The 57306-nt window shown below is 69.2% G+C and carries 47 protein-coding genes and 1 pseudogene (1 of these 48 only partly in view); 21 read left to right on the forward strand and 27 right to left on the reverse strand.

The genetic code is table 11. From position 1 onward, the window contains the following. Positions 1 to 547: 547 nt before the first annotated feature. Together FXO19_RS15540 and purE are read right to left on the reverse strand one after the other, a co-directional pair. A complete protein-coding gene (locus tag FXO19_RS15540; protein WP_149196033.1) occupies positions 548 to 1726 on the reverse strand; it encodes a 5-(carboxyamino)imidazole ribonucleotide synthase in 1179 nt (392 codons plus the stop codon). Between the two features lie 130 nt (positions 1727 to 1856). Then, the gene (gene purE / locus FXO19_RS15545) at positions 1857 to 2396 is read right to left on the reverse strand and encodes a 5-(carboxyamino)imidazole ribonucleotide mutase (RefSeq protein WP_149196034.1); all 540 of its coding nucleotides are present in this window, start codon (positions 2394 to 2396) and stop codon (positions 1857 to 1859) included. A gap of 137 nt (positions 2397 to 2533) precedes the next feature. On the opposite strand from purE, the gene FXO19_RS15550 reads away from it, so the two are divergent. From FXO19_RS15550 to FXO19_RS15560, 3 genes are all read left to right on the forward strand, one after another. After that, positions 2534 to 2803, forward strand: a complete 270-nt coding sequence (locus FXO19_RS15550; RefSeq protein ID WP_149196035.1) for a Trm112 family protein — start codon at positions 2534 to 2536, stop codon at positions 2801 to 2803. Between the two features lie 7 nt (positions 2804 to 2810). Then, positions 2811 to 3680, forward strand: coding sequence for a carboxylating nicotinate-nucleotide diphosphorylase (nadC, locus tag FXO19_RS15555; RefSeq protein ID WP_149196036.1), 870 nt, complete (start codon positions 2811 to 2813; stop codon positions 3678 to 3680). Between the two features lie 375 nt (positions 3681 to 4055). Beyond that, positions 4056 to 4379, forward strand: coding sequence for a DUF3301 domain-containing protein (locus FXO19_RS15560; RefSeq protein WP_149196037.1), 324 nt, complete (start codon positions 4056 to 4058; stop codon positions 4377 to 4379). A 382-nt stretch (positions 4380 to 4761) separates the two neighbouring features. On the opposite strand, the gene FXO19_RS15565 is transcribed toward FXO19_RS15560, so the two are convergent. The 6 genes from FXO19_RS15565 to FXO19_RS15590 all read right to left on the reverse strand — a co-directional run bounded on the left by FXO19_RS15565 (position 4762) and on the right by FXO19_RS15590 (position 10324). Continuing rightward, positions 4762 to 5205, reverse strand: coding sequence for a ClpXP protease specificity-enhancing factor (locus FXO19_RS15565; RefSeq protein WP_149196038.1), 444 nt, complete (start codon positions 5203 to 5205; stop codon positions 4762 to 4764). Positions 5206 to 5498: 293 nt separating this feature from the next. Continuing rightward, positions 5499 to 6134 carry a glutathione S-transferase N-terminal domain-containing protein gene (locus FXO19_RS15570; RefSeq protein ID WP_149196122.1) on the reverse strand — a complete coding sequence of 212 codons (636 nt, stop codon included), beginning with the start codon at positions 6132 to 6134 and terminating at the stop codon, positions 5499 to 5501. A gap of 172 nt (positions 6135 to 6306) precedes the next feature. Then, positions 6307 to 7068, reverse strand: a complete 762-nt coding sequence (locus tag FXO19_RS15575; RefSeq protein ID WP_425481491.1) for a cytochrome c1 — start codon at positions 7066 to 7068, stop codon at positions 6307 to 6309. 28 nt (positions 7069 to 7096) lie between these two features. Further along, positions 7097 to 8287 (reverse strand): cytochrome b, encoded by a 1191-nt coding sequence (locus FXO19_RS15580; protein WP_255516465.1) that lies wholly within the window; start codon positions 8285 to 8287, stop codon positions 7097 to 7099. A 99-nt stretch (positions 8288 to 8386) separates the two neighbouring features. Beyond that, positions 8387 to 9040 carry a ubiquinol-cytochrome c reductase iron-sulfur subunit gene (gene petA, locus FXO19_RS15585; protein ID WP_149196041.1) on the reverse strand — a complete coding sequence of 218 codons (654 nt, stop codon included), beginning with the start codon at positions 9038 to 9040 and terminating at the stop codon, positions 8387 to 8389. 336 nt (positions 9041 to 9376) lie between these two features. Next, on the reverse strand, positions 9377 to 10324 hold the full coding sequence (locus FXO19_RS15590) for a lytic transglycosylase domain-containing protein (RefSeq protein WP_149196042.1): 948 nt from the start codon (positions 10322 to 10324) through the stop codon (positions 9377 to 9379). Between the two features lie 130 nt (positions 10325 to 10454). Here FXO19_RS15590 and miaB point away from each other — a divergent pair, with 130 nt between their 5' ends. Both miaB and FXO19_RS15600 read left to right on the forward strand, forming a co-directional pair. Next, complete coding sequence (gene miaB / locus FXO19_RS15595; protein ID WP_149196043.1) at positions 10455 to 11879, forward strand: tRNA (N6-isopentenyl adenosine(37)-C2)-methylthiotransferase MiaB; 1425 nt, start codon at positions 10455 to 10457, stop codon at positions 11877 to 11879. Positions 11880 to 12057: 178 nt separating this feature from the next. Further along, positions 12058 to 13749, forward strand: coding sequence for a hypothetical protein (locus tag FXO19_RS15600; RefSeq protein WP_149196044.1), 1692 nt, complete (start codon positions 12058 to 12060; stop codon positions 13747 to 13749). Positions 13750 to 13876: 127 nt separating this feature from the next. Here the strand turns inward: FXO19_RS15600 and FXO19_RS15605 are convergent, their stop codons facing one another. The 4 genes from FXO19_RS15605 to FXO19_RS15620 form a co-directional block, all read right to left on the reverse strand. After that, complete coding sequence (locus FXO19_RS15605; RefSeq protein WP_149196045.1) at positions 13877 to 14983, reverse strand: ABC transporter permease; 1107 nt, start codon at positions 14981 to 14983, stop codon at positions 13877 to 13879. A gap of 259 nt (positions 14984 to 15242) precedes the next feature. Continuing rightward, complete coding sequence (locus tag FXO19_RS15610; protein WP_149196123.1) at positions 15243 to 16172, reverse strand: ABC transporter ATP-binding protein; 930 nt, start codon at positions 16170 to 16172, stop codon at positions 15243 to 15245. Positions 16173 to 16293: 121 nt separating this feature from the next. Next, entirely contained in the window at positions 16294 to 17376 is a 1083-nt protein-coding gene (locus FXO19_RS15615) for an HlyD family secretion protein (protein ID WP_149196046.1), read from the reverse strand. After that, a complete protein-coding gene (locus FXO19_RS15620; protein WP_149196047.1) occupies positions 17366 to 18082 on the reverse strand; it encodes a TetR/AcrR family transcriptional regulator in 717 nt (238 codons plus the stop codon). The genes FXO19_RS15615 and FXO19_RS15620 overlap by 11 nt, the downstream gene beginning before the upstream one ends. Positions 18083 to 18211: 129 nt before the next feature. Between FXO19_RS15620 and FXO19_RS15625 the strand changes: the two genes are divergently transcribed. Then, positions 18212 to 19195 carry a PhoH family protein gene (locus FXO19_RS15625; RefSeq protein WP_149196048.1) on the forward strand — a complete coding sequence of 328 codons (984 nt, stop codon included), beginning with the start codon at positions 18212 to 18214 and terminating at the stop codon, positions 19193 to 19195. Positions 19196 to 19470: 275 nt separating this feature from the next. Further along, the gene (ybeY, locus tag FXO19_RS15630; RefSeq protein WP_149196049.1) at positions 19471 to 19953 is read left to right on the forward strand and encodes an rRNA maturation RNase YbeY; all 483 of its coding nucleotides are present in this window, start codon (positions 19471 to 19473) and stop codon (positions 19951 to 19953) included. Between the two features lie 57 nt (positions 19954 to 20010). Here the strand turns inward: ybeY and FXO19_RS15635 are convergent, their stop codons facing one another. After that, positions 20011 to 20520 carry a hypothetical protein gene (locus FXO19_RS15635; RefSeq protein WP_149196050.1) on the reverse strand — a complete coding sequence of 170 codons (510 nt, stop codon included), beginning with the start codon at positions 20518 to 20520 and terminating at the stop codon, positions 20011 to 20013. 387 nt (positions 20521 to 20907) lie between these two features. On the opposite strand from FXO19_RS15635, the gene FXO19_RS15640 reads away from it, so the two are divergent. From FXO19_RS15640 to FXO19_RS15655, 4 genes are all read left to right on the forward strand, one after another. Beyond that, positions 20908 to 21783 carry a CorC family transporter gene (locus FXO19_RS15640; protein ID WP_149196051.1) on the forward strand — a complete coding sequence of 292 codons (876 nt, stop codon included), beginning with the start codon at positions 20908 to 20910 and terminating at the stop codon, positions 21781 to 21783. A gap of 215 nt (positions 21784 to 21998) precedes the next feature. Continuing rightward, on the forward strand, positions 21999 to 23186 hold the full coding sequence (locus FXO19_RS15645) for a lipoprotein N-acyltransferase Lnb domain-containing protein (RefSeq protein WP_255516461.1): 1188 nt from the start codon (positions 21999 to 22001) through the stop codon (positions 23184 to 23186). A 325-nt stretch (positions 23187 to 23511) separates the two neighbouring features. After that, positions 23512 to 25542, forward strand: a complete 2031-nt coding sequence (locus tag FXO19_RS15650) for a glycoside hydrolase family 97 protein (protein ID WP_149196053.1) — start codon at positions 23512 to 23514, stop codon at positions 25540 to 25542. Positions 25543 to 25885: 343 nt separating this feature from the next. Continuing rightward, a complete protein-coding gene (locus tag FXO19_RS15655; RefSeq protein WP_149196054.1) occupies positions 25886 to 26893 on the forward strand; it encodes a magnesium and cobalt transport protein CorA in 1008 nt (335 codons plus the stop codon). A 152-nt stretch (positions 26894 to 27045) separates the two neighbouring features. Here FXO19_RS15655 and FXO19_RS15660 read toward each other — a convergent pair whose 3' ends face one another. The 7 genes from FXO19_RS15660 to soxR all read right to left on the reverse strand — a co-directional run bounded on the left by FXO19_RS15660 (position 27046) and on the right by soxR (position 36132). After that, positions 27046 to 28041, reverse strand: a complete 996-nt coding sequence (locus FXO19_RS15660) for an ArsA family ATPase (protein ID WP_149196055.1) — start codon at positions 28039 to 28041, stop codon at positions 27046 to 27048. Then, positions 28032 to 28307, reverse strand: a complete 276-nt coding sequence (locus FXO19_RS15665; RefSeq protein WP_149196056.1) for a cory-CC-star protein — start codon at positions 28305 to 28307, stop codon at positions 28032 to 28034. The genes FXO19_RS15660 and FXO19_RS15665 overlap by 10 nt, the downstream gene beginning before the upstream one ends. Positions 28308 to 28310: 3 nt before the next feature. After that, on the reverse strand, positions 28311 to 30041 hold the full coding sequence (locus FXO19_RS15670) for a carbon starvation CstA family protein (protein WP_223115524.1): 1731 nt from the start codon (positions 30039 to 30041) through the stop codon (positions 28311 to 28313). 346 nt (positions 30042 to 30387) lie between these two features. After that, positions 30388 to 31635, reverse strand: coding sequence for a DUF819 family protein (locus FXO19_RS15675; protein ID WP_149196057.1), 1248 nt, complete (start codon positions 31633 to 31635; stop codon positions 30388 to 30390). Positions 31636 to 31874: 239 nt separating this feature from the next. Then, positions 31875 to 33956, reverse strand: coding sequence for a dipeptidyl-peptidase 5 (locus tag FXO19_RS15680; protein ID WP_149196058.1), 2082 nt, complete (start codon positions 33954 to 33956; stop codon positions 31875 to 31877). Positions 33957 to 34052: 96 nt separating this feature from the next. Beyond that, on the reverse strand, positions 34053 to 35429 hold the full coding sequence (locus FXO19_RS15685) for a YfcC family protein (RefSeq protein ID WP_149196059.1): 1377 nt from the start codon (positions 35427 to 35429) through the stop codon (positions 34053 to 34055). A gap of 202 nt (positions 35430 to 35631) precedes the next feature. Then, positions 35632 to 36132 carry a redox-sensitive transcriptional activator SoxR gene (soxR, locus tag FXO19_RS15690; protein ID WP_149196060.1) on the reverse strand — a complete coding sequence of 167 codons (501 nt, stop codon included), beginning with the start codon at positions 36130 to 36132 and terminating at the stop codon, positions 35632 to 35634. 71 nt (positions 36133 to 36203) lie between these two features. Between soxR and FXO19_RS15695 the strand changes: the two genes are divergently transcribed. Further along, entirely contained in the window at positions 36204 to 36779 is a 576-nt protein-coding gene (locus tag FXO19_RS15695; RefSeq protein WP_149196061.1) for an NADPH-dependent FMN reductase, read from the forward strand. Then, a pseudogene (locus tag FXO19_RS15700) lies at positions 36776 to 38686 on the forward strand (ABC transporter ATP-binding protein); the annotation flags it as partial. The gene FXO19_RS15695 and the pseudogene FXO19_RS15700, both read left to right, overlap by 4 nt. Here FXO19_RS15700 and FXO19_RS19870 read toward each other — a convergent pair. Further along, positions 38656 to 39846: a COG3904 family protein gene (locus FXO19_RS19870; RefSeq protein ID WP_187775812.1), complete on the reverse strand. Its 1191-nt coding sequence runs from the start codon at positions 39844 to 39846 to the stop codon at positions 38656 to 38658. The pseudogene FXO19_RS15700 and the gene FXO19_RS19870 sit on opposite strands and share 31 nt — an antisense overlap. 264 nt (positions 39847 to 40110) lie before the next feature. On the opposite strand from FXO19_RS19870, the gene FXO19_RS15710 reads away from it, so the two are divergent. Continuing rightward, positions 40111 to 42678, forward strand: coding sequence for a membrane-bound PQQ-dependent dehydrogenase, glucose/quinate/shikimate family (locus FXO19_RS15710; RefSeq protein WP_149196125.1), 2568 nt, complete (start codon positions 40111 to 40113; stop codon positions 42676 to 42678). 288 nt (positions 42679 to 42966) lie between these two features. On the opposite strand, the gene FXO19_RS15715 is transcribed toward FXO19_RS15710, so the two are convergent. The 4 genes from FXO19_RS15715 to FXO19_RS15730 form a co-directional block, all read right to left on the reverse strand. Continuing rightward, positions 42967 to 43356 carry a SpoIIAA family protein gene (locus FXO19_RS15715; protein ID WP_149196062.1) on the reverse strand — a complete coding sequence of 130 codons (390 nt, stop codon included), beginning with the start codon at positions 43354 to 43356 and terminating at the stop codon, positions 42967 to 42969. A gap of 292 nt (positions 43357 to 43648) precedes the next feature. After that, positions 43649 to 44149 carry a methylated-DNA--[protein]-cysteine S-methyltransferase gene (locus FXO19_RS15720; protein WP_149196063.1) on the reverse strand — a complete coding sequence of 167 codons (501 nt, stop codon included), beginning with the start codon at positions 44147 to 44149 and terminating at the stop codon, positions 43649 to 43651. Positions 44150 to 44191: 42 nt separating this feature from the next. After that, complete coding sequence (locus FXO19_RS15725; RefSeq protein ID WP_149196064.1) at positions 44192 to 45712, reverse strand: DNA-3-methyladenine glycosylase 2 family protein; 1521 nt, start codon at positions 45710 to 45712, stop codon at positions 44192 to 44194. A 388-nt stretch (positions 45713 to 46100) separates the two neighbouring features. Further along, positions 46101 to 47345 (reverse strand): alkaline phosphatase family protein, encoded by a 1245-nt coding sequence (locus FXO19_RS15730; protein ID WP_149196065.1) that lies wholly within the window; start codon positions 47343 to 47345, stop codon positions 46101 to 46103. A gap of 172 nt (positions 47346 to 47517) precedes the next feature. Here FXO19_RS15730 and FXO19_RS15735 point away from each other — a divergent pair, with 172 nt between their 5' ends. Further along, positions 47518 to 47817 carry a hypothetical protein gene (locus tag FXO19_RS15735; RefSeq protein WP_149196066.1) on the forward strand — a complete coding sequence of 100 codons (300 nt, stop codon included), beginning with the start codon at positions 47518 to 47520 and terminating at the stop codon, positions 47815 to 47817. A gap of 94 nt (positions 47818 to 47911) precedes the next feature. Here FXO19_RS15735 and FXO19_RS15740 read toward each other — a convergent pair whose 3' ends face one another. Further along, positions 47912 to 48292: a Rieske (2Fe-2S) protein gene (locus FXO19_RS15740; protein ID WP_149196067.1), complete on the reverse strand. Its 381-nt coding sequence runs from the start codon at positions 48290 to 48292 to the stop codon at positions 47912 to 47914. Positions 48293 to 48415: 123 nt separating this feature from the next. On the opposite strand from FXO19_RS15740, the gene FXO19_RS15745 reads away from it, so the two are divergent. The 6 genes from FXO19_RS15745 (at position 48416) to FXO19_RS15770 (ending at position 53894) form a co-directional block, all read left to right on the forward strand. Next, entirely contained in the window at positions 48416 to 48709 is a 294-nt protein-coding gene (locus FXO19_RS15745; protein WP_149196068.1) for a hypothetical protein, read from the forward strand. 10 nt (positions 48710 to 48719) lie between these two features. After that, positions 48720 to 49436, forward strand: a complete 717-nt coding sequence (locus tag FXO19_RS15750; RefSeq protein WP_149196069.1) for a fumarylacetoacetate hydrolase family protein — start codon at positions 48720 to 48722, stop codon at positions 49434 to 49436. Between the two features lie 30 nt (positions 49437 to 49466). Continuing rightward, positions 49467 to 49886, forward strand: a complete 420-nt coding sequence (gene mscL, locus FXO19_RS15755; RefSeq protein WP_149196070.1) for a large-conductance mechanosensitive channel protein MscL — start codon at positions 49467 to 49469, stop codon at positions 49884 to 49886. A 133-nt stretch (positions 49887 to 50019) separates the two neighbouring features. Further along, positions 50020 to 51423 (forward strand): M28 family peptidase, encoded by a 1404-nt coding sequence (locus tag FXO19_RS15760; RefSeq protein WP_149196071.1) that lies wholly within the window; start codon positions 50020 to 50022, stop codon positions 51421 to 51423. A gap of 68 nt (positions 51424 to 51491) precedes the next feature. After that, a complete protein-coding gene (locus tag FXO19_RS15765; RefSeq protein ID WP_149196072.1) occupies positions 51492 to 52541 on the forward strand; it encodes a LacI family DNA-binding transcriptional regulator in 1050 nt (349 codons plus the stop codon). 147 nt (positions 52542 to 52688) lie between these two features. Next, the gene (locus FXO19_RS15770; RefSeq protein ID WP_149196073.1) at positions 52689 to 53894 is read left to right on the forward strand and encodes an AGE family epimerase/isomerase; all 1206 of its coding nucleotides are present in this window, start codon (positions 52689 to 52691) and stop codon (positions 53892 to 53894) included. 417 nt (positions 53895 to 54311) lie between these two features. On the opposite strand, the gene FXO19_RS15775 is transcribed toward FXO19_RS15770, so the two are convergent. Then, positions 54312 to 57306, reverse strand: partial view of a TonB-dependent receptor gene (locus tag FXO19_RS15775; RefSeq protein WP_149196074.1) — the 3' portion only. 17 nt of this gene lie beyond the right edge of the window; only the last 2995 of its 3012 coding nucleotides appear in the window; its start codon lies beyond the right edge, outside the window; its stop codon occupies positions 54312 to 54314.

A 57306-nucleotide genomic window follows, 5' to 3' on the forward strand; every position in this document is an offset into this window, starting at 1 on the left:
CCGCCATCCTTCTGCACGGCACCCCCCTGATGCCAGAGCGCCGTCCTTTTGGCGCCAGCGAATCATACTCGTCTGGAGGACGGCGTAAAGACCCGCCCGGAATGGCTGTGCCTAAGCCGAGGCATTCCCCGCCGGCCGGTGCCAATAGCGGGTCTCGACGGGTTCTGGCAGCTGGTGAGCCGGGGGTCACCGCTTCACGGCTGTAGGCGCACGCCGGGCACGCGATGCTCGCAAATCCCAGCCTTCGCACGACTTGCCTTTCGCCTTCCGTAGGAGCGCGCCATGCGCGCGATACCGCGTGACGCGTGGGTCTCCGGACACGTTCGGCGGCCTCGGAACATGCCGGCATCGCGCGCATGGCCGCGGCGCCGTGAACCGCCATTGCCGCCAACATCTGCAATGCCGGCGGCATTTTCAGTTTCGGCTATCGGCGTCCTGTTGCGAGCCGGAAGAGGCGCCGGTAGACGGAATCCCGTGGCGGCGCCATGCCCGCGGCATCGCGCGCATGGCGCGCTCCTACGGAGGCGCGGCGCAGTTGACGAACCCGTCAGCGGCGCAGGGCGGCGATGACCGGTTCCACCTGGGATTCGCGGCCGAGCGCGGCACCGATCCGCTGCAGGGCGAAAGCCAGCGCCTCGGGCGTGTCCGCACGCACGGTGGCGTGGCCCACCTTGCGCCCGGCGCGTGGCGACTTGCCGTAGTCGTGCCAGTGCCCGCCCGGCTCCGCCAGGACCGGTACCGAATCGGGCAGTTCACCGATCCAGTTGAGCATGCAGGCATGCCCGCGCATGCTGGTCGCGCCGAAGGTGCGGCCGAGCACCGCGCGCAGGTGGTTCTCGAACTGCGAGGTCTCCGCACCCTCGATGGTCCAGTGCCCGGAGTTGTGCACGCGCGGCGCCAGCTCGTTGGCGAGCAGTTCGCCGTCGCGGCAGAACAGCTCCAGCGCAAACACACCGACGTAGTCCAGCGCCTCGGCCAGCCTGCCCGCATGCGCGATGGCGGCCTCGGCCAGCGCCGGTTCGACCCTGGCGGGCGCCAGGCTGGCGGACAGCACGCCGTCGACGTGCCAGTTCTCGGTCAGCGGCCAGGCGCGGAAGCCACCGTCGCGCCCGCGCACGGCAACCACGCTCAACTCGCGCTCGAACGGCACGAAGGCTTCGAGGATCAGGCCGACGCGATCCGCCTGCGGCCCCAGCGCTGCCCACGCCGAATCCGCCGCGGCCTCCGCTTCTCCGATTCCCGATTCCCGATTCCCGATTCCCGGCTTCAACCGGAACTGGCCCTTGCCGTCGTAGCCCAGGCGCCGGGTCTTGAGGATCGCCGGCAGGCCGATCGCCGCCAGCGCGGTCTCCAGCGCCTGGCGCGAATCGACATCGGCAAAAGGGGGCACCGGGATGCCGAGCTCGCGGAACAGGGTCTTCTCGGCCAGCCGGTCCTGGGCCAGGCCGAGGGCGCGCGGATTCGGGAACACCGGCACGCGCGCGCTCAGCCACTGCGCCGATTCGGCCGGGACGTTCTCGAAATCGAACGTGGCCACGTCCACGCGCGAAGCGAACTCCGCCAGCGCCGCTTCGTCGCGATAGTTGCCGACCAGCAGTGGCGCGAACTGCCCGGCGCAGGCCTCCGCCGACGTGTCCATCACCAGGAAGCGCAGGCCCAGCGGCGCGCCGGCAAGGGCCAGCATGCGGGCCAGTTGCCCGCCGCCCAATATTCCTACTGTCGTCATGGACGAAAATGCTCCACAAATCCGGATGGTCGGCGACGACGCGCCGGCATGGCACCGACGCCCCCTCTCCCGCTTGCGGGAGAGGGAAACAAGCGCGCGCCGGGCGCGTGCTTGTGGATGCCGAGCGTGGTCACGCCGGCGTACCGGGCTCTGCTGGCGGGCGTCGCGGGTCGTCGTCGCCGGCCACGGCATCGGTCTGCCGCTGGCGGAACGCCGCCAGCGCGGCGGCGATGTCCTCGTGATCGGCCGCCAGCAAGGCCGCGGCGAACAGCGCGGCGTTGATCGCGCCGGCCTTGCCGATCGCGAACGTCGCCACCGGCACCCCGGCCGGCATCTGCACGATCGACAGCAGCGAGTCGAGCCCGTTGAGGGTCTTCGATTGCACCGGCACGCCGAGCACCGGCACCGCGGTCTTGGCCGCCAGCATGCCCGGCAGGTGGGCGGCGCCGCCGGCGCCGGCGATGATCGCGCGCAGCCCGCGCGCCTGCGCCGAGGCGGCGTAGTCGAACATCGCGTCCGGGGTGCGGTGCGCCGAGACCACGCGGACCTCGTGCGGCACGCCCAGCGCATCGAGGCGTTCGGCGGCGTGCTGCATCGTCTCCCAGTCCGAGCGCGAGCCCATCACGATGCCGACGAGCGGCGCTGCGGGATTGGCTGGCGTGGCTGGCATGGTCGCTCCGGGGCGTTAAAGACGTATTTTAGCCGGGATTGGCGATTGGGAAGCGCAGCAACGGGGCCGATCCGGATCCGTGGCCGGAGTGGTACGCTCTTTCGAATCACCAATCACCCATCACGAATCACGCCCCCATGGACCACAAGCTGCTCGACATTCTCGTCTGTCCCGCCAGCCGGCAGCCGCTGATGCTGCTCGACAAGGCCGGCCTGGAGGCGCTGAACCGCGCGGTGGCTGGCGGCGGTGTCACCCGCGTCGACGACAGCGCCCAGACCGATCCGCTGCAGGCGGCGCTGGTGACCCGCGACCGCAAGCGCGTCTACCGGATCGACGACGGCATCCCGGTGCTGCTGGTGGAAGAAGCGATTCCCACCCGGCAGATCGACGGCTTTCCCGCCGGTTGACGCGGCGATGACGATCGCGATCGCAGCGCCTCCGGCCGAGGTCGTCGAGGCCGACGTCGCGCGCGCGCTGGCGGAGGATCTCGGCGACGGCGACGTCACCGCCGCGCTGCTGCCAGATACCGCCGACCGCGCGTTCCTGCTGTGCAAGGGGGCCGCGGTGGTGTGCGGCCGGCCCTGGTTCGACGCCTGCCACCGCGCGCTCGACCCCGACGTGCGCATCGACTGGCGCGTGGCCGAGGGCGACCGGGTCGCGGCCGGGACCGTGCTAGCCACGCTGTCGGGCCGCGCCCGCGCCCTGGTCAGCGCCGAGCGCGTCTCGCTCAACTTCATGCAGACGCTGAGCGGCACCGCCACCGCCACCGCCGCCTACGTCGATGCCGTGCGCGGCACCGGCGCGCGCATCCTCGACACCCGCAAGACCCTGCCCGGGCTGCGCCAGGCGCAGAAGTACGCCGTGCGCGTCGGCGGCGGCGTCAACCATCGCATCGGCCTGTTCGACGCGGTGATGCTGAAGGAGAACCACGTGCGCGTCTGCGGATCGGTGACTGCCGCGATCGCCGCGGCGCGGGCGCTGCATCCGGCGCTGCCGCTGATCGTCGAGGTCGAGACCCTGGCACAGCTGCGCGAGGCGCTGGCGGCCGGCTGCAACCGCATCCTGATCGACGACTTCGACGCCGACGCGCGGCGCGAGGCGGTGCGGATCGCCGCGGAGGCGCCGGCCGGCGCCCGTATCCCGCTGGAGGTCTCCGGCAGCGTCGACCTGGACAGCGTGCGTGCCGTGGCCGCCGACGGCGTCGACTGCATCTCGATCGGCGCGCTGACCAAGCACGTGCGCGCGATCGACCTGTCGCTGAAACTGGGTCCGCCGCCGGGATGAATCCGGTCGCCACCAGGCCGAGCGTCGAAAACGGAAACCAACCGACGCCTGCCTACCGTAGGAGCGCGCCATGCGCGCGATGCCGGCGGCGCTGGATATACCGGGTATGGCGGCATGGCGGGATCACGATCCCACGGCATGAGGCGGTAACTACCCGGGGATGACGGAAGGCGCGGGTCGGCACGGTTCGGGGGCATCGCGCGCATGGCGCGCTCCTACGAAAATGGGCGACAACTTCGGCGATCACGGCCACGCTGCCCCACGCGTCATCCGCCCCGCCCGCCCCGCGTCCCGACAGACAAGTGCCGGGACGTCCCAACGCGGCCGGCACCGGAACCGCTTGCCCGGTCCCCCCGGCGCCCCCACAGTAGCGCCATGTCTGGATTGATCCTGCTGATGATCGCCGCCGCCGCGGCGTTCGCGTTCTGGAGCGCCTCGCGCGCCGCCGCCGAGCGCGCCGGGCGCATCGGGCGCCAAGCCTGCCGCGCCGCCGGCGTGCAATGGCTGGACCAGACCGTGCATGCCGCCGGGCTGCGCCTGCGCCGCGGCGACGACGGCCGCCTCGGTTTCGAACGCAGCTTCCGTTTCGAGTATTCCGAGGACGGCGTCGAGCGGCACGTCGGCCGGCTGGTGCTGCACGGCGAGCGACTGGTGTCGTTCAGCGGTCCGGTGCGGGCGGCGGACACGTTGCCGCAGTGAGCGCCGGTGCATCGGGTGCGGGATCCGGCGCCCGGAAGAGCCCGGCCTGCATGTTGCTTGTCCCACGCTTTGTTCGTCATCCCGGCGCAGGCCGGGATCCATTTGCGGGAACCTGGCGACCCTGGAGCATTTTCGTGTCAGATGTTTACAAAGCATCCTTTCCTCGTCGCTCCCGTGCGGTCGGGAGCCCAAGGACTTTGCGGTGACCGGAGCGAAAGTCCCTGGATCCCCGCCTGCGCGGGGATGACGGCACTGTAAACACTCGGGGCAAAAGTGCTCTAGAGCGGCATCAAAGTGGACCCGGCCTGCGCTGGGATGGCGAGCCGTCGGCCATTCCCGATTCCCGATTCCCGAGTCCCGATTCCAGATTCCCGACCCCCGGCTACTTCACTACCCGCAGATGCGAGCCGCGCTTGGGCGTGGGGCTGTCGTCGCCGCCGGAGCCATCGTCGGGCGCCGGTGGCTCGTCGTCGGGATCCGGCGCCGGCCCGCCGACATCCTCCGGCAGCACCATGCCGTGGCCGGTCTCGCGCGCGTAGATCGCCAGCACCGCCGAGATCGGCACGTCGACCGGGTGGCTGACGCCGCCGAAGCGCGCGCTGAAACGCACGCCGGCATTGTCCAACTCGAGCCGGGTAACGGCACGCTCGGCGATGTTGAGCACCACCCGGCCTTCCTTCACCGCGTGCGTGGGCACGCGGACCCCGGGCTGCTCCGCGTCGACCAGGACGTGCGGCGTCATGCCATTGTCGACGATCCACTCGTACAGCGCCCGCAGCAGGTACGGACGATGGCTGGTCATGCGTGATACGTGCTCATCGCTCATGCCCGAAAGTGTACCCGGGCAGGCCGCCGATTGCCGCCGGCGCTGTCGGTGTTCCGAGGCCTTCGATAGCGGCCATTGCCCGGCAGGCCTACGCGTTTCGTAGGAGCGCGCCATGCGCGCGATGCCGCGGGTGCCGTCAGGATCCGATGGATGCCGCGATTCCGGACCGGCAGGCGCGCCGGTCACCGGAATTCGCGGGCGGTGCCACGCCCGCGGCATCGCGCGCACGGCGCGCTCCTACGGAAGGCATGGTCCGGAGCCTGCGCAGCGTCGGCGGCTGACCTTCGACGCGCTCAGCCGGGCAGTTCCCGCAGGTTCTTTTCTTGCGGCGTCAGGCTGCGCGCGAAACCGGGACCGCGGAAGATGCGGTTGCCGTAGTCCTCGATCGCCTTGCCGTCCTTCGGCAGCGGCACGTCGAGCGTGCGCAGGCGCCAGATGATCGGCGCCATCGCGCAGTCGGCCAGGCTCATTTCCGCACTCAGGAAGAACTTGCTGGCCTTGAACAGCGGCACCGACGCGGTCAGCAGCTCCCTCAGGCGCTTGCGGGCGGCCTCGGCCTGCTGCTTGTTGCCGATCTGGATCGCCTGGATCTGCGGCACCCAGTCGTGCTCCAGGCGCAGCATCGCCAGGCGCAGGCGCGCGCGGGAAAGCGGATCGACCGGCATCAGCGGCGGATGCGGATAACGCTCGTCGAGGTATTCGCAGACCACCGACGCGGCGTACAGCACCAAGTCGCGCTCGACCAGGGTGGGCACCGAGTGGTACGGGTTGAGGTCGATCAGGTCCTCGGGAGGATTCTGCGGATCCACCTGGATCAGGTCGTAGGTGACGCCTTTCGCGGCCAGCACCAGGCGCACACGATGGCAGAGCACATCGTCGACGGACGAAAACAGGGTCAGGGCATTACGCATACGCGGATTCGCGGCCATCATCGGCTCTCTCCCGCAGCCGGATACCGCCGGCCGCATCGACGCCGCCTGCCCACTGCGGGCGGTCGCCCCGGTTCCCGAGCCGTCCCCTCCCCTTCTCGCATCGGCCGTTCTGCGACGGCCTGATCCGGAAAAGCCCAGCTGGACGACCGGGCTCCCGCGGAGGGTCCGCCTAGTGCACGTCCCGCCAGTACTCCTGCTTCAACAACCAGGCGAGGAACGTGAAGAACGCCAGGAACAGGATCACCCACACGCCGATACCCTGGCGTTTGAGCGCGGCCGGCTCGCTGGCATACTCGAGGAAAGCTGAAATGTCGCGCGCGGTACGGTCGAACTCGGCGGCGCTCTGCGTGCCCGCCTGCGCCAGTTCCAGATGATCGACCGTGGGCTCGCCGATCTCGTCGGGCTCACCGTACACCGGACGCTGCAGGCCCTGCATCTCCCACAGCGGGTTCGGCATCGACACGTTCGGATAGAGCGTGTTGTTCCAGCCCAGCGTGCTCGACTCGTCCTGGTAGAAGGACTTGAGAAAAGTGTAGATCCAGTCGGGACCGCCGGCCTTGGTGCGCACGATCAGCGACAGGTCGGGCGGCGCCTTGCCGAACCAGTCCTCGGCATGCGCGGCCGGCATCGACGCGAGGATGTGCTCACCATAGTCGGCACCGGAGAAGTTGAGGTTTTGCATGACCTCCTCTTCGCTCAGCCCGAGGTCGTCGGCCATGCGCGAGTAGCGCAGGTACTTCAGCGAATGGCAGCCGGAGCAATAGTTCATGAACAGCTGCGCGCCGCGCTGCAGGGACGCGCGATCGGCGATGTCGGCACCCGACTGCTGCAGCGCGCCGCCTTCGGCGGCGAGTGCGGCGGCCGGAATCAACAGGCTGACGACGAACGCGGCCGCACTGCGGACGAAGCCCCGGTATCGGCTGCTCACGATTCCCGATTCCCGATTCCCGATTCCGGACTTAGTCATGTGTCGTCACCCGCTCCGGCACCGGCTTGGTCCGGTCGATCCTGGTCCACAACGGCATGGTGATGAAGAACGCGAAGTAGAAGAAGGTCAGGAAGCGGCCGATGATGGTCTCGACCGGATCGGTGCCCGGGCCGGCGCCGATCTTGCCCAGCCAGATGAAGCTGATCGCGAACACGCCCAGCAGCACCTTCGACAGCAGGCCGCGGTAGCGGTAGGACTTGACCTTGGCGCGGTCGAGCCACGGCACCGCGAACAGGATCGCGATCGCGCCGAACATCACCAGCACGCCGCCGAGCTTGTCCGGCACCACCCGCAGCATCGCGTAGTACGGGGTGTAGTACCAGACCGGCTTGATGTGCTCGGGGGTGACCAGCGGATTGGCCTCGATGAAGTTGTCGTGCTCGAGGAACCAGCCACCCATCTCGGGAGTGAAGAAGATGATGAAGGCGGCCAGGATCAACAGGAAGCCGACGCCGACCAGGTCCTTGACCGTGTAGTACGGATGGAACGGAATGGAATCGAGCGGCGCCTTGGCGGACCAGCGGTTGCCCTTCGGTCCCTTCTTGATGTCGACGCCGTCGGGATTGTTGGATCCGACCTCGTGCAGCGCACCCAGGTGCAGCACCACCAGCAGCAACAGCACCAGCGGCAATGCGATCACGTGCAACGCGAAGAAGCGGTTGATGGTCGCGTCGCCGGGCAGGAAGTCGCCCATGATCCACTCGGTCAGGCCGTTGCCGATCACCGGGATCGCGCCGAACAGCGAGATGATCACCTTGGCGCCCCAGAACGACATCTGGCCCCAGGGCAGCACATAACCCATGAAGGCCTCGGCCATCAGCACCAGGTAGATCAGCATGCCCAGGATCCACACCAGCTCGCGCGGCTTCTGGTAGCTGCCGTACATCAGCCCGCGGAACATGTGCAGGTAGACGACGATGAAGAACAGCGACGCGCCGGTGCTGTGCATGTAGCGGATCAGCCAGCCCCACTGCACGTCGCGCATGATGTACTCGACCGAGCTGAAGGCCTCGGCCGCGCTCGGCTTGAAGTGCATCGTCAGGAAGATGCCGGTGACGATCTGGTTGACCAGCACCAGCAGCGCCAGCGAGCCGAAGTAGTACATGACGTTGAAGTTCTTCGGCGCGAAGTACTCCGTCATGTGCTTGCGGTACGCCGGCATCAGGCCGGGCGTGCGATCGTCGAACCAGGCCCGGAACGCGGCGATGATGCCGGTGGCCGGGTCGTTGGGCGCGGAAACCTTGTCGTCGACGTTCGCCATTTATGCGGCCCCCGTATTGTTGGACTGCGAGGGATCGACGCCGACGACGATGGTGTTGTCGTCGACGTAGTGGTGCGGCGGAACGGCGAGGTTGATCGGCGCCGGCACGCCCTTGTAGACCCGGCCGGCCATGTCGAACTTCGACTTGTGGCAGGGGCAGAAATAGCCACCCTTCCAGTTCGGGTCGAACGGCTCGGGGCGGATCTCGGCGACCATCTCCGGCGAGCAGCCGAGATGGGTGCACAGGCCGACCAGCACCGAGATCTCGGGACGGATCGAGCGCAGCTCGGGATTGGCTTCGCGCACGTAGTCCGGCTGCTGGTCGGCGTTCTCGGATTCGGGATCGCGCAGCTGGGGGTCCAGGGTCGGCAGCGCGTCGAGGATCGCCTTGGAACGCTTGACGATCCAGATCGGCTGCCCACGCCATTCCACCACCAGCCGCTGGCCTTCCTGCAGCGCGCTGATGTCCACGGTCACCGGCGCACCGGCGAGCAGCGCGCGCGCGCTCGGGTTCCAGGACTTGATGAACGGGACCGCCGCGAAGCCTGCGCCAACCGCACCGACCACCGCAGTGGTCGCGGTCAGGAACCGGCGCCGCCCCGTATTGATTGAATCCTCACCGCCGGCGGGATCGATCACCGCTTCATTGACCATCCTGCACTCCGCAAACCTTTTCGGTAGCTACTGAATTCTGGCTGCCGCATGCCGGCTCCCGTCGCCGGAAGCGGCCGCAAAGACGGCAAAGTGTAACGGAACGCTGAATCGACCGACAATCTCTTGACAGCCGCACGACTCCGGCGCCCCGTTTTTGTAGGAGGGGCTTCAGCCCCGACCCGCGCCGGTCGACGGCAGGACTCCCTGGCAGGTTTCCTGCCCCCGTTTCCCGTCGCAACGCGTGGCGGCGGCGCGTTCATCGCGGCCGCCCGGATGGGGCTGCCTGCGCGGTCGGGGCTGAAGCCCCTCCTACACCGACGGCGCGCCGCCGGCGCGTCAGGGTGCGGTATTGGCGGCCAGGTGGCCGCGGTAGCGCTCGGCCAGCACCCCCACCCGCTCGACATAGCGCCGGGTTTCGCTGTACGGCGGCACGCCGCCGTGGCGGTCGACCGCGCCCTCACCGGCGTTATAGCCGGCCGCGGCCAGGGTCAGGTCGCCGTTGAAGCGCTTCAGCAGCCACGCCAGGTACTGAACGCCGCCGAGGATGTTCTGTCCGGGGTCGAATGGATTGCCGACGCCGAAGCGCCGCGCGGTGGCCGGCATCAGCTGCATCAGCCCCTGCGCGCCGACCCGCGACAGCGCATTGGGATTGAACGCGGACTCGGCGTGGATGATCGCGCGGACGACCGCCTCCTCGACCCCGAAGCGGCGCGCGGCGGCGGCGATCTCGTCGCGGTAGGCGTCGGTGTTCAACCGCACCGTGCCGAAGCTGACCCCCGGCGTGGCGCCGCAGGCATAGCAGGTCTCCATGAAACTGTAGCGGATGGTGCGCACCGCGCTCGCGCCCGCCACGCCTCTCGGCGCGCGGCTGGTGTAGTGGCGCACGCCGTCCTTGATGTAGGAATAGACCTGCCCCTGCACGTGGCGGGTGCGCGGCTGCGCGGCCGCCGGCTTCGCCGGCGCGGTGGCGGTCGCAACAGGCGCAGCGGCGCCCTGGCCCATGAAGGTCGCCGGCGGGTTGTTGTGCAGCGTGGCCGGCGAACCTTCCACGCGGTTGTCGGCGGTGACCTTTCCGGCGGCGGCCGGCGCGGCCGTGGATCGCGCGCGATTGGGCTCCGGCCGATAGCTGCTGATCACGGTGCAACTGGCGCCGCCGATCCGCTTGCTGACGTACTGGGGCACGCCGTCGCCGCTGTCGCAGCGGTACAGCGTGCCCGCCGCCGCCGGGAAGGCCGCGAGTGCGCACAGTGCGGTGAGGATGATGTTTCCCCTGGCCCCCTTCATGCGGCGGAGTCTCGCCTCATTTACCGGCGTTGCCAAGCCCTCCGATGGCCCCGGGCCGTGACCGGCTACACTGTTCGGCCGAAAAACCAGCCATCCGGCCCGGACTCAGCACCGCGCCCCCGGAGACGCCATGACCACCACGACCGCCCCGCAGGCCGCCGACGGCCCCTTGCCCGCCGCCGCCGAGGCCCGCTCCGCCGAGCCGCGACCTGCCGCGAAGAAGCTCTATATCCAGACCCACGGTTGCCAGATGAACGAGTACGACTCGGCCAAGATGGCCGACGTGCTCGCCGCCAGCGACGGCCTGGAGCTGACCGACGATGCCGCCGAGGCCGACGTGATCCTGGTCAACACCTGCTCGATCCGCGAGAAGGCGCAGGAGAAGGTGTTCAGCCAGCTCGGCCGCTGGAAGGCGCTCAAGCAGGGCGACCGCCCGGTGTTGATCGGGGTCGGCGGCTGCGTCGCCTCGCAGGAGGGCGAGGCGATCGTCAAGCGCGCGCCCTATGTCGACCTCGTGTTCGGGCCGCAGACCCTGCACCGGCTGCCGGAACTGATCCGCGCCCGCCGCGCGTCCGGCCGGCCGCAGGTCGACATCAGCTTTCCCGAGATCGAGAAGTTCGACCGCCTGCCCGAGCCGCGCGCCGAAGGCCCGAGCGCGTTCGTCTCGATCATGGAGGGTTGCAGCAAGTACTGCAGCTTCTGCGTGGTGCCCTACACCCGCGGCGAGGAGGTCAGCCGGCCGTTCGAGGACGTGCTGGTGGAAGTGGTGCAACTGGCGGCGAAGGGCGTGCGCGAGGTCAACCTGCTCGGGCAGAACGTCAACGCCTATTGCGGGCCGATGGGGGACGGCGAGGTGGCGGACCTCGGACTGCTGATCCGCACCATCGCCGAGATCGACGGCATCGACCGCATCCGCTTCACCACCTCGCACCCGCTGGAGTTTTCCGATTCGCTGATCGAGGCCTATCGCGACGTGCCACAGCTGGCCGATTACCTGCACCTGCCGGTGCAGTCGGGCAGCGACCGGATTCTGGCGGCGATGAAGCGCGGCTATACCGCGATCGAATTCAAGCAGAAGACCCGCAAGCTGCGCGCGGTGCGGCCGGATATCTCGATCTCGTCCGACTTCATCGTCGGCTTTCCCGGCGAGACCGACGCGGACTTCGAGAAGACGATGAAGCTGATCGAGGACGTCGGCTTCGACCAGAGCTTCTCCTTCATCTACTCGCGCCGTCCCGGCACGCCCGCCGCGGACCTGGAGGACGCGACCGATGCCACGGAGAAGCACGCGCGGCTGTCGCGGCTGCAGGCACACATCAATGCCAACGCGGCGCGGATCTCGCGGGCGATGGTCGGCAGCGTGCAGTCGGTGCTGGTGGTAGGCCCCTCGCGTAAGGATCCGAACGAACTGACCGGCAAGACCGAGAACATGCGTTCTGTGAACTTCGCCGGGCACCCGCGACTGATCGGGCAGTTCGTCGACGTGACGATCACCGAGGCGATGAGCAACTCGCTGCGCGGGCGCGTGGCGATCGCGGCCGGGGCGGCGGACTGAAGGCGCGCGGAGCGCATGACACCGCCGCGGCGCAACGGCGAACGCATTCATCGTGCGCACGTGAAGGCGTCTTCAATGGGACGCGAATCGTCGAGGCGACCTAGGGTTCCCCCCAGTCGTCGCGATGCGTCGACGACGCTGATAATCGGAGAAGCCCCAGCCGCATCAGGAGAACATCGTGGTCGAGCCCGTCCAGCACGCCCAAGCCCCGGCACAGCCCTCGCCGCAGGTCTCGCCAACCGGCAACCCGAACCCGGCAGAAGCCGCGCGCGAACTGCTCGATGTCGGTTCCCGCTGGGGCACCGACGACTACGATGCACGCGTGCGCGCTTTCGCTGAGGCGATCCAACAGGGCGACGCGGACTACCAGCAGGCCCTGGTCGCCGAGATCCTCGCGCAGGATTCGGACGCCTTCAATTCCTGGATGACGCCGACGCGCATCAATGCCCAGGTGGAGGCCGGCCAGGTGTCGTCCACCGAGCGCGGCGCAATGGCGGAGGCGATCGCCGGCGCCTACAACGACGGGCAGATCCCCGGCCACGAGATCCGCGACATCAACGGCGAGGTGATCGGCAACGCCAGCGCACTCGACACCTACCTGCACAATCCCAATTCCACCAGCACCGATTCGGTCGACAACCAGGTCGAGCACGCCCGCAACATGCGCGAGTTCGCCGAATTCTTCGGCGGTCCGCTCTACAGCGCGGAAATTTCCGAGTTCCGCGAGAACTTCAGCAGCCATCTGATCGAAGACTACGCGCTCAACGACAAGATCGACGACGGCATGCTGCGCGACAACGCCGCCACGCAGGCGGCGATCGTCCTGAACGGCGACCCGACCCGCGGCGACATCGCCGCCTCGGTCCTGAGCGGCCTCGACCAGGGCCAGCTGCAGGCCTTCATGGAGCGCGTGGCCCGCGGCGGCGAATTCCTTTCCGCGGCGCACCTGGAAGGCATCGTTCCGAACAGCACCGTCGCCCTGCGCGACGGTCTCGAGGTCTCGGACGTCTCGCTTCCCGACCAGTTCTCCAGCCTGGTGGCCCAGGTAGCGCGCACCGATTCGCCGGAGGCGCGCGAGGCGGCCGGCATGCTGGCGCGGCTGCCGGCATCGAGCGGCGATGTCTTCGATGATGGGCGCACGCAGAACGCCGATGATCGCGCCGACGCCATGGGGCAGCTGTTCCTGGCCCACTCCGATTCGATCCTCGACAGCTTCACCGACTTCGACACGACCCAGATCGGCAGCAAGGACGATGCCACCCTGAAGCAGTACATGAAGGACGCCTCGGAACTCGGCAGCCTGTTCAACGTGGTGCTGTTCAACGATGACCAGGCCTACCAGGGATCGGTCCGCAACGCCGTGCTGGAATACGCCACCGACCTGAAGTCGCAGATCAATACCACCGAGGGCAACGCCGAGGCCATGGGCCGCCTGTCGATGCTGATGGGAGCGGCCGACGATGCGATCACGCAGGGCTTCAATGACCTGAAGGCCAAGGAGGACGCGCAGAAGGAGCTGGTGTCCTTCATCGTCGACATGGCATTGGCCGGTGTTCCGGTCGGCGACAAGGCCAAGGACTCGGTTGCCGGGCTGCTCGGCCAGGTCTTCAGCAATCCCCAGGTGACCGAGGCGTTGAAGGGTGTCAGCGGCAATATCATCGATTCCGCCACCGGATACCTCACCACCGAAGCCAAGCAGGCGCTGACCGATGCGCTGGGAGAGGACGAGGCCGAACTGCTCGACCAGCAGGGCGCCTCGAATGCGCTACGCGAAGCCATGATGGCGGGGGTCGAGGACCAGCGCGATCTGGCCGCGATCGAGAACTATGCCGAGGACGTGAGCCAGGGCATCAACATCTGGCGCAAGTGACCGACGGACACCGCCGCCCGCGTGGGCGCGTAGTGGTAAGTCGGCAATGCATGAATGAGGAACGAGGACCCAGGGATGCGCTGCTCCCCTCTCGTTCCTCGTTCCTCTCCACTCGTTCCTCGCTCTGTCAGTCCAGCCGCTTGCGGAAGCGCAGGATCGCCAGCGCCATCATCACCGTGGTGAACGCCAGCAGCGCCAGCACCTCGGGCCACAACTCCCACAGGCTGGCGCCGCGCAGCATGATGCCGCGGATCAGGCGCAGGAAATGCGTCAGCGGCAGCACCTCGGCGAACCACTGCACCACCCGCGGCATGCCGGCGAACGGAAACATGAAGCCGGACAGCAGGATCGACGGCAGGAACACGAAGAAGGTCATCTGCATCGCCTGGAACTGCGACTGCGCCTTGGTCGAGATCAGCAGGCCGAGGGTGAGGTTGGCGAGGATCAGCAGCACCGCGGCCAGGTAGACGTGCAGCACGCTGCCGAGCACCGGCACCTGGAACAGCCACAGCCCGAGCAGCAAGATCACGGTGGTCTGCACCAGCCCGATCGCCGCATACGGCAACACCTTGCCGACCATCAGCTCGGAACGGCTGAGCGGGGTGGCGATCAGCAGTTCCATGTTGCCGCGCTCGCGCTCGCGCACGATCGCCACGCCGGTGAACAGCACCATGGTCATGGTCAGGATCACGCCGATCAGGCCCGGTACGATGTTGACCGCCGAGCGCCGCTCGGGGTTGTAGAAGGCGACTACGGCGATCTGCCCGCTGCCGGCCTGCGGCGGCCGGCCATTGCCGCCGTTGGCGGCGCCCTGCAGCGGCAGTTGCGCCAGCTGGATCGCCGCGCTCTGGACCACGGTGTCGCTGCCGTCGACCAGCACCTGCACCGCCTCGCGGCCCTCGCTCACCCGGCGCTCGAAGTCCGGCGGCACCACCACGCCGACACTGATCTCGCCTCGGCGCAGCATCTCCATCAGCTGTTGCGGCGTGTCGGCCTCCGCGCTCGGCGCGATCACGCCGGTGGCGACCATGTCCATGATCACTGCGCGCGAGGCCGCGGTGTTCGCCTGGTCGGCGATGCCGGCGTCCAGGCCGCGCAGGTTGAGGTTGATGGCATAGCCGAACAGCACCAGCTGCATCACCGGGATGCCGACGATCATTGCCAGGGTGACGCGGTCGCGGCGCATCTGCCGCAGCTCCTTGAGCACGATCGCGAACAGGCGGCGCAGGTTCATCGGGCGGTTCCCGGTGCTTGCGGCCGGGTGCCGCCTTTGGTGCCCGCGGCGAAGAGCAAATCCCCCCTGCCCCCCTTTCTCAAAGGGGGGAATATGGCAGCCGCCGGGCGACACCCGAGGCAGCGAACACGGCCGCTACGGAGCGTAGGGGGAGCAGCGGAACGATCACCGCCAGATTGGAGTGGCCGCGCGGATGCTCTTACCCCCCTTTGAAAAAGGGGGGCAGGGGGGATTTGCTCCTGCCTTGGCATGGGCGGGATCACTCGGCCGCCTCCGGTTCGCGCAGACGGGCGCGGGTAGCGGAGACGAACACGTCCTCGAGGTTCGGCTGCGACGCGGTCACTTCGGCTTCCAACCCCGCCTGCGACAACGCGGCCTGGATGCGCTGTAGCGCATCGCTGTCCTCTCCGGTCAGCACCCGCAGGCTGTTGCCGATCTGCGCCACGCTGAGCACGCCCGGCACGTCCACCAGCATCTTCTGCACCCGCCGCGGCTGCGCCGCCGCGACCTCCACGCTGCGCCCCTCCAGCTCCGCGGTCAGCTCGACCGGGGTGCCGTCGGCGACCAGCGCGCCGCGATCGAGGATGGCGATGCGGTGGCAGCGCTCGGCCTCGTCCATGTAGTGCGTCGACACCAGGATCGTGGTGCCGGCATCGGCCAGATCGAAGAGTTTTTCCCAGAAGTCGCGGCGCGATTCCGGGTCGACCGCGCTGGTCGGCTCGTCCAGGAACAGCAGTTCCGGTTCGTGGATCACCGCGCCGGCCAGCGCCAGGCGCTGCCTCTGCCCACCGCTCATGGTGCCGGCGAGCTGCTTCTCGCGCCCCCGGAAGTGGTACTGCTCGACCAGCGCATCGATGCGCCGTTTCGCATCCTGCCTCGGCATGCTCTGCACGGCCGCGAGGAACTCCAGGTTCTCGCGCACGCTCAGGTCCTCGAACAGCGAGAACCGCTGGGTCATGTAGCCGATCCGCAGGCGCAACTTCTCCGCCTGCTCCGGGATCTTCAGCCCCAGGACCTCGATCTCGCCGGCGCTCGGCGTCAACAGTCCGCAGAGCATGCGGATGGTGGTGGACTTGCCGGAGCCGTTCGGGCCGAGAAAGCCGTACACGTGCGCCTTCGGCACGGTCAGGTCGACGTCGTCGACCGCCACCAGCTCGCCGAAACGCTTGGTCAGGCCACGCGCGCGGATGGCCTGCTCCTGCCCGCCTTGGTCCGGCCCGCCCTGCTCCTGCCGCTTCCGTAGGAGGGGCTTCAGCCCCGACCCGGCGCCGGTGGTCGGGGCTGAAACCCCTCCTACAGGGGAGGGTCGGTCATTCGCCGTCATGGAACTCGACCCGCACCGGCAGCCCGGCCGGCAGTTCGGCCGCCGCGGCGTCCAGCTGCACCTCGGCCAGGTAACTCAGGCGCGCGGCGTCCTCGCCGGTCAGGGCGTAGTACGGCGTGAAACTCGGTTCGCTGCGGATCATCCGCACGCGCCCGGTGTACGCCTGCTCGCGGCCATCGACGAAGACGCGTGCGGCGTCGCCGACGGCGACGTCGACGCGGATCGGCTCGGGCACGTAGATACGCGCATATGGCGCCGCACCCACCAGCAGCACCGCCAGCGGCGCGCCGACCGGCGCCTCGTCGCCGAGCCGGTACGGCAGGCTGTCGACGCGACCGGCACGCGGCGCGACCACGCGCAGCTTTTCCGAGGTCGCCTGCTGCGTCCGCGCCTGCGCCTCGGCCGCGCGCAACGCCGCTTCGGCCTGGGCGATCTGCTCCGGACGCACGCCGTTGCGCAGTTCGTCCAGCGCTGCCTGCGCTGCCGCCACCTGTGCCTCGGCGTTGCCGGCGGCGGCGCGGGCGCGGTCGACGTCGGATGCGGCGACCAGTTGCCGATGGCCGAGCGGCTGCAGGCGCGCGTAGTAGGCGCGGGCATCGCGCGCCTGGGCCTGCGCCGCAGCCAGGTTCGCACGCGCCTGGTCGATGTCCTCGCGGCGCGCGCCGGCACGCAGTTCGGCCAGGGTGTCGCGCTGGCGCTCGACCTCGGCCAGGCTGGCCTGCAACTGCGCATCGCCGCGGGTACGCTCGAGGGTCAGCAGTGCGGCCCCCGCTTCCACCTGCTGGCCTTCGCGCACTTCGATCGCGACGATGCGCTCGGCCGCCGGCGCCGGCAGGCTGATGCGGTCGTACTCCAGGGTGCCCAGTGCCTGTCTCGGCTGCTCGCTGCACGCGGCCAGCGTCAGCAGTAGCGCGGCGAGGGCGGAGCAACGAGTGAAGAGGCACGAGGAACGAGTGTGACGCTCGACAGGCCGGCCCTTCAGGCGTGAACGAGCACCCGGCGTCTCCTGCTCCGACTCGTTTCTCGCTCCTCTCCCCTCGTTCCTCGTTCCGGCGTTCTCATTTCGCATCGTCCAGCTCCAGTCCACGATCGAGCAGTGCCAGCGCGTGCATGCGCACGTCATCCATGCCCAGATCCTGCGCGTCGAACAGCCGCCGCCAGATCGGCGCGCCGGCGGCGGGAAACAGGGTCAGCCCGATCAGCGAGACCATCAGCAGGCGCGGATCGAGATCGGGGTTGAGCCGTCCCTGCGCCTGCGCCTGGGCGAAGCGCGAGGACATCAGCAGCGCCAGCTCCGGCGCGACCCGGGTCAGCAGCAGGTCGCGCAATGCGCCGCCCTCGCTGACCACCTCGCGCACCCACAAGGCCGGTAACCACGGGTGGCGCTCGACGATGCCGCAGACGCCGTTGACGAAGCCCGCCACCAGCGCGGAGATGTCGCCGTCCTTTGCGCTCAGCAAGGGCTCGCGCACGCGCTGGAACACCGGCATCAGGCGTTGCTCGATGACCGCTTCGCGCAGCTTGGCGGCGTCACCGAAGTAGTAGTGCAGCAGCGCCGGGGTGACGCCGGCCTCGGTGGCGATCTCGCGCACCGAGGTCGCGGCGATCCCGCGCCGCACGTAGCAGGCCAGGGCGGCATCGAGCAGACGCTCGCGCAGGTCCGGGCCATCGCCGCCGGGGCGCCCGGGCGGGCGCTTGTGCCGCGGCGATGCGGCGGCACCGGAAACTTCCGGACGGGCGCCTGGGGGTCTGCTCGAGGAGGGCGGCTTGCGCATGCCGCTATATTTAATTCATTAATTAATTAAGTGCAAGCCCTCGTCGATGAACGGTCGTCCATCCCGCTCGCGCTGCCGTTACCGCTACCGCTGCCGCATCGACGCCGACCGCGCTACCCTGCCCCGCCTATGACCCATTCCAGCCAACGCGATTTCACCCTCGACCCCGCCGACAGCGAGCGCCTGGCCAACCTGGCCGGCCCGTTCGACAGCCATCTGCGCCAGATCGAACTGCGCCTGGGCGTGGAGATCGCCAACCGCGGCAACGTGTTCCGCGTCAGCGGCCGCGACGAGGAGGTCGTGGCGCAGGCGGAAAAGCTGCTGCGCGGACTGTACGAAGAAGCCGCCATCGAAACCCTCGACACGCATGCGATCAACGTGCGCCTGAGCCGCGCCAATCTCGAACGGGTGGCCGAGGATTTCGCGCCGCAGGACGTCGCAGTGAAGGTCAAGCGCGGCACCGTGCGCGGCCGTGGCGCCAATCAGGCGAAGTACCTGCACGCGATCGCCATCCACGACATCAACTTCGGCATCGGTCCGGCCGGCACCGGCAAGACCTTCCTCGCGGTGGCGATGGCGGTCGAGGCGCTGAACGAGTCGAAGGTGCAGCGGCTGGTGCTGGTGCGCCCGGCGGTGGAGGCCGGCGAGAAGCTCGGCTTCCTGCCCGGCGATCTCGCGCAGAAGGTCGATCCCTACCTGCGCCCGCTCTACGACGCGTTGTACGAGATGCTCGGCGTGGAGAAGGTAATCAAGCTGCTGGAGAAGAGCGTGATCGAGATCGCGCCGTTGGCCTACATGCGCGGGCGCACGCTCAACGACGCCTTCGTGATCCTCGACGAGGCGCAGAACACCACCATCGAGCAGATGAAGATGTTCCTGACCCGGCTCGGCTTCGGCAGCACCGCCGTGGTCACCGGCGACCTCACCCAGATCGACCTGCCGCGCAACATGAAGTCCGGCCTGCGCGACGCGGTCGAGGTGCTGCGCGACGTCGACGGCGTGAGCTTCACCTTCTTCGAGTCGCGCGACGTGGTACGGCACCCGGTGGTGGCGCGCGTGGTCAGCGCCTATGACCGACGTGACGCGCAGGATGCGGAAACCGGGCCGGCCTGACGTCAGGCGCTGTTCGCGAACAGACCAAAACCGGAGCCTGCCGCGGATTGGCGCGATGCACACGGATAAATGCAACGGCCGAATCGTCTACGTGCCGCGGCGGTCCGTGGCGGCGCGACTTACCTTCCGTTCGATCCGCGCGCATCCGCGCCAATCCGCGGCAAGCACCGCCTTCTGAATCCATGTTGCGCCCGGCGAAGGGCCGCCGATCTTCGCGACGTCCCGGATATCGGCCGAAAACGGCATCCGGCGGCCTGGAAGCCTACAATCGTCGGATGACCAAGGGCCCCGTCCGTCTCGACGTCGCCGTCGGCTATGCGGTGCCGCGCAAAGGCATCCCCGCCGCGGCCAGCTTCCGCAAGTGGGTGGCCGCCGCCCTGACCGGCCGCATCCGCCAGGCCGACCTTGCCATCCGCATCGTCGGCGCCAAGGAGGGTCGCGCGCTCAACCGCCACTACCGCGGCAAGGACTACGCCACCAATGTGCTCAGCTTTCCGGCCGAACTCCCGGAGGGCCTGCCCGACGGCGTGCGCCTGCCGCTGCTCGGCGACCTGGTGATCTGCGCGCCGGTGGTCGCACGCGAAGCGCGCGAGCAGGGTAAACCGCTGAACGCGCATTACGCCCACCTGACCGTGCATGGCGCCCTGCACCTGCTGGGCTGGAACCACGAAGACTCGCGCGAGGCCGAGTGCATGGAACAACTGGAACGCGAGATCCTGGCCAAGCTCGGGATCGCCGATCCCTATCTCGACGCCTGAGGCGTTTCCGGAAGCGAAGCGGCGCCGACGGGCCGGCACCGCTTCCCGCAGGGCGATTCACAGGCAATCGATCAACCCCTGGTAGATCGAGCCCTGCCCGCTAGGCAGTTCAGCGTACAGCGGCGACTGTCCCGCCACCGCGGCGAGCAGTTCCTCGAGCGTGGTGCCGGGCGCCAGCGGCGTACGACACTGCCAGAACGCCTTGTCGACGCCGATCTTGCCGGTCACCGGCTCGATCTCCTCGTGGCTGGCGGCGAACATCCACAGGCACATGCCGATACGGCCGCTGACCTGGTGCACCGAGCAGCGATAGCGCAGCGCCTCGATATTGCTGTACTCGCCTTCGCAGAAGGTATCGCCGCAGATGTCGTCGAAGTCCCGCTTCAGCTGCCATGTCATGCCATACCAGGCGTTGATCTGCTCGTCGCCGTGGATATAGGCGGACGCGTCCACGTACTGCGCGGCACCGACGACGGCGTGCGTGGATGCCCGGGCATGGAGCGGAATCGCGGCGGCGAGCAGCAATGCGCAGCAGGCAGCCGCGGGAAAGAACACGGTTCTGGACATGGAAAACTCCTCCCTGAGTACGATGGCCGTGCGGCGGATGCCGCGTGCATAGGGTTGCCGCCACAGGCATGCGTCGCCATCCGGCAAACGCCGGTGCCATCGTCGGTGATGGCGCATGCCGGGCATCGGAAATTTCCTACGCCCGGCCGCCCAACCGCCACCGCGGTCCGCTCGCGCCCGGAAGCCAAAAAGGCGGCCGGGCCCGATCGGGGGCGCCCTCCCACGCACGCAGGGCAGGAGGCCGACCGATACTCCGGAGTGTCCGCCATCATGTCCGGCCGGCGTCGTTCAGCCGCCCCCCCCGCCGCGGCCGCGACGTTGAACACGGCGGTGGCCATCCACGTTAGACTCTTCCCGTGGCCCACGACGGGCGCCCGCATTATCGCAATGCCTGAAGACGACAGTAGTCACTCCGCCCAGGAGTCCCCCGAAAAACGCCGCAGTTGGCTCGACCGCATCAGCTCTGCGATCTCCGGCGAACCGACCACCCGTGAAGACCTGGTCGAGATCCTGCGCGACGCCCGGACCGGCGGCCTGATCGAAGCCGATACCCTGCGCACGATGGAAGGCGCGATCGCCGTGTCCGGCATGACCGTGGGCGACGCGATGATCCCGCGCTCGCAGATGGTGGCGCTGCAGGTCGACGCCCCCTTCGTCGAGGTGATGCAGCAGGTGGTCGAGTCGGGCCATTCGCGCTTCCCGGTGCACGGCGAGGACAAGGACGAGATCCTCGGCATCCTGCTGGCCAAGGACCTGCTGCGCGGGGTAGTGCCGCGCAGCGGCCAGGTGCGCATCCGCGAACTGCTGCGCCCGGCGGTGCTGATCCCCGAATCCAAGCGCCTGGACGTGCTGCTGCGGGAGTTCCGGCAGTCGCGCAACCACATGGCGATCGTGATCGACGAGTACGGCGGCGTCGCCGGGCTGATCACCATCGAGGACGTGCTCGAGGAGATCGTCGGCGAGATCGACGACGAGTACGACGAGGCCGAGGACAACAGCGCACTGATCGCGGCGCAGGCCGACGGCCAGTACCTGGTCAACGCGCTGACGCCGATCGAGGATTTCAACGAACGCTTCGGCGCCGACTTCGACGACGACGAGTACGACACCATCGGCGGCCTGGTCACCGCGGCGATCGGGCACCTGCCCGAGGCCGGCGAGGAGCTCACGCTCGGCCGCTTCGGCTTCCGCGTCGCGCGCGCCGATGCGCGCCGGCTGCACGCGCTGCACGTCAGCGTGCGCTCCGAAATGCAGGACACCTGAAGCCGCATGTCCGCCACGTCTGCGGAAACGACGTGCATACGCGGCGGCCTGCTCCCCTGTAGGAGCGGCTTCAGCCGCGACCGCGCCAGCCAGCCCCATCGGTGGCAACCCCGATGAACGCACCGCCGCGCGTTGCGAAGGGAAACAGCGGCAGCATGCCTCTGCCGTCCGCTTGCGCGCGGTCGCGGCTGAAGCCGTTCCTACAGGGGAGATGGATGCGGTGGCTGCTGGTCCTGCTGCTGTGCGGGCTGTCCACCGGGGCCTTCGCCGCGCCGCGCATCGGCGTGATCACGATGCAGCCGGGCGAGGTCTTCTTCGAACGCTTCGGCCACAACGCGATCGTGGTCGACGATCCATCCCTGCCCGAGCCGCTGTCCTACAACTTCGGCTTCTTCGACCTCGAGGAACCGGGCTTCCTCGGCAACTTCATCCGTGGCGAGATGCAATACCGCCTGGCGGTACTGCCGCTGGCGGAGGACCTGGCCTACTACCGTGACGTCGGCCGCGGCGTGACGATCCAGTGGCTCGATCTCGGCGACACCCGGGCGACCACGCTGGCGCAGGCGCTGGCAGAGAATGCACGCCCGGAGAACGCGCGCTACCGCTACGACTACTTCACCGACAACTGTTCGACCCGCGTGCGCGACGCGCTCGACGCTGCGCTCGACGGCGCGCTGCGGCGCCAGCTGCAGGGCCGTTCGCGCGGCAACACCTACCGCAGCGACGCGGTGCGGCTGGCCTCGCCGGCGCCGTGGATGTGGCTCGGCTTCGATATCGGCCTCGGGCCTGCAGCCGACCGGCCGAACTCGCTATGGCAGGACGCCTTCGTGCCGATGCGGCTGGCCGATGCGCTGCGGCAGGTGCGCACCCCCGACGATCGCCCGCTGGTCGCCACGGAAGCCGAACTGCTGTCGCACCGGCTAGCGCCGGAACCGGCGGAAACCGCGCGTCCGTGGTGGCCGTGGCTGCTCGCGGGCCTGGCGATCGCCGGCGGGTTGTCGTGGCTGGGCGCGCGCAGCCCGCGCGGACCGGCATTGTTCGCATTGCCGTTCTGGAGCGTGTGCACTGTCGCCGGCGGACTGATGCTGTTCATCTGGTGCTGCACCGCGCATCGCTTCGGCTGGAGCAACCAGAACCTGCTGTTGTTCAACCCGCTCGCCGCGCTGCTGCTGCCGGGCGCCTGGCGCCTGGTGCGCGGACGTGATCCCGGTCGCCTGTTCGGCTGGGTGCTGGCGATCATCGCCGTCGGCGCTGTGCTGGCGCTGTTCCTGCACTGGCTGCCGCTGCTGCCGCAGCGCAACGTGCACTGGATCGCGTTGCTGTTGCCGGTGCATGCCGGACTGCTGTTTGCGCTGTCGCCGAACCGCACCGGCCCGACACGCACGGACCCACGACCTTCGTAGGAGCGCGCCATGCGCGCGATGCCGCGGGCGTTTCCGGTCTCCGGCATCCGCGGTCCTGGCGTAGGCCGGAAGGTGCGTCGGTGGACGAAATCGCACGGCGGCAGCATGCCCGCGGCATCGCGCGCATGGCGCGCTCCTACGAGTCAGCCGTGGCGAAGTCGAGTGGCTTCGGCGGTCGGCCGCACGCAAGGCGAAGCGGTGCGTGCAGGGCATGCCGTCGCATACGTATGCAACGGCGTGTTCGCATCACGCATGCAAGAATCGGGCGGACGTCCTGGAGTACCCGGGCCGCGCTCATGACTGCCATGCCCGCAGGAGCCACTCGATGATCCGCCAACTGTCCGCCTGTCTCGCCGTGCTGTTGCCGTTCGCCGCCTTCGCCCAGGATCCGCCCCCGGTCGCGCGCATCGCCTCGCCCGACGCCACGCTGCAGGTCGAAGTGACCACCGACCCGGAAGGTCGCGCCAGCTACAGCGTGTCGCGCCACGGCAAGCCGGTGATCGCGCCCTCGCGCCTGGGCATCCTGCTCACCGACGCTCCCAAGCTGGAGCGCAACCTGCAACTGGTGGCGCAGGAAATACGCGCGCATGACGAGACCTGGGAGCAGCCTTGGGGCGAGCGCCGCTTCGTGCGCGACCGCCACAACGAACTGCGCGTGACCTTCGCCGAACGTGCCGGCGCCGGGCGCCGCTTCGACGTGGTGTTCCGCGTGTTCGACGACGGTGTCGGCTTCCGCTACGACTTTCCCGATCAGGACGCCCTGCGGCAGGTCAACATCGCCGACGAGCTGACCGAGTTCGTGGTCGCCGATCCCGCCACGGCGTGGTGGATCCCGGCACTGGAGTGGAACCGCAAGGAGTACATCTACCAGCGCACCCCGCTCACCGAGGTTGGCTACGCGCAGACGCCACTGACGCTGCGCACCGACGACGGCCTGCACCTGGCCTTCCACGAGGCGGCATTGCTCGACTACTCGGCGATGAACCTGATGCGGGTGCAGGACCGGCGCCTGCGCGCGGTGCTGTTCCCGGGCACCGGCGTCGCGAAGGTGGCGCGCACGGCGCCGTTCGCCACGCCGTGGCGGGTGGTGCTGGTCAGCGAGGACGCTGGTGGGCTGGCCGAATCGGACCTGGTGTTGAACCTCAACGCGCCCAACGCCCTCGGCGATGTGTCCTGGGTCAGGCCGATGAAGTACCTCGGCATCTGGTGGGAGATGCACCTGGACACCAAGACCTGGGCCTCCGGCCCCAGGCACGGCGCCACCACCGAGCACGCGCTGCGCTTCATCGACTTCGCCGCCGAGCACGGCATCGGCGGCGTGCTGATCGAGGGCTGGAACGTCGGCTGGGACGGCGACTGGTTCGCCAACGGCGAGGCCTTCAGCTTCACCGAGCCCTATCCCGATTTCGACCTGGAGCGCGTGGCCGCGCATGCGCAGGCCAAGGGCGTGCGCCTGATCGGCCACCACGAAACCTCCGGACATGCCGCGCACTACGAGTCGCAGCTGGACGATGCGCTCGATCTGTACCAGCGGCTCGGCATCGGCGCGATCAAGACCGGCTACGTCGCCGACGGCGGCCAGATCAAGGTGCTCGGCGAAGACGGCACCCTGCACCAGGCCTGGCACGAGGGCCAGGCGATGTCGCGCCATCACATCAAGGTGATCACCGAGGCGGCGAAGCGCCGCATCGGCCTCAATCCGCACGAGCCGATCAAGGACAGCGGCCTGCGCCGCACCTACCCCAACTGGATGACCCGCGAAGGCGCGCGCGGCATGGAGTACAACGCCTGGGGCCTGCCGGGCAATCCGCCGGAGCACGAGGCGACGCTGGTGTTCACCCGCATGCTCGACGGGCCGTTCGACTTCACCCCCGGCGTGTTCGTGATGAACACCAAGTCGGGCGAGAAGATCGCCACCACCCTGGCCAAGCAGCTGGCGCTGTACGTGGTGATCTACAGTCCGCTGCAGATGGCGGTCGACCTGCCGGAACACTACGCCGCGCGGATGGACGCGTTCCAGTTCATCAAGGATGTCGCGGTGGATTGGGAAGACAGCCGCGTGCTCAACGGCGAGATCGGCGAATTCGTCACCATCGCCCGCCGCGAGCGCGGCGGCGACGACTGGTACCTGGGCGCGGTCACCGATGGCGAGGCGCGCGAGCTGCAGGTGCCGCTGTCGTTCCTCGACGCCGGCCGTCGCTACACCGCGCAGATCTACCGCGACGGCCCGGACGCCGGCTGGCAGCACAACCAGACCGATCTCGAGATCGAGGAGCGCGAGGTCGGCGCCAACGACACGCTGACACTGCGGCTGGCACCGGGTGGCGGCCAGGCGATCCGTTTCGTCGCGGACTGAGGAGGCGGCGCTGCGCCTTCGCAAGAACGCCCCCTCTCCCCGCTTGCGGGGCGAGGCCGCGCAGCTTGCGCGCCATTGGCGCGCGTGCGGACGAGCGCACGCTCCGCTGGAGCGGGCTGGAGCGGGCTGGGGCGCGGAGCGGGGTTGGGGTGAGGGCGCTCTTGGCGAGAGATCAAAAGCGCCCTCATCCGCCCCCCCCCCCGACCAAAGCGCTCGGGGGCAGGCGCTTCGGGCACCTTCTCCCGCAAGCGGGAGAAGGGATCGTCAATAACCTGCGTCAGAACCCCACTCCAACAGCGCTACACATCTTGCCCCGGCCGGCCCGCTGACGCAGGATGCGGCGATGGCCGAGAACGAACGCCCTGCTTCGCTGCCCGACTGCGTGATCAACTGCATCCGCTACGACGGCCGTGGTCGGCGACACCCTCTCGACCTCGACGCCATCAGCGATGCCCTGGCGAACGACGACGGCGGCTTCGTCTGGCTCGGCCTGTACGAGCCCGAAGACACCGTGCTGGACAAGCTGCAGGAGGAATTCGGCCTGCACGACCTGGCGATCGAGGACGCGCACAAGGCGCACCAGCGGCCGAAGATCGAGGCCTACGGCAATTCGCTGTTCATCGCGGTCAACACCGCGCAGGTGGTCGACGAGCACATCGTCTACGGCGAGACCCACGCCTTCCTCGGCCCACGCTTCCTGATCACCGTGCGCCACGGCGCCTCGCTGTCGTACGCGCCGACGCGGGAGCGAGTGGAGCGCGAGCCGGAACTGCTGGCGCTGGGCGCCTCGTACGGCCTGTACGCGGTGCTCGACTACATCGTCGACAACTACCTGCCGATCGCGCAGCAGTTCAGGGACACGCTGCTGCTGCTGGAGAAGGACGTCTTCTCCGACACCTACCGACGCGAGACGATCGTGCGCCTGTACGACCTCAAGCGCGAACTGACCTACATGCGCATGTCGGTGGCGCCGCTGCAGGACGTGCTCTCGCAGCTGGTGCGCACCTCCAGCCCGCTGATTCCCGACGAGGAGGTGCGGCTGTACTTCCGCGACGTGCTCGACCACGCGGTGCGCGTGAACGACTCGATCGACGCCCTGCGCGACATGCTCGGCACCGCGCTCAGCGTCAACTTGTCGCTGGTCACCCTGGCGCAGGGCGAGACGGTGAAGAAGCTCGGCGCCTGGGCGGCGTTGCTGGCGGCGCCGACTTTGATCGCCAGCTGGTACGGCATGAACTTCCATGGCATGCCGGAACTGGACGAGCGCTACGCCTATCCGGTGCTGATCGGCGTCGTCGCCGTGACCTGCGGCGCCCTCTACCGGCTGTTCAAGCGCGCGCGCTGGCTCTGAGGGCCGTAGGAGCGCGCCATGCGCGCGATGCCGCGGGCATTTCACCGCCCGCGAATTCCGGCGGCCGGCGCGTCTGCCGGTCCAGAATCGCGGTATCCACCGGATCCTGTCGGCACCCGCGGCATCGCGCGCATGGCGCGCTCCTACGCGGATCATTCCCCGGCTTTCAGCCGTTCCGCGAAGGCCTCCAGCGCCGACGCGCCGACCACGTCCTCCGCCAGCAGCGGCAGCTGCTGCAGCGGCAGGTCCGGCAGCGCCTCGCGCAGGCCATGCAGATGCGCCTCCTCCTGCATCCGCCGGCCGGCGAGGAAATCGCCGGCGTCCGCCGGCGCACGCTTGTTGACGACCAGACCGCCGACCTGGACGCCGGCCCGCCGCAGCTGCGCATGCAGCTCGATGGTCTCCAGCACCGGCAGGCGCTCGGCCGCCAGCACGATGACGAATGCGGTGTGCGCGTCGTCCGCGAGCACGGCACGCAGGTGCTCGAACCGGTGCCGGCGACGGTGCAGCACCTGGCGGATGCTCTGGTCGCGGTCCTGCGCCGTATCGACGCGCTCGCCGCCCAGCGCGCGCGAGGCGATGCCGTCGTCGCTGCCGAGGTTGCGCAGCGCGGCGCCGAAGCGTTCGCTGCGTTCCTGCCGCCGCAGCAGGCCCTCGGTCCAGGCCGACATCATCTCCGGCAACGCCATCAGCCGCGCGGTATGCCCGGACGGCGCGGTGTCGAACACCAGCAGGTCGTAGTCGCGCGGCGCCTGCTCGACGAGTTCGGCGATGCGCTCGAGCAGCGCCGCCTCGTGCATGCCCGGCGCCTCGCGCGACAGCGCCAGGTGCTTGTCGACCTCGCCGGACAGGTGCGGCGGCATCAGCTGGCGCAGGGCCTGTCCGACTTCGTCCAGGTGCGCGCGCACGGTGGCCTCGGGATCGATCTCGAGCGCGTCCAAGTCCGCGGCGACGCGCACCGGCGCCGGGCCGATCGCGCGCTGCCACAGGTGGCCGAGGTTGTGCGCCGGATCGGTCGAGACCAGCAGCACGCGCCGGCCGGCACGCGCCTGCGCCAGGGCCACGGCCGACGCCATCGTGGTCTTGCCCACGCCACCCTTGCCGCCGAAGAACAGCACGCGGCGCGATGCCGCCAGGTTCAGCAGCACCCGACGTGATCCAGCGGCGAGCGCTCCATGCCCATGCGCCGGTGCCAGTCGTGGAAGCGCTCGTACATCACCGGCATCAGCTCGAGCGTGTACCAGGTCGCCGGATTGGGCACGCCCAGCGACTCGGCGAATACCATCAGCATGAACAGGTCGTCCTCGTCGCGCTGCGCCCGCGCGAACGTGCGCCGGTACGGTGCGACGTAGAACTCGCGCAGGCCCGCCGCGAGCCGGGCCAGCGCGGAGGCCTTGTCCCCGCCCGGCGACATGGCTCAGCCTTCCCCGGCCTCGACGGCCTCGGCAGCATCCGGATCGCGGCCCCTGGCCATCGCGATCACCGCCTCCAGCGCCACCCATAGCGCCGCGATCAGGATCACGATGTCCATCCCCAGCAGCAGCCAGTTGCCGTCGTCGTAGAACGTACCCAGCTGCACGATCAGCGCGTACAGCGACATGACCAGCAGGAACGCAAGCGGCACCATGGTGAAGATCGGGTTGCGGCCCTTCTTGATCAGGATCACCGAGACGATCGCCAGCGTCAGCGCCGCCAGCAGCTGGTTGGTGGTGCCGAACAGCGGCCAGATCACCATGCCGCCGCTGCCGTCGGCGCCGGCGCCGAACGCCAGCGCCATGCACACCGCCAGCGCCACCACGGTGCCGAGCAGCGTGCCCACCTTGACGCCGGCCAGCTCCGCCGCCTCCTGCACCACGAAGCGCTGCAGGCGCAGGCCGGTGTCCATGGTGGTGGCGGCGAACAGGATCGCCATGGTCGCCAGCATGGTCGCGCCGAGATTCTCCGGCAGCCCGAGGCCGGACGTCAGCAGCGCCTCGCCGCCGTTGACGAAGGCGGTGACGTTGCCGCCGCCGAAGCTGCTGTAGACCGCCTGCCAGTCGACCAGGGTGGCGAAACCGGCGGTGCAGCAGATGATCGCCGCCAGCGACAGCATGCCCTCGCCGACCGCGCCGAAGTAGCCGACGAAGCGTGCGTCGGTCTCCTTGTCCAGCTGCTTGGAGGTGGTACCGGAGGCGACCATGCCGTGGAACCCGGACACCGCGCCGCAGGCGATGGTGACGAACAGCAGCGGCACGATGCTCGGCGTGCCCGCCGGCACCGCGTCGTTGAACGCCGGCGCCACGATCGTCGGCGAGGCGATCAATACCGCCGCGTACAGGATGCCCAGGCCGATGAACAGCTGCAGGCCGTTGATGTAGTCGCGCGGCTGCAGCAGCACCCACACCGGCAGCAGCGAGGCGATGCCGGCGTACAGGAACAGCAGCACGATCCAGAACGACTTCGCGCTCATGCCGAGCACCGTTTCCGGCAGCGCGATCGGATACTGGCTGCCGAACAGGATCAGCGCGTAGAGCACCACCACGCCGCCGATCGACGGCCACAGCAGCCCCATCTTGACCCGGTAGATCAGCTGCCCGATCACCAGCGCCACCAGGATCGCGCCCCAGACCGGGATCACCGCGGTCGGCGTGGACACCAGCAGGTTCGAGATCACCACAGCGAACGCGGCGTTGACCATCAGCAGCAGCAGGAAGATCACCACCAGGAACAGGTTCCGTCCGCGGCGGCCGATGTAGCTGCCGCTGAGCATGCCCATCGACTTGCCCTTGTTGCGCACGCTGGCCCAGAGCGCGCCGAAGTCGTGCACGCCGGCGAAGAACACGGTGCCGAACACCACCCACAGGAACGCCGGTCCCCAACCCCAGATCACCGCGATCGCCGGACCGACGATCGGCGCCGCGCCCGCCACCGAGGTGAAGTGGTGGCCCCACAGCACGAAGCGGTTGGTCGGCACGTAGTCGACGCCGTCGCGCAGGGTATGGGCCGGGGTGCGGAAATCCGCCTCCAGCCGGTAGATCTTCTCGGCGATGAACTTCGAATAGAAGAAGTAGCCGAGCGCCATCACGCCGAGGCCGACGAGCAGCAATACGATCGCATTCATCCAGGCATCTCCGGTAGCGTCCGGCTCGGCGCCGGCATTCGGCAGCATGAAAGCTCCGGCCCGGGAATGGAAGGATTCGGCGGCGCCGGGCCGGCGGATTACGACTAAAGTCGTACCGGCCGATGCGGGGCCGCTGCGTGGGTGAGGCCGCATTCATTCGTTTGCACCCTGGTTTCGCGGGCGTGGTGCGCGCCTGCGAAACACACATCGCGTTGCCGGGCTCCCCCGTAGGAGCGCGCCATGCGCGCGATGCCGCGGATGCCGGCGGGATCCGGTGGATGCCGCGATCCCTGCCCGGCAGGCGCGCGGGTCGCCGGAATTCACGGGCGGCGCCCATGCCCGCGGCATCGCGCGCATGGCGCGCTCCTACGAAGGTAGGGACGACTGCTCCGGGTCAGGTGCCAAGCAACCGCAACAGCAAGCCGGTCAGGTAGGCGCAATAGGTTCCGAGCGCGTAACCCAGCACCGCCAGCAGCACGCCGACCGGCGCCAGCGCCGGGTGGAACGCCGCCGCCACCACCGGCGCCGACGCGGCGCCGCCGATGTTGGCCTGCGAGCCCACCGCGAGGAAGAACAGCGGCGCGCGGATCAGCTTGGCGACCAGCAGCAGCAGACCGGCGTGTACCGAAATCCAGAGCAGCCCCAGGGCGAACAGTCCAGGACGGTCCAGCAGCGCCCCCAAGTCCATGTGCATGCCGATGGTGGCCACCAGCACGTAGAGCATTGCCGAGCCGATCTTCGATGCCCCCGCGCCCTCGAGCGCGCGCGCGCGGGTGAAACTGAGCGCCAGACCCACGGTGGTCGCGAAGACCACGATCCAGAAGAAACCGGAAGTCAGGCTGTAGTCCTCCAGGCGCCAGGAGGCCGGCAGGCTCGCGATCCAGGCCACCAGCGGGTCGGCGAGGAAATGCGCCAGTCCGGTCGCGCCCAGCCCCACCGCCAGGATCGCCATCAGGTCGGGCAGGGAGAGCACGCGCGCGTGCTCCGCCTGGTAGGTCTCGATGCGGCGCTGGAGGTCGTCGATCGCGGTGGTATCGGCCCGGGTCCAGCGATCGAAGGCGGCCGCGCGCGGCGCCAGGAACAGCAGCACCGCCATCCACACGTTGGCGACCAGCACGTCGACCGCGACGAACTGGCCGAACAGGTTGTCCTCGACCTCGAACACCTCCTTCATCGCCGCCTGGTTGGCGCCGCCGCCGATCCAGCTGCCGGCCACCGTGGTCAGCCCGCGCCAGGTCTCGCCGGCCACCGTGGGCGGATGCAGGATGCCCATCGCCATGAAGGCCACCACGGCGCCGAGCATCACCCCGGCCGTGCCGGTGAGGAACATGATCACCGCCTTCGGCCCCAGCCGCAGCACCGCGCCCAGGTCGATGGCCAGGCACAGCAGCACCAGCGACGCTGGCAGCAGGTAGTCGCGCGCCACCGGGTACAGGTTCGAAGCCTCGCCGTCGATCAGGCCGATGCTGTTGTAGACCGCCGGCAGCAGGTAGCACAGCAGCAACGCCGGCACGTAGGTGTAGAACTTCTTCCAGAAGCCGGTGGTGCGCGAGGCGGTCCAGAACACGACGCCGAGCGTCAGGGCCAGCAGGCCCATGACCGCGGCGTCGTTGGTGATCAGTGCGGCGGTGTCATTTGGCATCGGCTCGGTCTGCTCCCTGGCGCGTCGATTGGAAGGTTCGTTCTCCCTCTGCCCCCCACGGGGAGAGGGCCTGGGTGAGGGGTAGCCGGATCCGGTCCTGTCTCACGACCTGGACCATTCGAATGGACAGCTGGTCATCCGAGCTCATTCTCGTGCGTCCCTGCTGGCGTTCCCGCTCCGTCGTCCCCCCCACTCCTCCTCTCTCTCCGCAAGCGGGGGAGAGGAAGTGGGAAGCGGGTCTATCGAGCAAGATGCTGTTCCAGCCAGCTGTTGACCGTTTCATGCCACAGCACGCTGTTGTTCGGCTTGAGCACCCAGTGATTCTCGTCGGGGAAGTACAGCAGCTTCGACTCGATGCCACGGCGCTGCAGTGCGGTGAACGCCATCAGTCCCTGGTCCACGGGCACGCGGTAGTCCTTCTCGCCCTGCACCACCAGCATCGGCACGCGCCACTGGTCGACGTGCCGGACCGGGTTGAACTTCTCGTAGGCCGCCATGTTCTCGTACACCGGACCGCCGTTCTCCCATTCGGTGAACCACAACTCCTCGGTCACGTAGCCCATCGAGCGGGTGTCGAACACGCCGTCGTGGTTGACCAGACACTGCCACGGCTCGTTCCAGTTGCCGGCGATCCAGTTGATCATGTAGCCGCCATAGCTGGCGCCGAGCGCGCAGGCGCGGTCGCCGTCGAGGAACGCGTACTCACGCTGCGCGGCGGCCCAGCCCTTCTGCAGGTCCTCGAGCGGCTTGCCGCCCCAGTCGCCGCTGATCGAATCGGTGAAGTCCTGGCCATAGCCGGTGGAGCCATGGAAGTCGATCATCACCACCGCGTAGCCCTGGCCGGCATAGGTCTGCGGATTCCAGCGATAACTCCAGCCGTTGCCGAAGCTGCCCTGCGGGCCGCCATGGATCAGGAACGCGACCGGATACTTGCCGCCCTCCTCGTAGTTCCAGGGCTTGACCACGTAGCCGTGCACGGTGTCGTTGCCGGCGCCGCGGAAGGTGAACTGCTCGTATTCGCCGAAGGCGACATCCGGCAGGCGTTCCTCCGCGGTCGGGGTGATCTGGCGCGGGTGCTGCGCGTCGGGCGTGGCGGTGTACAGCACGTCGCCGCTGCGCATCGAGTTGCGCGCGAACATCAGCGTCTCACCGGCCAGCGCGTACGACGACACCGTGCCGTCGCCGACCAGCTTCGTCACCTCGCCGCTGTCGATGTCGATGCGGAACAGCGGGTACTCGCCGGTGTCCTGCGCCGCTGCGTACAGCGCGTTGCCGTCCGCGCCCACCTCCAGGCTGCTGGGCGAGCGATCCCAGTCCGGGGCGATCTCGCGGGTCTCGCTGCTGGCCAGGTCCATCGCCATCACCGCGAAGCGATCGGACTCGAAGCCAGGCCGCTGCATTGCGCGGTAGAACAGCGTGCCGCCGTCAGCGCTGAACACCGGGCCGGCGTCCCATGCGGGATTGGCTTTGGTCAGATTGACCGGCGCGCCGCTGCCGTCGGCGTTCATGCGGTACAGGTCGAAGTTGGTCGACCACGGCTCCTCGCGGCCGGCCACCTTGACGCTGGCCACCACCGACGCACCGTCCGGCGCCCATGCGTAATCCTCGGCGCCGCCGAACGGCTTGGACGGGATGTCGCCGTCGAGCGATCCGCTCAGCGCCACCGCGGCGGCGACCGGCTCGCCGCCGGCGGCCGGCAGTTCGGCCGCGTACAGCCGGCTGCGGCGGCCGTCCTTCCAGGTATCCCAGTGGCGCACGAACAGCTGCTCGTACACCACGCCGCTGGCCTTGTCCTTCTCGCGCGCGTCCAGCCGCGCCTGGGTGCAGGCGAACACGCCTTCGGACGCATCGGCGCACTCGGCGAAGGTCTCGGCGCTGAAGGCGATGCGGGTGCCGTCGGGCGACAGCTTGTAGCTGCCGACGTCGAGCGCGAAACCGGTCAGCTGCCGCGGCTCGCCGCCGGCAGTCGGGATCGCGTACAGCTGCTGGCTGCCGCTTTTCGCGCTCAGGAAATAGACGGTGGCGCCGTCCGGCGAGAACGCAGGCGAATTGACGTTCCAACCTTCCGGCGTCAGCCGCTTCGGCGGCGCCATGTCGCGCGTGCGCAGGTCGCGCAGGTACAGCGCGCTGCTGGCCTTGTCCTCGGCGAAGTCGACGGTACGCTCGGCGAACACCAGCCGGCCGCCGTCGGCGGATAGCACCGGGGACGAGACCCGCGGCAGGGTTGCCAGGTCACGGGCCTCGAGCCCGCGCTGCGCCATCGCGACCGACGGCAGGGCGGCAAGCAGGCACAACGGCAGCAGGGCGGTACGCAGCGTCATCGCAGTCTCCGGATCGGGCAAGGCGCCGATGGTAGCCGAAGCTCCCGCCCGTGGCGCCGAAATCCCGTCGCTGCAGTGCAGCAGTCGTCTTGCGGGTTACCGGTATCCGATCAGCACCGCCACCACCAGCGCGATCGCCGCGGCGATGGTGAGCTTGACGATCAGCGGCCAGACAAAGCGGAACCAGCGGTCGTAGGGAATGCCGGCGATGCCGAGGATGCTCATCAGCACGATGTTGGTCGGCACGATCATGTTGGAGAAGCCGTCGCCGAACTGATACGCCAGCACCGAGACCTGGCGGCTGACACCGATCAGGTCGCCGAGCGGGGCCATGATCGGCATGGTGACGAAGGCCTGCCCGCTGCCCGACGGAATGAACAAGTTGAGCACGGTCTGCACCAGCAGCATGCCGACCACGGCGATCTCGGCGCCGACCATGGTCAGCGGTGCGGCCAAGGCATTGACGATGGTGTGCAGTACGTGGCCATCCTCGAGCAGCAGCGCGATCGAGCGCGCGAAGCCGATCAGCAGCGCGGTGGTGGCGAGCTCCGCGGCGCCCTCGGCGAAACGCCGCGCGGTGCCGTCCACGCCGAGGCCGCCGGCCAGGCCGACGAACACCGCCAGCCCGAGAAACAGTGCGCCCAGTTCCACCAGGTACCAGCCGCGCGTGCTGATGCCCCAGACCATCAGCGCAAGCGTGGTCAGGGCGGCCAGCAGCAGCATCAACTTGCGACCGCTCAGCGGCGGATATTCGGTCGGCGGCGCGTGCGCGACTTCGATGCCTTTCATCAGGCTGGTGTCCGGGTCGCGCTGCACCCGGCGCGCGTAGCTCCAGACGTGGTGCACGCCGATAGCCACGAACGGCACGAACAGCGCCAGCCGGAACTGCCAGCCGGAGGTCGGCTCCAGCCCGGCCACGCCCTGGGCGACGACGACGGTGAACGGATTGAGCGCGGCCACGCCGTAGCCGATGCCGTAGCCGCAGATCATGATCCCCATCGCGGTCATCACGTCCATGCGCATGGCCAGGCACAGCGCGATCAGCATCGCCGCGAAGGGGATGTATTCCTCGGCCACGCCGATCGTGCCCGAGCCGATCGCGAACACGCACATGCCGATCATGATCAGCAGGCCGGGGCTGTGGCCGACGCGCTTGAGGGTCCAGCCGAGGATCGCGTCGATCAGGCCGCTGGCGCGCAACACCGCGATCGCGCCGCCGACGATCAGCACGAAGAAGATGATGTCCTGCGCCGCCGCCAGCGCCCGCGGCACCACGGTGAACAGGGCCAGCGGCGACAGCACCGTCCGCTCCTCGACGTGCTGGTAGGTGCCGGGCACCACCAGCGCGTGGCCCTTCGCGTCCTCCACCGTCTCGAACTCGCCCTGCGGCAGCACCCAGGTCGACGCCAGCGCCACGATCATCATCACGAACAGCAGCACCAGGGTGTGGGGAACGCGCAGGAATCGGGACATCGGCGGGGTCCTGGTGGAATTCGCCGCAGTATAGGCGGGCGTGGAGATCTCCCGCCTGCGCCTCCGTAGGAGCGCCCCATGGGCGCGATACCGCGGGTATCCGATTGCAGGCGTTTTGCTCCGAGCTTTGGTTCGAGCATGCGCCGGGCCGGTTTTCGTCCTGCGATTCCGACACCCGCGGCATCGCGCCCATGGGGCGCTCCTACGCGCGCGCGCCGGACCCGTCGTCGCCCAGCGCGTCCGCAGGCTCGAGCAGGCGCGGGCCGGGGCCCTCCTCGCCCAGGGTGTCCTCGGGATTGCGCAGCGGGCATGCCTTCAACGACAGGCAACCGCAGCCGATGCAGCCGTCGAGCTGGTCGCGCAGCCGGGTCAGGCGGGCGATGCGGTCGTCGAGGTCCGCGTGCCAGCGCCGCGACAGGCGGCTCCAGTCGGCGGCGGTGGGCGTGCGGCCGTCGGGCAGCGTATCCAGCGCTTCGCGCACCGCCGCCAACGGGATGCCTGCGCGTTGCGCGACCTTGATCACCGCCACCCGGCGCAGCACGTCGCGAGGATAGCGGCGCTGGTTGCCGGCGGTGCGCAGGCTGTGGATCAGGCCCTTCTTCTCGTAGAAATGCAGCGCCGAGACCGCCACGCCGCTGCGCGCGGCCACCTCACCGACGCCGAGTTCGCGTGCCTTTGCGCCTTTCGTGCGTGTCGTCTTCATGCCGGGCCCTTGACCTCAATATTTGTTGAGGTTTTAACCTGCACGCTATCGCGATGCAACCCGAGGTCTCCATGCCCCCCATTCATCTCACCCTGATCTACGGCAGCAACCGCGAGCCGCGCCTGTGCGACACCGTGGCCGGCTGGGCGGCGGGCCAGGTCCGCGCGCACGGCGGCTTCACCCTGGACACGCTCGACCCGGCCGCGCTGCAGCTTCCCGCGGCGCTTGCGCGCACCCCCGACATGGCCACCGTGCGCCTGCGTCGGCGCATCCGCGCGGCCGATGCCTACCTGGTGGTCACGCCGGAGTACAACCACGGTTACCCGGCACCACTGAAGCAGCTGATCGATGCCGCCTACGACGACTGGCACGCCAAGCCGGTGGCCTTCGTCAGCTACGGCGGGATCTCCGGCGGCCTGCGCGCGGTGGAGCAATTGCGCCAGGTCTTCGGCGCGCTGCACGCGGTGGCGATCCACGACGGCATCGCCTTCGCCGAGGTCTGGCGGCGCTTCGACGCCGACGGGCGCCTGCGCGAGGCGGCGCACACCGAACGGGCGGCCCAGGCGATGCTGGCGCAACTGCACTGGTGGGCCGTCGCCCTGCGCAACGCGCGCGAAGCCACGCCGTATCGCGAGGCCGCGGCATGAACGGCGCGGCGCCTTCGACCCTGTCCGGCACCCTGCACGGCCGCGCGGCTCCCGCCTCGCGCTCGCCCGGATCGCGCCTGCTGCGGTGGTTCGAAACCCGTCTCGATCCCTTTCCCCCGCTGCCGCCCGCGCAGCCACCGCGCACGCTCTACGCGTTCTGCCGCCACTACACCCGCGGCGCCGGGAAATGGCTGCTGGCGATGGCGCTGCTGACCGCGGCGATCGCGATCGCGGAGGTGTCGCTGTACGCCTTCGTCGGCTCGCTGGTCGACCGGCTGTCCGGGCACACGCCGGCGACCTTCCTCACCGCCGAGGGCGGGCGCCTGGCGCTGATGGCCGCGGTGGTGCTGCTGGCGCTGCCGGTGCTGGTGCTGCTCAACTCGCTGGTGATCCACCAGACCCTGCTCGGCAACTATCCGATGCGGATCCGCTGGAACGCGCACCGCTACCTGCTGCGGCAGTCGATGGGCTACTTCCAGGACGAGTTCGCCGGGCGCATCGCCACCAAGCTGATGCAGACCTCGCTGGCGGTGCGCGAGACGGTGATCAAGCTGCTCGACGTCGGCAACTACGTGCTGGTGTATCTCACCGGCGCACTGATCGTCGCCGCCTCGTCGGACTGGCGCCTGATGCTGCCGTTCATCGGCTGGCTGCTCGGCTACGGCGCGTTGATGCGGCACTTCGTGCCGAAGATGGGCCGGGTGGCGCGGCAGCAGGCCGACGCACGCTCGGTGATGACCGGGCGCATCGTCGACAGCTACACCAACATCGCCACGGTCAAGCTGTTCTCGCATTCGCAGCGCGAGCAGGCGTACGCGCGCGAGGCGATGCACGGCTTCCTGACGACGGTGCACCGGCAGATGCGCTTGTCCACCTCGGTGCACGCGCTGAACTACGCACTCAACATGGCGCTGCTGTTCTCGGTGGCCGCGGTCGGCATCTGGCTGTGGCACGGCGGTGCGGTGACGACCGGCGCGATCGCGGTGGCGGTGGCGTTCGTGCTGCGCATCCTCGGCATGTCGCAGTGGATCATGTGGGAACTGTCGTCGCTGTTCGAGAACATCGGCACCGTGCAGGACGGCATCAATTCGATCGCGCTGCCGCCGACGGTCGACGACGCGCCCGGCGCGCCGGCGGCCGGACGCATGCGCGGCGACATCCGCTTCGAGAACGTCAGCTTCCACTACGGCAAGGGCAGCGGCGTGATCGAAGGTCTGGACCTGCACGTGCGGCCCGGCGAGCGGATCGGCGTGGTCGGGCGCTCCGGCGCCGGCAAGTCGACGCTGGTGAACCTGCTGCTGCGCTTCCACGACCGCGAGCGCGGCGCGATCCGCATCGACGGCGTCGACGTCGCCGAGGTGCAGCAGGACTCGCTGCGGGCGCAGATCGGCATGGTCACCCAGGACACGTCGCTGCTGCATCGCTCGGTGCGCGACAACATCCTCTACGGCCGGCCCGACGCCGGCGAGGCGGAAATGATCGAGGCGGCCAGGCAGGCGCGCGCGCACGACTTCATCCTGGAGCTGGAGGACGCGCAGGGCCGGCGCGGCTACGACGCCCACGTCGGCGAGCGCGGGGTGAAGCTGTCGGGCGGCCAGCGCCAGCGCATCGCCATCGCCCGCGTGCTGCTGAAGAACGCGCCGATCCTGGTGCTGGACGAGGCGACCTCGGCGCTGGATTCGGAAGTCGAGGCCGCGATCCAGGAGAACCTGTCCACGCTGATGGAAGGCAAGACCGTGATCGCCATCGCCCACCGATTATCGACGATCGCGGCGATGGACCGGCTGATCGTGATGGACCAGGGCCGGATCGTGGAAGACGGCAACCATGCCGCGCTGGTCGCCGCCGGCGGCCTGTATGCGCAGCTGTGGCGGCGTCAGTCGGGCGGGTTCATCGATTGCGGCTCGGCGTCGGCCTCCGCGTCGTCTTCCCCGTCCGTCTCCACCGAGCCGGAGGTGCCGGCACCGGCGCGACCGCTGCCGGCGGGCGGCGCCAGCGGCGAGAACACCAGGTCGGCCGCGGAATCGAATTCCGACAGCGGACTTTCGGCCGGACAGGTCTCGTCCGGGAACCCGTAGTTCTTGCGCAGCTCCAGGCCGCAGCTGTTGAGCGCCTCCAGGTCGGTGTCCGGCGCCTTGCAGCGGCTGTCGAAGGCGCGCACGAACGAATCGCGACGGCGTACGAAATCCTCGCCGCACTTGCGCATCAGGCGCAGCCGGTCGAGATCGTCCTGGGCCGGGTTCACCCCGTCCAGGCCGTACAGCTGCAGTTCGTCGCCGGTGAGCAGGCGCAGGTTGCGGTTCGGCACCGCCATCATCAGGTCGGCGATGGCCACCGCGGCGCCGTTGCGCTCCAGGTAGGCGCGGACCCGGTCGTAGACCGCGCGCAGTTCGGTGTTGAGTTCGACGCGGGTGGTGGCGGTGGAGCTCATACGGATGATGCGGTGGATGCCGACCTTGCCAGTGATCAGCCGGGTGTCGCCGGCGCCGAGCACGAACACGCAGGCGCTGTGGCAGACCGAACCCTCGCGCACCCAGATCGTCCAGCGCGACTCGGCGATGAAATCGCCGACCGCCATCGCGTCCTCGACCTGGCCGCCGGCCGAGTCGATGTCGAGCACGCGCTTGTCGATGCCGAGCTCGTCGGCGACCGCGGTGGTGCGCTCCATCAGCGCGGTGAAATCGGAAGTGACGCGCCCCTTGTAGCGCAGGCGTGCGACGCCGCGCTCCGCGCACGGCGCCAGGGCCGTGGTCACCGCCTCACGGTCCAGGTCCACCAGCGGTTTGCCGTCGCCCTGCGCCATGTAGTCGAGTTCGCAGCTGATCGAGGCCTCGCCGGCTTCGAGCCGCAGCGACGACCAGTCGGTCTCGCGTTGGGCTGGCGCGACCGGTGGAGGGGGCGTTTGCCCGGGCTCGACCGGCGCGATGCTGACGGCGCCACCCTCCTCGGGACTGGCCACCTCCTCGGTCTCCATGACCACCGTTTCCTCCGGCGGCACCGGCTGCTGCCGGCAGGCCGCCAGTGCGATGCACAGGCAGGACACGGTCAGCCAGGATTGCTTGGGCATGCGGCGTACTCGGGGTGGCGTTGCGGACGACGGTCACGCGAACCCGTAGTCTAGAGCCGCCCCGCGGGCGCGGGCGAACGCGCGGTGAACACCCGCCCGTGCGATGCGCCCTGAACATCGCGCTCGCCTGGCCTTAACGCAGTGCACGTTTCGGCGGGTCCGCATGCGGGCCGGCGAGCCACCATCCTTCACTTCACCTGGTTCGCGGTCCATTTAAGGTGTGCCGTCGTGCGCAGGCGCACCAGCTAGGGAGCCGACACCATGATGTCCGACGCGAGCAACCGCCGCAGGCCGAACCGCTGGTGGCCGGCGCTGGTCGGTACCGTGGTCGTACTGCTGGGCCTGGTGCTCGCCTGTGGTGGCGGCTGGCTGCTGCTCCTGGGCGGTTCCTGGTACTACCTGGTCGCGGGCCTCGGGCTGATCGTTGCCGGCGTCTTGCTGATTCGCGGCCGCATGGCCGGCGCATGGTGGTACGCCGGCGTGCTGCTGCTCACCTTCGCCTGGAGCGGGTACGAATCCGGTCTCGACTACTGGCGCTGGGTGCCGCGTGCCGGACTGCTGACAGCGCTCGGCATCGTGGTCGCCCTGCTGGCGCCCGGGCTCGACCGCGGAATTTCACGCCGCGCCGGCTGGAGCGCGGCCGGCGTGCTGGTGCTGGTGTTCGTGGTGGCGTTCGCGCTGGCGTTCGTGCCGCGCGGGATCACCCGCGGCGGCGACGTACCGGCGGCCGCCGCGGTCGCCGCCGCCGACACGATCGATGCGGACGCTTTCGTCCAGGCGGCCGACGCGCCGGCCGCCGGGGACTGGGCCGCCTACGGCCGCGACAACGCCGCCACCCGCTTCACGCCATTGGCGCGCATCACCCGGGACAACGTCTCGCGCCTCGAACGCGTCTGGGAATACCGCACCGGCGACCTGCCGAACCGCCGCTGGGGCGCCGAGACCACGCCGCTGAAGGTCGGCGACAGCCTCTACCTGTGCTCGGCGCGCAACATCCTGATCGCGCTCGACGCGCGCAGCGGCCGGGAACGCTGGCGCTACGACCCGGAGGTGCCGAACGAGTACATCCCCTACACCGCCGCCTGCCGCGGCGTGACGTACTACACGGTGCCCCCAGCGCCGGTGCCGGAGCCGGCCGAGGACACCGCGCCGACCATCCCCGGACTGGTCTCCGAGGCCGAGACCGACGCCGGCGCCAACCTCGAACCTGCCGCGGATCCCGAGCCGACCGCGGCGGTGGAGCCGGTCGCCGACGGCGTCTGCGCCACCCGCATCATCGAGGGCACCCTTGACGGCCGCCTGATCGCGGTCGACGCGCGGACCGGCACCCCCTGCCCCGGCTTCGGTGACAACGGCGAGGTCGACATCACCGTCGGCATGGGCAAGACGCCGCCGGGCTATGTCTCCATCACCTCGCCGCCGACCATCGTGCGCGACGTGATCGTCACCGGGCACCAGGTGCTCGACGGCCAGCAGCGCGACATGCCGTCCGGGGTGATCCAGGGCTTCGACGCCGTCACCGGCGAGCTGCGCTGGGCCTGGGACATGGTTCGCCCGGACCGCTCCGGGCGTCCGCCCGAAGGCGAGACCTACACCCGCGGCACGCCGAACATGTGGACCACCGCATCCGGCGACGAGCGCCTGGGCCTGGTCTACCTGCCGATGGGCAACGCCGCCGCCGACTACCTCAGCGCCGACCGCAGCGCCGCCGAGAACGAGTACTCGACCTCGCTGGTGGCGCTGGACGTGACCACCGGCAAGCCGGCGTGGCACTTCCAGACCGTGCACGTCGACGTCTGGGACTACGACCTCGGCTCGCAGGGCACGCTGGTCGATTTCCCGTCGGCCGACGGCCCGGTGCCGGCGCTGGTGCTGCCGACCAAGCAGGGCGACCTCTACGTGCTCGACCGCCGTACCGGCCAGCCGCTGACCGGCGTGGAGGAACGCCCGGTGCCGCAGGGCGGCGTGGAACCGGACCAGCGCTCGCCGACGCAGCCGTTCTCGCGCTTCCACACCCTGCGCAAGCCCGACCTCACCGAGCGCGACATGTGGGGCATCAGCCCGATCGACCAGCTGGTCTGCCGCATCGGCTTCCGCCGCGCCAGCTACCAGGGCATCTATACGCCGCCCACCACCGAGCGCCATTGGATCCAGTACCCGGGCTACAACGGCGGCTCCGACTGGGGCGGGATCGCAATCGATCCGCAGCGCGGGGTGATCATCGCCAACTACAACGACATGCCCAACCACAATCGCCTGGTGCCGCGCGAGGAGGTCGAACGCCGCGGCTGGCTGACGCGCGCGGAAATGGACCCGGGCGAGGACGAGGGCGGCGCGGAGGGCGGCGGCGACCCGCAGGTCGGCACCGACTACGGCATCGAGGTCAACGCCGGCTGGCGCATGCATACCACCAAGCTGCTGTGCAAGCAGCCGCCGTACGGGGGCATCCGCGCGATCGCGCTGGACGACGGCCGCACGCTCTGGGACCGTCCGTTCGGCACCGCGCGCGCGAACGGTCCGTTCGGCATCCGCTCCGGGCTGCCGATCGTCATCGGCACGCCCAACAACGGCGGCGCCGCGGTGACGGCGGGCGGGCTGATCTTCATCGCCTCGGCCACCGACGACCTGATCCGCGCGATCGACATCGAGACCGGGGAAACCCTGTGGCAGGACGCGCTCCCCGCCGGCGGCCAGGCCGGCCCCGCCGTCTACGAGGTCGACGGCCGCCAGTACCTGGTGATCATGACCGGCGGCCACCATTTCATGGAGACGCCCGCCGGCGACCAGGTGATCGCCTACGCAATCCCGCAGCCCGGGGAAACTCCGCGCTAGAGCAAATTCGCATCAGGTGTTTACACATGTCGCGAGATTCTCCCCCGCTTCGGGGCGAGACCACGCGCGCGCCATCGGCGCGCGCGTGGTCGAGCGCCCGCTCTGAGGCGCGGGCCGGGGCGCGGAATCGGGATGAGGCACTCTTGCGAAACATCAAAAGCGCCCTCGTCCGCCCCGCCTAAGCATTCGGAGGCAGGCGCTTCGGACACCCCCGACTAAAGCACTCGGGGGCAGGCTCTTCTCCAGCAAGCGGGAGTAAGATCTGCCAACACTTGCGCCAAGACTGCGCTAGCCGACGTCGTCCTGCGGCGTGATGTCCGCCGCCCACTGCAGCGCCGTCTGCTGGTCGCCGGGCGCGAAGGTGCGGATCTCGGTGCCCGGAAAGAACTTGCCGGCGAATTCCGACACCTTGCCCAGCCAGTTCTTGTCGGTGATCACCGCGCCACGGGCAAACCGGTCGTACTCGCCGAACTTGCCCAGGGCATAGCGCAGGTCCTTGCCCAGCGCCGCTGCGGTCATTCCGGTGAATCCGCTCATGTCAACGTAGAGTCCGATGCGGCGGTACTCGGCCAGGCGCGCCTCGATGTAGGCGATGCAGCGATCGTAGTCATCGCCGTCGAGCTGGCCGCTGAAGTGGAAGGCGGCGACATGCGGCGGCGCCGGCAGGATCTCGATCATGGGGATGCTCCCGTTCGAAAGTCCGACCCTAGCGCGGGCGCCGTGGCGGCGGCGTCAAGCGCCCGGCGCAGCATCGCGCCAGGCAGCCCCTTTCCGTCGCGGCGGGCATCATTCGTAGGAGCGTGCCATGCGCGCGATGCCGCGGGCACTTCTCCGCCATTGGATTCCGGCCATCGGTGCGCTTTCCGGCCCGCTGCACGATCGCCGATCGCCGCGACTGGATACACCCGCGGCATCGCGCGCATGGCGCGCCCCTACAGGCAGACCGATCGCGGCGGTCGACGCCCCGGACCTAGGAGAACAAGGGCTCCTGTTGCAACGCCCCCTCCAACTGCAGCAGGTACTGCTTGGTCGGCAGGCCGCCGCCGAAGCCGGTGAGCGAGCCGTCGGCACCGATCACGCGGTGGCACGGCAGCACGATCGGAAGCGGGTTGCGGCCGTTGGCGGCGCCGACCGCACGCGATGCGCTCGGACGGCCGACGCGCGCGGCGAGTTGCGCATAGCTCACCGTTTCGCCGTACGGGATCTCCGCCAGCGCATGCCAGACCGTCCGCTGAAACTCGGTGCCCTGCGGCGCCAGCGGCAACGCGAACGTGCGCCGCCTGCCGTCGAAATAGGCCTGCAGCTGCTTGCGTGCCTCGCGCAGCAGCCGGTGATCGCCCTCGCGCCAGTCGACCCCGCGCTTCACCGGGTGCCTGGCGGCGTGGAACTCGATGGCATGCATCCCGGCGTCGGAGGCCGCCAGCAGCAGCGGACCGACGGGACTGTCGAACCGGGTGTGGAAGATGGTCATCTCGGTGCTCTCCTCGTTCGGTGGATGCCGCCTGCGGCACGCTCAGGCCGCGCGCGCGCGGCGTGCCGCGGTGGGCCGCGGGGCCATGGCATCGCGCCACAGCTGGATCACCGCATAGCCGCGCCAGGGTCGCCAGGCATCGGCATGGGCACGCAGCGCCTTCGCGCTCAGGCGGCTGCCGTCGCCCGGCAAGGCCCGCTGCAATACCAGGTCCTCGGCCGGGAACGCATCGGGATGCCCGAGCGCCCGCAGCGCGATGTAATGCGCGGTCCACGGCCCGATCCCGGGCAGCGCCGTCCAGCGTTCGACGAACTCCTCGAGCGTGGCTTCCGCGCGGAAATCCACGCGCCCGTCGAGCAGCGCCCGGGCGATGCCGCGAACGGTCTCGGCGCGCGCACGGGTCAGCCCGAGGCTGCCCAGGTCGGCCTCCGCCAATGCTTCCGGCAGGGGAAACAGGTGCAGCAGGCCGCGCGCGGCGAAGGCCTCGGGCAGCGGCGTCCCCAGGCGCTGCGCCAGTCGTGCGGTCAGCGTGCGCGCGGCGGCGACGCTGACCTGTTGCCCGATCACCGCGCGCACCGCGATCTCGAATCCGTCCCAGCCGCTGGGAATACGCAGCCCCGGGCGCTTGCGCAACAGCGGGCGCAGCCGCGCGTCGCTGCGCAGGGCCGCGGCGATCGTGTGCGGGTCCGCATCCAGGTCGAACATCCGCCGCAGGCGGTTGACGATCTGCAGCAGCGCCGCCGGCTGGCCGCCGTGCAGTTCCAGCTTAAGTGCGTGGCCGCGCTCGTTGCCGGTGGCGGGCCCGGGCCATGCGCTCACCCGCAGCCAGCCCGGCGCCTCCGCCGGCCCGAACATGCGCGTGTAGCTGCTCGCGTCCACCACCTCCACGCCCGGCAGCGCGCGCCCGCGCAGGAAATCCAGCATCGCCACGAAGTCGTAAGGCGGACGGTAGTGCAGGCGCAGGGTCAGGGCGTCGCCATCGGCAACGACGGTGCGCTTGCGCAGATCACGCGGGGCCATGGCATAGGCCTCGCGGAAACTGGTGTTGAAGCGGCGCAGGCTGCCGAAGCCTGCCGCCAGTGCGACCTGGGTGATCGGCAATGAGGTCTCGGTCAGCAGCTGCTTGGCGAACAGCAGCCGGCGCGTGCCGTGCACGCCGATCGGCGGCGCCCCCAGGCGCTCGACGAACAGGCGCCGCAGCTGTCGCTCGCCGATGTGCACACGCGCCGCCAGCGCTGCCAGCGGCTGATCGGCGAGCATGCCCTGGTCGATCAGCTTCAGCGCCCGCGCCACCAGTTCATCGCCGCGCCGCCAGGTGCCGTCCGCGGGCGACAGCTCCGGGCGACAGCGCAGGCAGGGCCGGAATCCGGCCGCCTCGGCCGCGGCGGCGCTGGCGTAATAGGTCACGTTGCGCGGCTTCGGCGCGGGCGCCGGGCACACCGGTCGGCAATAGATCCCGGTGCTGGTGACCGCGGTGAAGAACAGTCCGTCGAACCGCGGATCGCGGCTCATGCGCGCCTGTTCGCAGACGTGGGGATCGGGAAGGGCGGAGAGCGTCGGCATGGGCGCAGACTAGCACCGGCCATGCGGCCGAACTGGCCGTTTTCGGACATGGATGCCGGTTGCGTTCGGTCGCGGCCGCTCCGACGCCAGGGCTGGTCGACGTTCGCTTCCCATGCCCGCTGCTCTGTAGGAGGGGCTTCAGCCCCGACCCCGGGACACGCGCGGCGCGCGAAAATACCCGCGCGCGCAGCTCCGGACCGGCACCGTGCGCTCCTTGTTGCCTCGCCGCGATGTCCGGCAGGTCGAGGCTGAAGCCCCTCCTACAGGGGTCGACGGAGAGCGTGCATGTCGATAAGCCCAACGGGAGCGAGCGACGGCAGTCGCGACAGCCATCCGGCGCCCCCACGGCATCAGGCCGGTTCCGGGCGCGGTGCAGGAACCCGGACGCCTATGGCCGACGCAGCGCCGGCGCCAACGTCTCCGGATCGCCGTCGTTCGGCGCCGGCTCGACACCGAGCAGCCGCGCCAGCAGCGCGTAGACGTCGACATTGTCGAACGCCGGCAGGGTGACGCCGCTGCGGAATGCCGGGCCCTGCGCGATGAAGATCGCGCGCATCGACGGCAGCGCGGGATCGAATCCGTGCGAGCCGCGCATGCCGCCGGGCCGTCGCGCCAGGGACTCGCGCGGGATCGCATCCCAGCCTTCGTGCATCTGGCACACGATCGGCGGAATCCGCGGGTGGCTGCCGTAGTGCCAGCGCGCCGGCAGCTCGTGCTTGCGCCAGCAGTCGTAGCGATCGTGCGCACCGAGCAGCGCCGCCTCGGCCTGTGCCTGGCGCTCCGGCCGCGGGCGGAATCCGAGCACCTGGCCATGGCTGATCGCCTCCGCGTCGATGGGATCGACCATGTCCTCCACCGCCACCACCTGCCCCTCCGGCACTTCGGCCATGCCGTGGTCGGAAACGACGACCAGGTTCACCCGCTGCTGCAGGCCGCCTTCGGCGATGCCCGCGAGCAGTCGCCCGATCGCGGCGTCGACCTCGCGCAGGGTCGCGCGCAACTGCGCCGAACGCGGCCCGTGCGCGTGTCCGGCGCTGTCGGGATGTTCGAAGTACAGCGTCGCCAGGCGCGGACGCGTGGCGTTCGGTTCCGCCAGCCAGCCGAGCACGCGCGCCACCCGCTCGTCCATCGACAGGGTGGCGTCGAACAGGTTCCAGCGCGTCGGCCGCACGCCCTGCACGGGCGCCTCGCTGCCGGGCCAGAACAGCGTCGCGGTGGGCAGGCCGGCATTCTCGGCGGTGACCCACAACGGCTCGCCCTGCCACCAGGCGGTGTTGCCGACGGCATCGCGATCGCTGAGCCGAAACCAGCCCAGCGCGTCCGTCTGCATGGTGTTGTGAATCAGCCCGTGCCGGTCCGGCCGCAACCCGGTGACCAGCGTGTAGTGGTTGGGAAAGGTGAGCGAGGGATAGGAAGGGCGCATCCATTGCGCGCGCACGCCCTCGCGCGCCATGCGATCGAGGTGGGGAGTGTCGCCGCGACCGAGCATGTCCGGGTGCACGCCGTCGAGCGAGACCAGCAGCAGGGTCGGCCTGGCGTCCGCGACCGTCGCCGGTAACGTCGGCGGCGAGGAGGCGCAGGCGGCGAGCAGCAGCCACAGCGGAACGAAGAGGAGGGGGTGCAGGCGTGACATGGGCGCGCATGATACGGCGCCTTCATGACAGCCGCGTCCGGGCCCCATGCCGCCGCCCACCATGGATGACGGCGCTCTGAACGGGCGGACCGTTAGGCACGTGCCCGCCACCGCACGCAGGCGTATTCTCGACGCAGTGGCAACCTGCCACGCATCCGGACGAGGTCTCGCCATGACACGTGTTCTGATCGCCGGCATGCTGCTCGGATTCGCCTTCGCCGCTGCTGCGCAGGACGTCGAGCCCGAGGAGCAGGCGGCATCCACCCGTACAGATCGCGCCAAGGCTTCCGAACCGTTCTGCATCCGCGAAACCGGCTCGCGCGTGATCGCCCACCGCAACGCCCGTACCAAGAAGGAGCGCGCCGACTGCGTGGCGTCGGGCGGCCGTGTGTACACGCGCGAAGACATCGAGAGTACCGGCTCGGTCGATCTTGTCGACGCGCTGCGGCGGCTGGATCCGTCGATCCGCTGAAGCGCAACGCGAGAAACGAGTGAAGAGGAGTGAGAAACGAGCAGGAGCGCTCTTCTCTCGTTTCCCACTCCGCGGCGGCATCGCCGCCGCCCACTCACTCCTGTGCCGCGCCGGATCGGTTTTGGCGCAGCATGACCATGCCGGCGCGCACCTCGACCGCCACCGCGCGCAGCGCCTCTCCCCGGCAGGGCCCGGCCACGCATTGGCCGGCCGCCAGTTCGAAGCTGGCACCGTGGGCCGCGCACACCAGCAGGCCGTCCTTCGATTTCAGGAACTGCCCGGGCGCCCAGTCGAGCCGTCGGCCGGCATGCGGGCAGACGTTGAGCCAGGCACGCGCGGTGTCGCCGTCGCGATACAGCAGCAACGATTCGGGGACCCCGTCGACCACCGCTTCGACCTCGCCGAAACCGCCGTCGGCAATCTGCGCGAGTGCGACCAGCGGCACGCCTGCCGGCGCTTGATTTAACGAAGTCATTACATTCAGAGGCGGTTGGCGGCCGATACTGTCGGCATCGGCTCGATGCCGCATTGTCTCACGCACGTCATCACGTTCCGCGCGCCTGCCATTGGTTCGCGCGCCCTCCTAATTCGGGAAGCAATGATCTCCAACTTCTTCAACACCTTGCACCTGCGCTACCGCGCCTCCGGCGTCTCCGCGGTCTTTTCGCCGCGCAAGCCGCGCCACCCGCTGTTGCGACTGGCGTTCGGGCTGCTCGGCCTGGCGCTGCTGGCCGTGTTGCTGGTCTTCGGCGTCGTCATCGGCGCCGTCATGCTGACGGCGGGCCTGGCGATGCGCCTGCTGCGCCGACCCGAGCAACCGGATGCCGGGCGCCGGCGTCATGGCGCGCTCGACGGCGAATTCCGCATCATCGACAAGCCCCTGCTGCGCTGAGGTTTCTCCCATGACCGACGTGGTTCCGGCGCCCGCGGTGCCGCGCATCGCGGTGCGCGGTGGCGGCACCTTTCCGGTGCGACGCATCTATTGCGTCGGCCGCAACTTCGCCGACCACGCACGGGAGATGGGCGCGCAGGCGCCGGCCTCGCCGGAGACCCGTGGGCAGCCAGTGTTCTTCATGAAGCCGGCCGATGCGATCGTCACCGACCGCAACGTGCCCTACCCGCCCGCTACCCGCGATCTGCATCACGAGGTCGAACTGGTGGTGGCGCTCGGCGCCGATGCGCCCGACGGCGACGACCTGGCCCTGGAGCGCGCGCAGGCATTGGTGTTCGGCTATGGCATCGGCCTGGACCTGACCCGCCGCGACCTGCAGGCCGCGGCCAAGGCCAAGGGCCTGCCCTGGGACACCGCCAAGGGCTTCGACCACTCCGCGCCGGTCAGCCGGCTGGTCGCGGCCGCCGAGTTCGGCGACCTCGGCGACCACACGCTGTCGTTGCAGGTCAACGGCGAGATCCGCCAGCGCTCGCGTCTCGATGCGATGATCTGGAGCGTGCCGGAGATCCTGCACGAACTGTCGAAGCTGTACGCGCTTCGCGCCGGCGACCTGGTGTTCATGGGCACCCCGGCCGGCGTCGCCGCCCTGCGGCCCGGCGACCGCTGTCACGCGGCACTCGACGACGTCATCGCACTGGACTGCGAGATCGTCCCTGCCCGGGTATAGTCGGCGCGTCCACCACCTGGAGACTGCGGCATGGGCATGGTTTCGGAATTCAGGGAATTCGCGATGCGCGGCAACGTCGTCGACCTCGCGGTCGGGGTCGTGATCGGTGCCGCGTTCGGCAAGATCGTCACCGCGCTGGTCGACCAGATCATCATGCCGCCGCTCGGGCTGCTGATCGGAGGCGTCGACTTCAGCGACCTGGTCATCACCTTGCGCGAGGCTACGATCGATGCCGCGGGCGAGACGGTCCCGGCGGTGGTGATCGGGATCGGCGAGTTCCTCAACGTGCTGCTACAGTTCGTCATCGTCGCCTTCGCCATCTTCCTGGTGGTCAAGGGCATCAACCGCCTCAAGCGCAAGCAGCAAGCGGAGGAGGCGCCGCCCGAGGCGACGCCGGAAGACGTGCTGCTGCTGCGCGAGATCCGCGATTCGCTGAAACAGACGTCGTAGCGTCATCGACATGCACGAACGCCGTTGCCGGCGCTCGCGACGTGGCGCGGCGGAGTCGTACCGCCCGGCGTCCACCACCGGAGCCGCGGCTGATAAGCTCGCGGCTTCGTTTTTTTGCCGCCGGAGTTCTTCCATGCGTTTCGCGTCGCTGGTCCTCGCCCTCGCCCTTGTCGCACCTGCCAACGCACAGCAGCAGACTCGAATCCCCGACGACGCGCTCACCCACGCGGCGCAGCTGCGCGAGCAGGCGCTGGCCGACGACACCGGCTGGAAGCTGATCGAATCGTTGACCACCGAAATCGGGCCGCGCCTGCCCGGTAGCGACGCGGACGCACGCGCGGTGGCCTGGGCCGAGAAGAAGTTCGCCGAACTCGGCTTCGACCGCGTCTGGACCGAGCCGGTCACCTTTCCGGCATGGCAGCGGCGCAGCGAGCAGGCGCAGGTGCTCGGTGCGAACGCGCAACCGTTGCTGGTCACCGCGCTCGGCGGCAGCCCGGGCGGCGAGGTCGAGGCCGAAATCGTGCGCTTCGCCGATTTCGCCGCGCTCGAGGCCGCGCCCGAAGGCTCGCTGGCCGGCAAGATCGCGTTCCTCGACTACCGCATGGCGCGTACCCGCGACGGCAGCGGCTATGGCGATGCCGGGCCGATCCGCGGCCGCGGACCTTCCGTGGCCAGCAGCAAGGGCGCGGCCGGCTACCTGATGCGCTCGATCGGCACCAGTCCGCATCGGGTGGCGAACACCGGCATGACCCGCTTCGCCGACGGCGTCGAGCCGATTCCCGCGGCGGCGCTGTCGCTGATCGATGCCGACCAACTCGGGCGCCTGCTCGAGCGCGGCCCGGTGCGGGTGCGGCTGGCGCTGGACTGCGGCTGGGACGGTGAATACACCTCGCAGAACGTGATCGGCGAAATCACCGGACGCGAATCGCCGGAACAGGTGGTGGCGATCGGCGGGCATCTCGATTCCTGGGACCACGGCACCGGCGCGGTCGACGACGCGTCGGGGATCGGCATCACCATGGCCGCGGGGCACCTGATCGGCCGGCTGCCACAGAAACCGAAGCGCAGCATCCGCGTGATCGCGTTCGCCAACGAGGAACAGGGCCTGATCGGCGCGCGCCAGTACGCCGAGCGCCACGCCGACGAGATCGCCGAGCATGTGATCGCCGCAGAGAGCGACTTCGGCGCCGGCCGGATCTACGGCTTCAACACCAGCGCACCCGACCACGCCAAGGCCGCCACCCGGCAGATCGCCGCGGCGCTGGCGCCGCTGGGGATCGAATACATGCCGGGAGAAGGCGGCCCCGGCCCGGACTTCATCCCGCTGTCGCAGGCCGGCGGCGCCTGGGCGTGGCTGGCGCAGGACGGCACCGAATACTTCGACCTGCACCACAACGCCGACGACACCCTGGACAAGGTCGATTCCGCGGCGGTGGCGCAGAACGTCGCGGCCTACGCGGTGTTCGCGTACCTGGCGGCGGAGGCGGAAGGCGATTTCGGCAGCGCGGCCGGCGCGTCGCAGGCACCCGCCGAGTAAGCTGCGGCAGGTGGCGCCGGCGGTCCGCCGGCGCCACCGCCGATCCGAGCCATCACGCCCGAACGAAGATGCCCCAGCGCAATCGCCCCACCGGTGCTGCCGTAACCATCCTGGACGTCGCCAGGCACGCCGGCGTGTCGCCGATGACCGTTTCGCGGGTGATCAACGATCACCCTTACGTCGGCGATACCATGCGCGAGCGCGTGCTGGCCTCGGTCAAGACGCTCGGCTATCGCCCCAACCTGGCGGGACGCTCGCTGCGCACCTCCGGTACCGCACGCATCGGCGTGCTGTACAGCAATCCCAGCGCCGCCTATCTCAACCAGTTCATGCTCGGCATCCTGGAACAGAGCAGCCTCAGCGGCAGCCAGGTGCTGATCGAGAAGTGCAGCGGCATCCGCAGCCAGCGCGCGGCGACCGGGCGCCTGCTCGAAGCCGGTGTCGACGGGGTGATCCTGCCGCCGCCGCTGTGCGACTCGCGGCGGACCATCGGTGAGCTCGACGCGACCCGAATTCCGGTCGTGGCCGTGGCCACCGGCGCGCCGATGGAGGGCGTCACCTCGGTGCGGATCGACGACTACCAGGGCGCCCGCGCGATGACCCGTTACCTGCTCCAGCTCGGGCACCGCCGCATCGGCTTCATCAAGGGCGACCCCAAGCACACGCCCACCACGCTGCGTGCCGCGGCGTTCTTCGACGCCATGGCCGAGGCCGGCATCGAGGTCCCGCCCGACCACGTCGCCCAGGGCATGTTCACCTATCGCACCGGGCTCGCGGCCGCCGCGCAGCTGCTCGCGCTGCGACCGCGCCCGACCGCCATCTTCTCCAGCAACGACGACATGGCCGCGGCCGCCATGTCGGTCGCCCACGGCATGGGGCTGCACGTGCCCGACGACCTGACCGTCACCGGCTTCGACGACACGCCGGTGGCGACGACGATCTGGCCGGAGCTGACCACCGTGCACCAGCCGGTGGCCGCCATGGGCCGTTCCGCGGTCACGCTGATGCTCGACGAGATCCGCCGCAAGCGCGACGGCCGGCCCAAGGCCAATACCCATCAGGTGATGAAGTTCACCCTGGTCAAGCGCCAATCGTCTTCGCCGCCACGCCGCCGCTGACATCCCGCTCTTCGCCACGCATTCGGCGTCGCGCCGTGCGCATGACGGGACGTATGGTAACCTTACCAGAAAGGCTGCCCGTGGCCGCTCCGGACCTCGCGCGCCGGGCCCGGGCAACCGGTTCACGCCCTTTTTCGGAGCGCATGCATGACCCATCGCGAGTACGTCGCCGGCCGTCTGCTACCGGACTTCGAGTCCCGCGAGTTCCTGCTCAACCACGTCGCCGCCACCATGCGCTTCTATCACCCGCGCTGCATCGATCCGGCGGGCGGATTCTTCCACTTCTTTCGCGACAACGGTGACATCTACGACCGCGGTACGCGGCACCTGGTCAGCAGCACGCGCTTCGTCTTCAATTATTCGATGGCCTGGCAGGCGTTCGGCGACGATGCCTATCGCGCGGCCGTGCGCCATGGCATCGACTACCTGCGCCGCGCGCACCGTGATCCCGCCACCGGCGGCTATGCCTGGGAATTGCGCGACGGCGTCGCGACCGACGCCACCAATCATTGCTACGGCCTCGCCTTCGTCGTCCTCGCCTATGCCAAGGCGATCGAGGTCGGCATCAGGCCGGCGGCGAAATGGCTGGAGGAAACCTGGGAACTGATGGAGCGCCGCTTCTGGGATCCGCGCCACGGCCTGTACGCGGACGAGGCTTCGCCGGACTGGAGCGTGCTGTCGCCCTACCGCGGGCAGAACGCCAACATGCACGCCTGCGAGGCCTGGCTCGCCGCTTATGAAGCCACGCGCGAACCGCGCTACCTCGAACGCGCGGCACTGCTGGCCGACAACATGGTCAACCGCCAGGCCGCGCTCGCCGGCGGCCTGGTCTGGGAGCACTACCGTCCCGACTGGACCGTGGACTGGGACTACAACCGCGGCGACCGCAGCAACATCTTTCGGCCCTGGGGCTTCCAGCCGGGCCACCAGACCGAGTGGGCCAAGCTGCTGCTGATCCTCGACCGCCACGCGCCGGCCGGATGGTACCTGCCGCGCGCGCAGGCGCTGTTCGACCGCGCCCTGGACATGTCCTGGGACGCCAGGCACGGCGGCATGGTCTACGGCAACGACCGCGACGGCGAATTCTACGACGACGACAAATACTTCTGGGTCCAGGCCGAGTCGATCGCCGCCGCCGCCCTGCTGGCGCAGCGCACCGGCGAGCCGCGCTACCGCGACTGGTACCGGCGCCTTTGGGAATACAGCTGGATGCATTTCGTCGACCACCGCCATGGCGCGTGGTTCCGCATTCTCTCGCGCGACAACCGCAAGTACGACGACCTGAAGAGCCCCGCCGGCAAAACCGACTATCACACCATGGGCGCCTGCCACGAAGTGCTGCGGGCGATGTAGCCACCACCCGAGATCCCCCGTGACCTCCTCTCTTGATCGCATCTTGCCGATCGACGCTGGACGCCCGGTTAGACGCGGATAAAGCGCACTTTTTTTGATCGTTTGATCCGTGTCCAAAGAAGACTTTTTTAAAGATGGTCCGTGAACGGGAGGGAGCGATCCGCGGCAGCCCTTTTCCGCAGGCGAGCTCGCTCCCTCGGAACGGCCGGGGACCGCGGTGCGATCCACATCACCGAATCCGGCCGCCCAGGATGGGAGCAGCGCCAACAAAATGGCTGCGCCGGTAAAGCGCAGCCAAAGGTCCGGGGGGAGATGTCGGGCCGAGCGGCCCGGCCGGATCGCACCGCGCCGTGCGGGCGTAGCGGCGCCAATTCGCGCGGCCCGCCGCCATGCAGGACGACGGGTCGCGTGCAAGCGTCAGAACCGCAAGCGGACACCGGCGTAGTAGCGGCGCTCGTAGATGTTCTGGTCGAAGTAGTGGTTGCTCCACTGCGCGTAGCGGCGCTCGTTCTCGCCGGTCAGGTTGGTGCCCTGCACGTATAAAGTCAGATACGGAGTGACGTCGTAGCTGAAGGATGCATCCAGATAGCCGACGCTGTCGTTCCAGATGCCGAGCTTGTCGCCCCAGGCGGAGGTGTCCAGCCGGACAAAGCGCTTGCTGCGCCAGTTGTAGGCCACCCGCGCCTGGATCCTGTCCTTCTGGTACCAGAGGACGGCGTTGGCCTGGTGCTTGGAGTTGTCGCCGATCGGCAGGGTGTTGCCTTCGATGTCGTCGCCGCTGGTGTCGGCGTCCGAATAGGTGTAGTTGAGATTGGCGCCGAATCCGCTCCACCAGCCCGGCAGGAAGTCGAACGCCTGCTGGTAACCGGCCTCGAAACCCTTGATGGTGCCGCCGCCGCCATTGACGATGCGAGACACCGGGCCGCCGTCGCGGACCACGCCGTCGCTGTCGGGCAGCAGTTCGATCCGGGTCACACTCTCGGGGAACGACTCCACGTCGATCAGGAACACGCCGGAATTGAGTAGCGAGGCGTCGGCGAAATACCATTCCCAAGACGCGTTGTAGTTGCTGGCCCGGAACGGTTCCAGGTCGGGATTGCCGGAGCGTCCGCTGCCGAAGATCGCGAGGTCGTCCGGCAGGTCCGGATGCCGGCCGCTGTTCGCGGAATAGAACACCACCAGTCCGCGACCCAGGTCCGGGAGGTTCTGGCGCGCGACCGCCTTGTTGTAGGCGAAGCGGAGCTTCTGCTCGTCCGAAATATCGAACGCGATATTGGCCGAGGGCAGCACGTCGGTGTACTGGTTGATGATGCGATTGACGCCCAGCGCGGGATTGACCCCGTTCCAGTCGTGGCTGCCGATGAAGTTTTCGCCCTCCACGACGAACTGGTCGATCAGCAGCCGGGTCTGCACGATGCGCGCCCCGAGATTCGCGTGCCACGGAATCCCGTTGCTGCCGGTGCTGCCCTCGAGGTTGGCCATGAAATAGAGCGACGAGTTCTTCTCGGTGACCTTGTACGAATCCGGCGCGTGGGTGTAGGCGACATTGCCGGGATACAGGCTGTCCAGGTAGGCGACGGGGTCCTTCATCACGTCGGGATCGATCGCCGGCAGGCCCTGGCCGCCAAGGCCGCCGACCGTGAGCGGATCGAAATCGTTGAAGTAGGTCCAGTAGTCCGGGATCGAATCGAACGGCAGGATCCGCGCCTCGGAAAAGCCGGTGCAGGTGTCGCCGATCAGCGGATCCTTGAAGTAGTACAAGGCCAGGTTCGGGTCCGAACAAGGCCCCGGCGACACCGGCGACAGGTAGCGATAGGCGTCGTACTGGAAGTCGCGTTCGCCATAGCGGGCGCCGAACTGGAACGAACGCACCACCCCATTCTGGAATTCGAATACGCCGTCGGCGCTGAGCGCATCGAGATTGGCCTCGATCCTGTTTCCCTGCGCCCAGGTCGACATCAGCTGCCAGTTCTCCGGGTTGGAGACGTCGGTGATCATGTTCACGTTCGGGAACTCGCCGCGGAAGTCGATCGTCGCGGTGACCGTCTCCAGGCCGTTGGCGTTGGCCCATTGCGTGGTGCCGTCGGAGCGGGTGATCTGGTTGCCGCGGGTCGCCACCGCGTCCGCACGCGCCTCGTCGTACTGCCGCTCGGACTTGCCATGCACCCAGCGCAGCGAGCCGCGGAACGGCCCGCCGTCGTCGAAGCGCAGCTCCAGATTGGTGTTGAGCGCCTCGGACTCGCTCCTGCCGGCGAAGGAATGCGCCTGGAACCGGTCGTACACGAAGATGCCGTGCTCCAGCACGCCGTTCTCGTCCACGATCGAGCCGGGCTGCAGCTGATCGGTCTTCCAACTCGTGTGCAGCTGGGCCGCGACCGAGGTGTCGACGTTGTCCATCTTGGTATAGGCCGCATCGCCCAGCAGCGTCACCGAATCGGTAACATTGAACTGGAACGAACCGTTGACGCCGGTGCGCTCGCGTTCCGTCTTGCGGTTCTCGAGCTCGGTGCCCACCCAGTTGTAGAAGTACTGTCGTGGCAGGTTTGCAGGATTGGTGTTGCATGCCCACCTCCCTGTCTCCGGATCGCGCTCGCCGATACCGATCTGCCCGTCTCCATTGAAATCCAATCCAATGGGAAGACCATCACCGTCGAGCGCACCAAGATCGCACTCGGTGGACTTCTGCGCGCCGCCGGTGAACACGCTGGGCCGCTTGTTCTCCAGCGTGGCCTCGGAACGCGACACGGTCAGCAGCGCGCCCCAGCGCTCGGTGCGGTAGCTGGCCAGGGCCGAGTACAGGTCGTTGACCTTCTCCACCCGGTCGCCGTAGGAACCTTCCGCCTGGCCGCTGAAGGTCCAGCCTTCCGGCAGGTCGAACGGGCGCCGGGTCCGCAGCGAGATGGTGCCGCTGATGCCGCCGTCCAGGTCGGCGGCCGTCGGCGACTTGATCACGTCCACGCCGCTGAACAGCGTCGGCGGGATGTCGACGAAGTCCGGCTGGGCGCCGCCGAGGTTCGGCTGGCCCCACTCGTCGCCGCCGCCGGCGCTCAGGTACAGCTCGCCGTTCATCGTGGTCTGCACCTGCGGCATCCCGCGGATGTTGACCTGCGCGCCCTCGCCCGCCGAACGCCGGATCTGCACACCGGTGACGCGCTGCAGCGAGTCGGTGATGGTCACGTCCGGCAGCTTGCCAATGTCCTCGGCCGAGATCGAGTCGAGGATCTGCGCGGCGTCGCGCTTGGTGTTGATCGCCTCTACCTGCGCATCGCGCACGCCGCGGACGATCACCCGGTCGAGTTCCACCGCCTCGCTTGCCGGATCGGGCGCGTTCTCCTGCGCCGCGGCAGGCGGCGCCACGGCCAGCATGAACAACGATGCGGCGATGGACAGCGCCAGCGGCGAAATGCGGTTC

The organism is Luteimonas suaedae (assembly GCF_008312895.1).
GTDB classification, from domain to species: Bacteria; Pseudomonadota; Gammaproteobacteria; order Xanthomonadales; family Xanthomonadaceae; genus Luteimonas; species Luteimonas suaedae.

Excerpts from the sequence above, each read along its gene's own strand:
- FXO19_RS15540 (WP_149196033.1), bottom strand. The coding sequence starts at position 1,726 with ATGACGACAGTAGGAATATTGGGCGGCGGGCAACTGGCCCGCATGCTG.
- purE (WP_149196034.1), bottom strand. The coding sequence starts at position 2,396 with ATGCCAGCCACGCCAGCCAATCCCGCAGCGCCGCTCGTCGGCATCGTG.
- FXO19_RS15550 (WP_149196035.1), top strand. The coding sequence starts at position 2,534 with ATGGACCACAAGCTGCTCGACATTCTCGTCTGTCCCGCCAGCCGGCAG.
- nadC (WP_149196036.1), top strand. The coding sequence starts at position 2,811 with ATGACGATCGCGATCGCAGCGCCTCCGGCCGAGGTCGTCGAGGCCGAC.
- FXO19_RS15560 (WP_149196037.1), top strand. The coding sequence starts at position 4,056 with ATGTCTGGATTGATCCTGCTGATGATCGCCGCCGCCGCGGCGTTCGCG.
- FXO19_RS15565 (WP_149196038.1), bottom strand. The coding sequence starts at position 5,205 with ATGAGCGATGAGCACGTATCACGCATGACCAGCCATCGTCCGTACCTG.
- FXO19_RS15570 (WP_149196122.1), bottom strand. The coding sequence starts at position 6,134 with ATGGCCGCGAATCCGCGTATGCGTAATGCCCTGACCCTGTTTTCGTCC.
- FXO19_RS15580 (WP_255516465.1), bottom strand. The coding sequence starts at position 8,287 with ATGCCGGCGTACCGCAAGCACATGACGGAGTACTTCGCGCCGAAGAAC.
- petA (WP_149196041.1), bottom strand. The coding sequence starts at position 9,040 with ATGGTCAATGAAGCGGTGATCGATCCCGCCGGCGGTGAGGATTCAATC.
- FXO19_RS15590 (WP_149196042.1), bottom strand. The coding sequence starts at position 10,324 with ATGAAGGGGGCCAGGGGAAACATCATCCTCACCGCACTGTGCGCACTC.
- miaB (WP_149196043.1), top strand. The coding sequence starts at position 10,455 with ATGACCACCACGACCGCCCCGCAGGCCGCCGACGGCCCCTTGCCCGCC.
- FXO19_RS15605 (WP_149196045.1), bottom strand. The coding sequence starts at position 14,983 with ATGAACCTGCGCCGCCTGTTCGCGATCGTGCTCAAGGAGCTGCGGCAG.
- FXO19_RS15615 (WP_149196046.1), bottom strand. The coding sequence starts at position 17,376 with ATGCGAAATGAGAACGCCGGAACGAGGAACGAGGGGAGAGGAGCGAGA.
- FXO19_RS15620 (WP_149196047.1), bottom strand. The coding sequence starts at position 18,082 with ATGCGCAAGCCGCCCTCCTCGAGCAGACCCCCAGGCGCCCGTCCGGAA.
- FXO19_RS15625 (WP_149196048.1), top strand. The coding sequence starts at position 18,212 with ATGACCCATTCCAGCCAACGCGATTTCACCCTCGACCCCGCCGACAGC.
- ybeY (WP_149196049.1), top strand. The coding sequence starts at position 19,471 with ATGACCAAGGGCCCCGTCCGTCTCGACGTCGCCGTCGGCTATGCGGTG.
- FXO19_RS15635 (WP_149196050.1), bottom strand. The coding sequence starts at position 20,520 with ATGTCCAGAACCGTGTTCTTTCCCGCGGCTGCCTGCTGCGCATTGCTG.
- FXO19_RS15640 (WP_149196051.1), top strand. The coding sequence starts at position 20,908 with ATGCCTGAAGACGACAGTAGTCACTCCGCCCAGGAGTCCCCCGAAAAA.
- FXO19_RS15645 (WP_255516461.1), top strand. The coding sequence starts at position 21,999 with ATGCGGTGGCTGCTGGTCCTGCTGCTGTGCGGGCTGTCCACCGGGGCC.
- FXO19_RS15650 (WP_149196053.1), top strand. The coding sequence starts at position 23,512 with ATGATCCGCCAACTGTCCGCCTGTCTCGCCGTGCTGTTGCCGTTCGCC.
- FXO19_RS15655 (WP_149196054.1), top strand. The coding sequence starts at position 25,886 with ATGGCCGAGAACGAACGCCCTGCTTCGCTGCCCGACTGCGTGATCAAC.
- FXO19_RS15665 (WP_149196056.1), bottom strand. The coding sequence starts at position 28,307 with ATGTCGCCGGGCGGGGACAAGGCCTCCGCGCTGGCCCGGCTCGCGGCG.
- FXO19_RS15670 (WP_223115524.1), bottom strand. The coding sequence starts at position 30,041 with ATGCTGCCGAATGCCGGCGCCGAGCCGGACGCTACCGGAGATGCCTGG.
- FXO19_RS15675 (WP_149196057.1), bottom strand. The coding sequence starts at position 31,635 with ATGCCAAATGACACCGCCGCACTGATCACCAACGACGCCGCGGTCATG.
- FXO19_RS15680 (WP_149196058.1), bottom strand. The coding sequence starts at position 33,956 with ATGACGCTGCGTACCGCCCTGCTGCCGTTGTGCCTGCTTGCCGCCCTG.
- FXO19_RS15685 (WP_149196059.1), bottom strand. The coding sequence starts at position 35,429 with ATGTCCCGATTCCTGCGCGTTCCCCACACCCTGGTGCTGCTGTTCGTG.
- soxR (WP_149196060.1), bottom strand. The coding sequence starts at position 36,132 with ATGAAGACGACACGCACGAAAGGCGCAAAGGCACGCGAACTCGGCGTC.
- FXO19_RS15695 (WP_149196061.1), top strand. The coding sequence starts at position 36,204 with ATGCCCCCCATTCATCTCACCCTGATCTACGGCAGCAACCGCGAGCCG.
- FXO19_RS19870 (WP_187775812.1), bottom strand. The coding sequence starts at position 39,846 with ATGCCCAAGCAATCCTGGCTGACCGTGTCCTGCCTGTGCATCGCACTG.
- FXO19_RS15710 (WP_149196125.1), top strand. The coding sequence starts at position 40,111 with ATGTCCGACGCGAGCAACCGCCGCAGGCCGAACCGCTGGTGGCCGGCG.
- FXO19_RS15715 (WP_149196062.1), bottom strand. The coding sequence starts at position 43,356 with ATGATCGAGATCCTGCCGGCGCCGCCGCATGTCGCCGCCTTCCACTTC.
- FXO19_RS15720 (WP_149196063.1), bottom strand. The coding sequence starts at position 44,149 with ATGACCATCTTCCACACCCGGTTCGACAGTCCCGTCGGTCCGCTGCTG.
- FXO19_RS15725 (WP_149196064.1), bottom strand. The coding sequence starts at position 45,712 with ATGCCGACGCTCTCCGCCCTTCCCGATCCCCACGTCTGCGAACAGGCG.
- FXO19_RS15730 (WP_149196065.1), bottom strand. The coding sequence starts at position 47,345 with ATGTCACGCCTGCACCCCCTCCTCTTCGTTCCGCTGTGGCTGCTGCTC.
- FXO19_RS15735 (WP_149196066.1), top strand. The coding sequence starts at position 47,518 with ATGACACGTGTTCTGATCGCCGGCATGCTGCTCGGATTCGCCTTCGCC.
- FXO19_RS15740 (WP_149196067.1), bottom strand. The coding sequence starts at position 48,292 with ATGACTTCGTTAAATCAAGCGCCGGCAGGCGTGCCGCTGGTCGCACTC.
- FXO19_RS15745 (WP_149196068.1), top strand. The coding sequence starts at position 48,416 with ATGATCTCCAACTTCTTCAACACCTTGCACCTGCGCTACCGCGCCTCC.
- FXO19_RS15750 (WP_149196069.1), top strand. The coding sequence starts at position 48,720 with ATGACCGACGTGGTTCCGGCGCCCGCGGTGCCGCGCATCGCGGTGCGC.
- mscL (WP_149196070.1), top strand. The coding sequence starts at position 49,467 with ATGGGCATGGTTTCGGAATTCAGGGAATTCGCGATGCGCGGCAACGTC.
- FXO19_RS15760 (WP_149196071.1), top strand. The coding sequence starts at position 50,020 with ATGCGTTTCGCGTCGCTGGTCCTCGCCCTCGCCCTTGTCGCACCTGCC.
- FXO19_RS15765 (WP_149196072.1), top strand. The coding sequence starts at position 51,492 with ATGCCCCAGCGCAATCGCCCCACCGGTGCTGCCGTAACCATCCTGGAC.
- FXO19_RS15770 (WP_149196073.1), top strand. The coding sequence starts at position 52,689 with ATGACCCATCGCGAGTACGTCGCCGGCCGTCTGCTACCGGACTTCGAG.